General features: G+C 40.4%; 51 protein-coding genes. 29 read left to right on the top strand and 22 right to left on the bottom strand.

The features are described 5' to 3' along the window. Positions 1 to 54 precede the first annotated feature (54 nt). The 4 genes from SFU91_13345 to SFU91_13330 all read right to left on the bottom strand — a co-directional run bounded on the left by SFU91_13345 (position 55) and on the right by SFU91_13330 (position 2,441). The gene (locus tag SFU91_13345) at positions 55 to 627 is read right to left on the bottom strand and encodes a hypothetical protein (protein MDX2130012.1); all 573 of its coding nucleotides are present in this window, start codon (positions 625 to 627) and stop codon (positions 55 to 57) included. Positions 628 to 637: 10 nt separating this feature from the next. After that, positions 638 to 1,300 (bottom strand): hypothetical protein, encoded by a 663-nt coding sequence (locus tag SFU91_13340; protein MDX2130011.1) that lies wholly within the window; start codon positions 1,298 to 1,300, stop codon positions 638 to 640. 234 nt (positions 1,301 to 1,534) lie between these two features. Continuing rightward, complete coding sequence (locus SFU91_13335; GenBank protein MDX2130010.1) at positions 1,535 to 1,969, bottom strand: hypothetical protein; 435 nt, start codon at positions 1,967 to 1,969, stop codon at positions 1,535 to 1,537. 4 nt (positions 1,970 to 1,973) lie between these two features. Beyond that, positions 1,974 to 2,441 carry a hypothetical protein gene (locus SFU91_13330; GenBank protein ID MDX2130009.1) on the bottom strand — a complete coding sequence of 156 codons (468 nt, stop codon included), beginning with the start codon at positions 2,439 to 2,441 and terminating at the stop codon, positions 1,974 to 1,976. A gap of 234 nt (positions 2,442 to 2,675) precedes the next feature. On the opposite strand from SFU91_13330, the gene SFU91_13325 reads away from it, so the two are divergent. Then, complete coding sequence (locus tag SFU91_13325) at positions 2,676 to 2,912, top strand: hypothetical protein (protein ID MDX2130008.1); 237 nt, start codon at positions 2,676 to 2,678, stop codon at positions 2,910 to 2,912. Here the strand turns inward: SFU91_13325 and SFU91_13320 are convergent. Both SFU91_13320 and SFU91_13315 read right to left on the bottom strand, forming a co-directional pair. Further along, positions 2,896 to 3,408 carry a hypothetical protein gene (locus SFU91_13320; protein ID MDX2130007.1) on the bottom strand — a complete coding sequence of 171 codons (513 nt, stop codon included), beginning with the start codon at positions 3,406 to 3,408 and terminating at the stop codon, positions 2,896 to 2,898. The two genes, SFU91_13325 and SFU91_13320, sit on opposite strands and share 17 nt — an antisense overlap. Further along, the gene (locus tag SFU91_13315; protein ID MDX2130006.1) at positions 3,405 to 4,703 is read right to left on the bottom strand and encodes a M15 family metallopeptidase; all 1,299 of its coding nucleotides are present in this window, start codon (positions 4,701 to 4,703) and stop codon (positions 3,405 to 3,407) included. The genes SFU91_13320 and SFU91_13315 overlap by 4 nt, the downstream gene beginning before the upstream one ends. Before the next feature lie 134 nt (positions 4,704 to 4,837). Between SFU91_13315 and SFU91_13310 the strand changes: the two genes are divergently transcribed. After that, positions 4,838 to 5,002: a hypothetical protein gene (locus SFU91_13310; protein ID MDX2130005.1), complete on the top strand. Its 165-nt coding sequence runs from the start codon at positions 4,838 to 4,840 to the stop codon at positions 5,000 to 5,002. Then, positions 4,993 to 5,382 (top strand): type II toxin-antitoxin system VapC family toxin, encoded by a 390-nt coding sequence (locus SFU91_13305; protein MDX2130004.1) that lies wholly within the window; start codon positions 4,993 to 4,995, stop codon positions 5,380 to 5,382. Before SFU91_13310 ends, SFU91_13305 begins: the two co-directional genes overlap by 10 nt. Positions 5,383 to 6,042: 660 nt before the next feature. On the opposite strand, the gene SFU91_13300 is transcribed toward SFU91_13305, so the two are convergent. Next, positions 6,043 to 7,017 (bottom strand): polyprenyl synthetase family protein, encoded by a 975-nt coding sequence (locus tag SFU91_13300; protein ID MDX2130003.1) that lies wholly within the window; start codon positions 7,015 to 7,017, stop codon positions 6,043 to 6,045. 353 nt (positions 7,018 to 7,370) lie between these two features. Here SFU91_13300 and SFU91_13295 point away from each other — a divergent pair, with 353 nt between their 5' ends. The 7 genes from SFU91_13295 (at position 7,371) to SFU91_13265 (ending at position 15,915) form a co-directional block, all read left to right on the top strand. Further along, complete coding sequence (locus tag SFU91_13295) at positions 7,371 to 8,444, top strand: sodium-dependent bicarbonate transport family permease (protein ID MDX2130002.1); 1,074 nt, start codon at positions 7,371 to 7,373, stop codon at positions 8,442 to 8,444. A 9-nt stretch (positions 8,445 to 8,453) separates the two neighbouring features. Further along, positions 8,454 to 8,756, top strand: a complete 303-nt coding sequence (locus tag SFU91_13290; GenBank protein ID MDX2130001.1) for a hypothetical protein — start codon at positions 8,454 to 8,456, stop codon at positions 8,754 to 8,756. A gap of 118 nt (positions 8,757 to 8,874) precedes the next feature. Beyond that, on the top strand, positions 8,875 to 9,330 hold the full coding sequence (locus SFU91_13285) for a septum formation initiator family protein (GenBank protein MDX2130000.1): 456 nt from the start codon (positions 8,875 to 8,877) through the stop codon (positions 9,328 to 9,330). Positions 9,331 to 9,414: 84 nt separating this feature from the next. Further along, a complete protein-coding gene (locus SFU91_13280; protein MDX2129999.1) occupies positions 9,415 to 10,824 on the top strand; it encodes a GWxTD domain-containing protein in 1,410 nt (469 codons plus the stop codon). Positions 10,825 to 10,853: 29 nt separating this feature from the next. After that, positions 10,854 to 13,343, top strand: a complete 2,490-nt coding sequence (locus SFU91_13275; protein ID MDX2129998.1) for an alpha-amylase family glycosyl hydrolase — start codon at positions 10,854 to 10,856, stop codon at positions 13,341 to 13,343. 18 nt (positions 13,344 to 13,361) lie between these two features. Beyond that, on the top strand, positions 13,362 to 14,600 hold the full coding sequence (locus tag SFU91_13270) for an ABC transporter permease (GenBank protein ID MDX2129997.1): 1,239 nt from the start codon (positions 13,362 to 13,364) through the stop codon (positions 14,598 to 14,600). A 13-nt stretch (positions 14,601 to 14,613) separates the two neighbouring features. Next, a complete protein-coding gene (locus SFU91_13265) occupies positions 14,614 to 15,915 on the top strand; it encodes a DUF5706 domain-containing protein (GenBank protein MDX2129996.1) in 1,302 nt (433 codons plus the stop codon). Positions 15,916 to 15,943: 28 nt separating this feature from the next. Here SFU91_13265 and SFU91_13260 read toward each other — a convergent pair whose 3' ends face one another. After that, a complete protein-coding gene (locus SFU91_13260; protein MDX2129995.1) occupies positions 15,944 to 16,702 on the bottom strand; it encodes a DUF2499 domain-containing protein in 759 nt (252 codons plus the stop codon). A gap of 2 nt (positions 16,703 to 16,704) precedes the next feature. Next, complete coding sequence (locus tag SFU91_13255) at positions 16,705 to 20,139, bottom strand: S41 family peptidase (protein MDX2129994.1); 3,435 nt, start codon at positions 20,137 to 20,139, stop codon at positions 16,705 to 16,707. A gap of 143 nt (positions 20,140 to 20,282) precedes the next feature. Between SFU91_13255 and SFU91_13250 the strand changes: the two genes are divergently transcribed. The 5 genes from SFU91_13250 (at position 20,283) to SFU91_13230 (ending at position 25,943) form a co-directional block, all read left to right on the top strand. Further along, positions 20,283 to 21,632, top strand: a complete 1,350-nt coding sequence (locus SFU91_13250) for a T9SS type A sorting domain-containing protein (protein ID MDX2129993.1) — start codon at positions 20,283 to 20,285, stop codon at positions 21,630 to 21,632. Positions 21,633 to 21,756: 124 nt separating this feature from the next. Further along, positions 21,757 to 24,288: a SpoIIE family protein phosphatase gene (locus SFU91_13245; GenBank protein MDX2129992.1), complete on the top strand. Its 2,532-nt coding sequence runs from the start codon at positions 21,757 to 21,759 to the stop codon at positions 24,286 to 24,288. After that, positions 24,285 to 25,271 (top strand): glycosyltransferase family 9 protein, encoded by a 987-nt coding sequence (locus tag SFU91_13240; GenBank protein ID MDX2129991.1) that lies wholly within the window; start codon positions 24,285 to 24,287, stop codon positions 25,269 to 25,271. The genes SFU91_13245 and SFU91_13240 overlap by 4 nt, the downstream gene beginning before the upstream one ends. 15 nt (positions 25,272 to 25,286) lie before the next feature. Continuing rightward, positions 25,287 to 25,499 (top strand): UPF0175 family protein, encoded by a 213-nt coding sequence (locus SFU91_13235; GenBank protein ID MDX2129990.1) that lies wholly within the window; start codon positions 25,287 to 25,289, stop codon positions 25,497 to 25,499. 6 nt (positions 25,500 to 25,505) lie between these two features. Next, on the top strand, positions 25,506 to 25,943 hold the full coding sequence (locus SFU91_13230; GenBank protein MDX2129989.1) for a DUF3368 domain-containing protein: 438 nt from the start codon (positions 25,506 to 25,508) through the stop codon (positions 25,941 to 25,943). A 10-nt stretch (positions 25,944 to 25,953) separates the two neighbouring features. Here the strand turns inward: SFU91_13230 and SFU91_13225 are convergent, their stop codons facing one another. Both SFU91_13225 and SFU91_13220 read right to left on the bottom strand, forming a co-directional pair. Continuing rightward, positions 25,954 to 27,087, bottom strand: a complete 1,134-nt coding sequence (locus SFU91_13225; protein MDX2129988.1) for a GNAT family N-acetyltransferase — start codon at positions 27,085 to 27,087, stop codon at positions 25,954 to 25,956. Positions 27,088 to 27,267: 180 nt separating this feature from the next. Then, a complete protein-coding gene (locus SFU91_13220) occupies positions 27,268 to 27,900 on the bottom strand; it encodes a hypothetical protein (protein MDX2129987.1) in 633 nt (210 codons plus the stop codon). Between the two features lie 243 nt (positions 27,901 to 28,143). On the opposite strand from SFU91_13220, the gene leuS reads away from it, so the two are divergent. From leuS to SFU91_13200, 4 genes are read left to right on the top strand one after another with little or no spacing between them, the layout of a single operon-like run. Continuing rightward, the gene (gene leuS, locus SFU91_13215; GenBank protein MDX2129986.1) at positions 28,144 to 30,591 is read left to right on the top strand and encodes a leucine--tRNA ligase; all 2,448 of its coding nucleotides are present in this window, start codon (positions 28,144 to 28,146) and stop codon (positions 30,589 to 30,591) included. 22 nt (positions 30,592 to 30,613) lie between these two features. Beyond that, positions 30,614 to 30,832, top strand: coding sequence for a hypothetical protein (locus SFU91_13210; protein ID MDX2129985.1), 219 nt, complete (start codon positions 30,614 to 30,616; stop codon positions 30,830 to 30,832). After that, complete coding sequence (locus SFU91_13205; protein ID MDX2129984.1) at positions 30,829 to 31,101, top strand: hypothetical protein; 273 nt, start codon at positions 30,829 to 30,831, stop codon at positions 31,099 to 31,101. Before SFU91_13210 ends, SFU91_13205 begins: the two co-directional genes overlap by 4 nt. 1 nt (position 31,102) lies before the next feature. After that, positions 31,103 to 33,163 (top strand): ATP-dependent helicase, encoded by a 2,061-nt coding sequence (locus SFU91_13200; GenBank protein ID MDX2129983.1) that lies wholly within the window; start codon positions 31,103 to 31,105, stop codon positions 33,161 to 33,163. 940 nt (positions 33,164 to 34,103) lie between these two features. On the opposite strand, the gene SFU91_13195 is transcribed toward SFU91_13200, so the two are convergent. From SFU91_13195 to SFU91_13180, 4 genes are all read right to left on the bottom strand, one after another. After that, positions 34,104 to 34,727: a thioredoxin family protein gene (locus SFU91_13195; GenBank protein MDX2129982.1), complete on the bottom strand. Its 624-nt coding sequence runs from the start codon at positions 34,725 to 34,727 to the stop codon at positions 34,104 to 34,106. 161 nt (positions 34,728 to 34,888) lie between these two features. Next, positions 34,889 to 36,214 carry a DUF4097 family beta strand repeat-containing protein gene (locus SFU91_13190; GenBank protein ID MDX2129981.1) on the bottom strand — a complete coding sequence of 442 codons (1,326 nt, stop codon included), beginning with the start codon at positions 36,212 to 36,214 and terminating at the stop codon, positions 34,889 to 34,891. 36 nt (positions 36,215 to 36,250) lie between these two features. Continuing rightward, on the bottom strand, positions 36,251 to 37,360 hold the full coding sequence (locus SFU91_13185; protein ID MDX2129980.1) for a HEAT repeat domain-containing protein: 1,110 nt from the start codon (positions 37,358 to 37,360) through the stop codon (positions 36,251 to 36,253). Between the two features lie 51 nt (positions 37,361 to 37,411). Beyond that, positions 37,412 to 38,002, bottom strand: a complete 591-nt coding sequence (locus tag SFU91_13180; protein ID MDX2129979.1) for an RNA polymerase sigma factor — start codon at positions 38,000 to 38,002, stop codon at positions 37,412 to 37,414. A gap of 222 nt (positions 38,003 to 38,224) precedes the next feature. Here SFU91_13180 and SFU91_13175 point away from each other — a divergent pair, with 222 nt between their 5' ends. The 3 genes from SFU91_13175 to SFU91_13165 are packed head-to-tail and all read left to right on the top strand — an operon-like array spanning position 38,225 to position 40,686. Beyond that, positions 38,225 to 38,749, top strand: coding sequence for a 3-deoxy-D-manno-octulosonate 8-phosphate phosphatase (locus tag SFU91_13175; GenBank protein ID MDX2129978.1), 525 nt, complete (start codon positions 38,225 to 38,227; stop codon positions 38,747 to 38,749). Positions 38,750 to 38,804: 55 nt separating this feature from the next. Further along, the gene (locus tag SFU91_13170) at positions 38,805 to 39,710 is read left to right on the top strand and encodes an ABC transporter ATP-binding protein (GenBank protein ID MDX2129977.1); all 906 of its coding nucleotides are present in this window, start codon (positions 38,805 to 38,807) and stop codon (positions 39,708 to 39,710) included. 4 nt (positions 39,711 to 39,714) lie between these two features. Further along, entirely contained in the window at positions 39,715 to 40,686 is a 972-nt protein-coding gene (locus SFU91_13165) for a class I SAM-dependent methyltransferase (protein ID MDX2129976.1), read from the top strand. A gap of 11 nt (positions 40,687 to 40,697) precedes the next feature. On the opposite strand, the gene SFU91_13160 is transcribed toward SFU91_13165, so the two are convergent. Then, entirely contained in the window at positions 40,698 to 41,417 is a 720-nt protein-coding gene (locus SFU91_13160) for a FecR domain-containing protein (protein ID MDX2129975.1), read from the bottom strand. An 89-nt stretch (positions 41,418 to 41,506) separates the two neighbouring features. Here SFU91_13160 and SFU91_13155 point away from each other — a divergent pair, with 89 nt between their 5' ends. Then, complete coding sequence (locus tag SFU91_13155) at positions 41,507 to 42,640, top strand: helix-hairpin-helix domain-containing protein (protein ID MDX2129974.1); 1,134 nt, start codon at positions 41,507 to 41,509, stop codon at positions 42,638 to 42,640. A gap of 21 nt (positions 42,641 to 42,661) precedes the next feature. Here the strand turns inward: SFU91_13155 and queG are convergent, their stop codons facing one another. Further along, positions 42,662 to 43,627 (bottom strand): tRNA epoxyqueuosine(34) reductase QueG, encoded by a 966-nt coding sequence (gene queG, locus SFU91_13150; GenBank protein MDX2129973.1) that lies wholly within the window; start codon positions 43,625 to 43,627, stop codon positions 42,662 to 42,664. A gap of 71 nt (positions 43,628 to 43,698) precedes the next feature. Between queG and SFU91_13145 the strand changes: the two genes are divergently transcribed. Both SFU91_13145 and SFU91_13140 read left to right on the top strand, forming a co-directional pair. Further along, positions 43,699 to 44,610: a UbiA family prenyltransferase gene (locus SFU91_13145; protein ID MDX2129972.1), complete on the top strand. Its 912-nt coding sequence runs from the start codon at positions 43,699 to 43,701 to the stop codon at positions 44,608 to 44,610. Further along, the gene (locus SFU91_13140) at positions 44,607 to 45,467 is read left to right on the top strand and encodes a geranylgeranylglycerol-phosphate geranylgeranyltransferase (GenBank protein ID MDX2129971.1); all 861 of its coding nucleotides are present in this window, start codon (positions 44,607 to 44,609) and stop codon (positions 45,465 to 45,467) included. The genes SFU91_13145 and SFU91_13140 overlap by 4 nt, the downstream gene beginning before the upstream one ends. Before the next feature lie 66 nt (positions 45,468 to 45,533). On the opposite strand, the gene accC is transcribed toward SFU91_13140, so the two are convergent. The 3 genes from accC to efp form a co-directional block, all read right to left on the bottom strand. Next, the gene (gene accC, locus SFU91_13135; GenBank protein ID MDX2129970.1) at positions 45,534 to 46,871 is read right to left on the bottom strand and encodes an acetyl-CoA carboxylase biotin carboxylase subunit; all 1,338 of its coding nucleotides are present in this window, start codon (positions 46,869 to 46,871) and stop codon (positions 45,534 to 45,536) included. A gap of 48 nt (positions 46,872 to 46,919) precedes the next feature. After that, entirely contained in the window at positions 46,920 to 47,396 is a 477-nt protein-coding gene (gene accB, locus SFU91_13130) for an acetyl-CoA carboxylase biotin carboxyl carrier protein (protein ID MDX2129969.1), read from the bottom strand. Between the two features lie 70 nt (positions 47,397 to 47,466). Then, positions 47,467 to 48,039, bottom strand: coding sequence for an elongation factor P (efp, locus tag SFU91_13125; protein MDX2129968.1), 573 nt, complete (start codon positions 48,037 to 48,039; stop codon positions 47,467 to 47,469). A 378-nt stretch (positions 48,040 to 48,417) separates the two neighbouring features. Here efp and SFU91_13120 point away from each other — a divergent pair, with 378 nt between their 5' ends. From SFU91_13120 to SFU91_13110, 3 genes are all read left to right on the top strand, one after another. Then, positions 48,418 to 48,693 (top strand): HU family DNA-binding protein, encoded by a 276-nt coding sequence (locus tag SFU91_13120; GenBank protein ID MDX2129967.1) that lies wholly within the window; start codon positions 48,418 to 48,420, stop codon positions 48,691 to 48,693. A gap of 88 nt (positions 48,694 to 48,781) precedes the next feature. Continuing rightward, the gene (locus SFU91_13115) at positions 48,782 to 49,777 is read left to right on the top strand and encodes an acetyl-CoA carboxylase carboxyltransferase subunit alpha (protein ID MDX2129966.1); all 996 of its coding nucleotides are present in this window, start codon (positions 48,782 to 48,784) and stop codon (positions 49,775 to 49,777) included. A 36-nt stretch (positions 49,778 to 49,813) separates the two neighbouring features. Then, entirely contained in the window at positions 49,814 to 50,239 is a 426-nt protein-coding gene (locus SFU91_13110) for a thioesterase family protein (protein ID MDX2129965.1), read from the top strand. A gap of 26 nt (positions 50,240 to 50,265) precedes the next feature. Here SFU91_13110 and sixA read toward each other — a convergent pair whose 3' ends face one another. Next, on the bottom strand, positions 50,266 to 50,751 hold the full coding sequence (gene sixA, locus SFU91_13105) for a phosphohistidine phosphatase SixA (GenBank protein ID MDX2129964.1): 486 nt from the start codon (positions 50,749 to 50,751) through the stop codon (positions 50,266 to 50,268). 76 nt (positions 50,752 to 50,827) lie between these two features. Beyond that, positions 50,828 to 51,469: a Maf family protein gene (locus SFU91_13100; protein ID MDX2129963.1), complete on the bottom strand. Its 642-nt coding sequence runs from the start codon at positions 51,467 to 51,469 to the stop codon at positions 50,828 to 50,830. A gap of 150 nt (positions 51,470 to 51,619) precedes the next feature. Between SFU91_13100 and SFU91_13095 the strand changes: the two genes are divergently transcribed. Next, positions 51,620 to 52,144: a hypothetical protein gene (locus SFU91_13095; protein ID MDX2129962.1), complete on the top strand. Its 525-nt coding sequence runs from the start codon at positions 51,620 to 51,622 to the stop codon at positions 52,142 to 52,144. Positions 52,145 to 52,148: the final 4 nt, after the last annotated feature.

Genomic DNA, 52,148 nt, shown 5'->3' with positions numbered 1-52,148 from the left:
ATGCTGGTTATGCCTTTGGCGTTATCGCGTATGAGGTTGCGGACTTGAGTTTAGTCAGTTAATTATATTGCCATTCCAATCAACATTATTAGGAGTAAACTTTTTATACCACCTTTCGATAAATTTGTCAATATTATTCGTATCCTTATCTATTAAATTTTTCAGTTTATTAATCTTATATTTAATGCCAAATTTTGTAAAAGCCGTACCAATTTTATGTTTTGGGAAAAAAAATAAATATATAAAAGGTGGTATATTGATATAATCATCAAGTCTTAATTGTATAATCTTTTCATCATTAGGTGGCATTTCAAAATTTATCCCCTCATAAGTCTTTAAATTTTCAATTGAGTTAATTGAAGGAATTAAATTATAAATACTTAATTTAACTTTGATCCATCTATCACCTTTTACTATCACCAAATATATTAAAACTAAATGAGATTTATCATTTATTTTTCCTAATTCATAAGAATAACCTGCAATATTTCTGTCATATTCTCCAAACCAAGAAGTAGAAAATGGTGCTTTTTCAAATCCATTTTTCAGTAAATTTGGTATGGCAATTTCGTCAATTATTTTTTTTCTTTCTTTAAGAATTTCCTTCTCAGTTAAATTATTTAGCATTCTTCAATTTTTATTTTTTTTGACGTTGAGAATCTACACCAGCTGCGGTGCCTACTCCTGTTGCCATAGCTGCATTCCCAACATCAGCACTTGATGTTCTATCAACTGACACTTCATTTTTTTTCATCGCCAATTTCTGATTTTTAGTTAAACCTGCACTATTAAATTTACTTTCAACAGTTTTGGTTTGGCCATTAATAAAACTTTTCATTTTATGGTCAAAAACCGCAGCCGCAGGTTTACCTGTTGCGGTTTTAGTTCCAGTTAATATTTTGTCTTTTCCTTGACTTATATAACCTTTTGCAAGGTATTTTACTTCTGTTGCTATTTCTCCTACTTTACCTTTTACTTGATTTGAAGCATCATCTAAAGCACCTTTTACCCCACCACTTAGAGCTTTGCCAGCACCACCTAAAACAGCCCCAACAGTTGCATCTTGTACTACATCAGAAACAGTTGTTTCTTGACCTTGAATTCCGCGGTTTAATGCACCACCAATAGCATTGGCTCCACCAGCAACACTTGCAGTTACAAACAAACTTGCACCACCAGTTAAGCCCGCAGCACCTCCAGTAATTGCACCTTGTACTGCACTTCCAGTAACTGAACTCCAGTTAGAAACTTCACCATCAGTTATTAATTGTCTTGTTATCTCGATTCCTCCACCAAACAATGCTCCAGCAAAAGCACCAATTGCGCCTGTAACTAAAGTTGGAGACTCTCCTTTTGAATCTTTAAACTTAAAGGGATTATTATACCCATAATGATACGGACTAAAGGAACTTAAGCCGTCCGATTCTGCGAGCGGGTCAACTTGCCAGAAAAGGGCTGCGAAATCGTCTTATTCGCGGGCATCAAGATGAGTTGTTTCGGTTTCTTTGTCTTGCTATAGTTGAAACCATTTGTTTTAAGGTGATTCTTCAAATTTATACCTAGCATTAACTTCTATTTCGATTTTCTTTAGCTTTTCGTCTGTATGAGAACCAAGAATATCAATTGATTTGCCTTTTTTTAACTCAATTACTAATTGATAGGGAGTAAAGGTTAATGCACCTCCGATAAATCGTTTAAATTTTAATTTAATTTTTTTAATATCTTCAATTTTGTATATCGAATCATACCAATCAACAAAAAATACAAAGTAGGTACATTCTATTATTTGATTATCAAAATCGAAAGTTACTCTTCCTCTAAAGCTAATAATACCTACAATAAAAATAATTATAAATATTGAAATTAAATTAAATTCAAATTTATATATTGCTGCCATTAAAAATGGAACCAAAAACCAATTATAATTGGTAAAAACAACAAGTGAATTGCCACTATTTTTTAGTTTCATTTTTTTACTGTTTTGCTTTGACTCCAATTATTGCTGGTATTCTAGCTACTTTTAACGGGGCATTCATTTCAAAGGACTGATTTCTTCTATTCGTTTCTACTGCCCCACCAACTTTTGATCCTGAAGCAGCAAAACCTATTGTCCCACCATCACTTGTTGAAAGAGTTACACCCATAGCTGCACCGCCTGCATTTGCCTTTCCATCAGTATTTATTGATGCTTTCGCTTGCACAAGGTCAATTCCACCAACAGACATATTAGCGGAAGCAGATATTTCGGTTGAACCATTTCCTTTAATGGGTATTTCAGCAACTAGTTGTGCCGAGCCTTGAATCGATGCATCACCAGATTTACCTATTTCTGCATTTACTCCTACCCCAACTACCAAAGATACTTCTGTTGGGTTTAACGGAATTCCTATATTATCAAAGACTGCGACCATATTTGATGAAATTTCAGAAACAAAATTCATTGCATTTTTAATTGGATCACTATTTGTTTGATTTTGTTCTTGACCTTCCTTTTTGCCGGAAAATAAATTTCCAACATCGCCTAAAAATTGAAGAACTTGTCCAACAGCATTTTTATTCTTTTCATCATTTTCAGGATTCTTCCCACTCGGATCCTTAAACTTATAGGGATTATTATACCCATAATGATACGGGCTAAAGGAACTGAGGCCGTCCGATTCCGCAAGCGGATCAACTTGCCAAAAAAGGGCAGCGAAATCGTCGTATTCGCGGGCGTCGAGGTGCGTGGTGCCGGTTTCTTCGTCCTGCTCTTTATCAAGGAACTTGAAGCGGCCATCGCCGGCGGATTGGGCGGTTTCGCGGATTGCGCCGTAGGCAAAGTAATCCGTCCGCTCCGTTACCGCACCACTCTGGTTAATGACAACCCGATTACTTTGGAAATTAACTTAGTCAAATTTATCTTTCTTCAATAAGTAAATTTGGAAAATATAAATATTCCTCGAAATTCTCGCTAAAATTAATAATGTTATCACAATTCTTTGTATTTCCGACCATTTTATATTTTTCATCATAAAATCTCAAGTAAATTCTTTTAATCTCATTATTATTAACTTTATAAATTTCGTTTTTTCTAAGGATCTTTGTACAATTACTATTAAAAAAACTCGCCAAAAACCTGATATATTTAAGTCTTCCATTTTTATAAATAAAATTTATATATCTAAAAAAATCACCGCTTTCGGAATAAAAATATTTAGAAAGAATCTTGTACTCTCCAATGGTATATAATTCATAATAATTTCCAGTATAAAAATCTATAGAATCAGAGTTCAGTTTATAATAATTTCTATTATTTTCATAAAAAAAAGTTGAATTTCTAACTTCAATCAATTTAGGCTCACGTAATTGTGAAATAATACAACTATCATTTTGTATAAATATCACCAAAAAACTCATGTAAATAATCATTTTTTTTCCTTTTTATTAATTTCTTTTTTTATTGTAGTACTTATTCCTACTTTATTTTGTTTTTGATTTTGGGTAACCATATCTTTAAAGGCTTTTAACCCTTCAGTACTTACATCCTTTTTATCAACATGTACAGGGTCATAATTATCCTTAAAGTCACCTCCCCATCTCCAGCCTTGTTCTTTAGCTCCTTTTATAAACTTATTATCATCTGTTAAACCATCATTTCCTTGTAATTTCCCATTTTCAACTTTATTATCAATATACACATTAAAATCAATAGCAATTCCCGCATTATGAGTGCTATTACCCACTACTGCTTTTTTAACCTTTCCGGTAGGTTTTACATTTTCTTGATCTTCGTTTGACCTAAATGAATCATTAATATGGATGTGCGTTTCTGTTTGAACGGCCAAATTTAGTAAATTTGTAAAATCTTCTAAAATTGTATGATCAATTACAACTTCCGTTTTGCCGTGTATAAATCCCGATTTATCGTCAATTAATACTTTAATTAAGCTATCTCCAGATGTATCAGAAAATTTAAATGGATTTTGTGCGCCATATATGTAGGGGCTTAAGTGTGGATATTTATAGTCAAATCTATCGGGTCGATTAAACACGCCCTCAAAATTGAATAATTCTCTTGCATTGGTATGAGTTGAGCCGGTTTCATTATCCAATTCTAATCCTAAGAACTTCCACCGACCATCGCCGCTTCTGAACCAGCTTTGCCGCGGCGCGCCGTAGGCGAAGAAGTCATTGAATTCGGTAAAAGTAATGCCTGCGGAGTCGGAAAAGGTCGCGCGGTTGTTACCGAGTTGGTCTTTCAAATAATAGAACCGAACATTATCCGATCTTCTCAAATACCCAACTTCATTGTAATAAAAAGTCGGGGAAGTTGCAAGGTTTTCGTAAACCGCAATGAGATTTCCGCCTGCGCCATACTCATACTCCGTTCTTGTGGTATTCCCCCCAACCGTGAACGCTTTTTCTATTCTCGCGCCATCGGCGTTATATCTATAAGTCAATTGCGAGGCAGGTGTGGTTGAGAATGTAATCGTCGTGGGCAAGTTTCTCCAGTCATATTCAATGTTTGAAATGTTTTTTGAGTTATCGCGTATGAGGTTGCCGTTGCCGTCGTAGGCGTAGTTGTTTGAAAGTTGTCCGGTTCGTACGCCTTCGTTGCTGTTGCTGCCAGTAGCGGCGTCGGTGATGTGCGTAAGTTGGTTTCGGCCATTGACATAGTTATAGGTGAGGTTATCAATCAGTGCGGTGTGGTTCCCACTTCGCATAACATTGATGAAGCTGCCGTTGCGGTCGTAGGTGAAGGTTTCGGTGCCTCGGTTATCTTGAATTGGAACCTTTCAAATTGTTTTATTATATTTGAATCAACTTTCTAAAAAGAAATCCAAGGTTTAATTTTTATATGATTATCAGAATTACTGAAAAAACGAAAGAAAAAAACCTCGCTCTTTTGTTAAAAGAACTGCCACAAGGGAAAAAATTTGATGCTTCTAAATTTTGCGGGAAAATCAAGTGGGAAGAAAATCCCGTAGAGTATCAAAGAAAGATACGCGATGAATGGGAGTAAGAATGATTGGAAACAACACACAGATTTTTTGTGATACAAATATTCTTATTTATCTATTAAATGGTGATAAACGGGTATCTGAAGTTTTACAGAATATGGATATTAAAATTTCTTTTATTACCGAATTAGAATTATTCTGTAAACCAAACCTAACAAAGAGCAAATCCCTAATAATTCAAAATCTTGTTAGTCAATGTACAGTTATTGAAATGAATTCGATAATTAAGCAAAAAACCATTGAGATTAAGCAAAGTCATAAAATAAAACTCCCAGATGCAATTATTGCAGCCTCAGCGATTTCCCTTTCATTACCTATCTTTACGGCAGATGGAAATTTCGAGAAAATCCCTCAACTCAATCTCATTAGTTTTCAGATTTAATAATTACCTAAAATTAATTAAAGGTAAAATCTGAGGAGTCGGAAAAGGTCGCGCGGTTGTTGCCAAGCTGGTCTTTCAAGTAATAGAACCGAACACTATCTGCTCTTCTTAGATACCCCACTTCATTGTAATAAAAAGTCGGGGAAGTTGCAAGGTTTTCGTAAACCGCAATGAGAGAAATATTTTTACTCCTTAACTTTTTTGGATTTACCTATTCTATACCGCTTCATTACTTGTTTTTTAACAGAACATTCGACCTCTAACGGGGTCGGGAAACTTCTTGATTTTAATATTCTATAAACATTTGACCCCTACGGGGTCGGTTATTTCTTTCTATTTTTTTACTCTATAATAATTCGACCCCTAACGGGGTCATTGTTTCTCCTATTCGAAAGAAACTAAGGTAATTCGTAAATAATTACCGTATTTAAATGAAAAAATCTTTCTTGAAATCGAAAAGAATTTTAATTAAATACAATTCTTTGATTACGGAGAAGAGATTTATCGATACCATAAAATCACGACCTGTTAGAGGTCGGATATTTATAGAAAAGAAATATAGATTTATTTCCCCCACAAGGGGTTTCATATATAGTCTTCATTTATTTGGAAATTCATTTAAGTGATTTGAAGCTATAAATTCCTTATGCTTAGTGCAAATCAACTCTGCCTTGCAACGGCGAATTCAGCAAGGCGAAGCAGCGATTCCTTCGCTTCTGTGGGTGAAATTACTTGAAGAGCGGCGTGAGCTTCTGACATGTATTTCTCGGCAACACGTTCAGCATATTCAATACCCCCCATCTTACGAGTGAAATCAATTACTTCACTGCTAAAAAGCGCACGCTTTCGGTCGCTTTTTAATATCGCGATGATTTCCTTTCGGCGTTCTTCCTCGGCTTTTGAAAGCGCATAAATGAGAGGTAAGGTAATTTTCTTTTCTTTGATGTCGCCGCCAATCGGTTTGCCGGTTTTATCACTCTTCCCAAGATAATCGAGAATATCATCGCGGATTTGAAACGCAATTCCAAGTGATTCCCCATATTCTCGAAATCGCTGCTGCACTTCAAAATCTGGCGTTGAGGAAGCCGCGCCAATATGGCAAGCGGTGGAAAGAAGCGATGCGGTTTTATCTGAAATGATTTTGAAATAAGTTTTTTCGTCAATATCCAAATGCCGCGTCTTTTCTATTTGCAACAATTCTCCCTCACTCATTCTGCGAACGGCATCCGAGATGATTTCAAGAAAAAGATGATCTTTATTTTTAAGTGAAAGCAAAAGCCCACGTGAAAGAAGGTAATCACCCATTAACACGGCCACTTTATTTTTCCAAAGTGCGTTAATGGCGGGCAAGCCGCGGCGCATATCGGCGGTATCGACCACATCATCGTGAATCAAAGTAGCGGTATGCAAAAGCTCAACAAGTGCGGCGGCGCGGTAAGTTGCAGGTGTCACTTCGCCCACGGCTTTGGCCGAAAGCAAAACCAATGCCGGGCGAATTTGTTTCCCTTTTTGTTTGAGGATAAATGTCGCGACTTTATCCAACAACCCAACTTCCGATGTCATCGCCTCCTTAAATGAAGTTCTAAATGACTCTAACTCGGGATTAATCGGGGCTAATATCTGGTCAATTTTCACTAAAAGAGGTTTGCTTTTTTATCGTTTTTCAAAGATACACGGCTTAAACGGAATAAACGAACATGTTCAATTCCTTACCAAAGAAATTTTATTAAAAATTTCTTTTATGATAAAATATTTTCTAATATTGTCTTAGTTTATTCTTGTTTGGATATCATCACTCCAAAACAGAGCACATTATTAAAGAACCTTAGATACAAGTAAAACATTAAAAAACATTGATTCACCAAGAAGTTTTAACTTTCTTTGAACATGTCATATCCATTATTATTAAGAAGGATGCAAACGGGCATCCTTCTTTTTTTTTGTAACTTTACTTTTAAGACTTTCTACAATGTGAAAACGCTCCTATAATGGATTTTGGCTTAGCACTAAGCAATCTTTTTTCGCCAATTGTATTGGCCTTTGCACTCGGACTCATTGCCACCTTCCTTCGCAGCGATTTAAAGTTTCCTAACGAATTGTACACGGCTATCTCTATCTATCTTTTGCTTGCAATTGGCTTAAAAGGCGGATACAAACTTTCCATTTCACATCTCGAGGATTTTATCAAACCTGCCGTTGCCGCGTTACTTCTCGGTACCGCAATTCCACTTTTGGCATTTTCATTTCTAAGAAAATTTTCATCCCTTTCACTCTTTGACTGTGCAGCCATTGCAGCGCATTATGGCTCTGTTTCAGCGGTTACCTTTGCCGGGGCACAATCATTTCAAGATAACCTTGCCGCGAATTCATTGATTTCACAAGGCACACTGGGTGGCGTATATGAAGGCTATTTGCCCGGCCTTTTGGCTATAATGGAAGTTCCTGCAATTATCATCGGCGTATTTTTGGCGAAAGTGGGTGGTTCTCTTCCGATTTTAGGTCACAAGAAATTCAAGGTTACTGCTGATACACTCGGGAAAGAATCAAATTCACCCAATGAGTCGCTCGCTTTGAAAGCTCTATTTATCGAGCTCCTTGCGGGCAAAGGCAGTATTTTACTTTTGGGTGGAATGGTCATTGGTTTTTTGGGTGGCAAAGGCGGATGGGCACAAGTCTCACCATTTTTCGATCTTCCCTTCAAAGGGATTCTAACGCTTTTTCTTCTCGAGGCGGGTTTGGTGACAGGAAGGCGAATTAAAGATTTCAAATCGGTTGGCATATTTTTAATTGGATTTGGCATTGTCTTCCCTGTATTAATGGGTATTCTCGGTATTTGGATCGGAAAGATTTCAGGTCTCTCAGTTGGCGGGGCAATGATATTTGGAACACTTGCAGCAAGCGCCTCCTACATTGCTGCCCCTGCTGCTTGCCGTGTTGCGATTCCGGAAGCGAATCCAACCTATTCACTCACTTTGAGCCTTGCGGTTACTTTTCCTTTTAATATCACGGTGGGAATCCCGCTATATCATCAGATTTCGATAATACTTTTTCAACTTGGATAAAGATTTACGATGCAAACCATTTCATTAAAACTCGTGACCATCATTGCCGATGAAGTGCTTGAAGAGCGATTAATTGAAGAAATTCAAGAGCTTGGGGCAAAAGGCTATACAATTCAAGCTGCGCGTGGGGGATCTCAAACGGGTGAGCGAATCAGTGAATGGGAAGGTGAAAATATTCGATTAGAGGTGCTCGCAAGCGAGGAAGTGGCGGAAAAGATTTTAAATCATCTTTCTAAAACTTACCTCAATAAATACAGCATGATTACCTACATCACAGCTGCAGAAGTTTTGCGAGGAAATAAATTTATGTAATTGATTGATGGGTCAAGTTTTTTTCTTCATTTACTTTTAAAAGTTTTGCAATTCCTTTCCAAGTTTTCTCCAATTTTTTTTATTAACTTTTCAGGCACTTCAAAAGATATCAAGCGAAATGAAAGAAAAAGTTAACCGGCTGTTTCAAGCCATTCAAGAAGAATTTTCGGGTTATACCGCATTTTTCAAAGAGCGCTTTTTTCCATTCCTCATCACAGCCTTACCAAGCAAAGCAATTGTAAAAAGTTCGAGCGAAAGTGCTTATCGATGGGCAAAAGGATTTTCAATTGATGCTGCAAAGCGGGTGATTGAAAATCCAAAACACTATGCAGTACTTGCGATTGCAGGTATGATGATTTTTGCCGTTCTATTTGGAAATCACGGCATTATTCAACGCATCAGACTTGAAATGCAAGTGGCTTCAATTCAAAAAGAACTTCAAGAAGAGGAAGCGAAGCGAATTCAATTGGAAGCGAAACTCAAAAGAACTTCAGAACCGGATGAAATTGAACGCTTGGCAAGGGAAAAATATCACCTTTCGAAAGAAGGCGAAACGGTTTACATTATCAAATAGAACTTTCGGGAATCGAACTTTAAGAAAGCTTCGTATTGTTTGTTTCACATATTGATCTTCAATTTTGTAAACTCAGCGTTTTTGATGTATTCATTATTTCTTACGACCAACATCTCTTTGACCCGCATTTTTAAAATCGGTACAACCAAAAGTAAAGCGCCCTTTATTTTCTCCGCGATTTTACTTCAGTTATTTCTTTTTTCACCCAATAACCTGAAATCCCAAGACCGCTATCTTGATATTTTCAGAAAATATTCTCGTCCTCAGTTTTATACCGAAAGCGTCATATTCCCTACGGCCTCACCCGATTCGGTTCAAGTGTATGTGAATACGCGCCTATCGTATGATAATCTATACTTTGTAAAGGGAAGAAGCGGGAAATTGAATGCTGAGATTTTTATCTCGCTTGAAGTTTTTGAAGAGAAAAAACTTGTTTCCCGGAAAACTGTGAAAAGGCTAATTGAGACAGATAGCTTCACGGTCTCAAATGATCGAAATCGATTTGTGGAAGCGCATTTTACAGCCAACCTTGGGTATAAAGAATATGAGTATGTTCTTGAAGTATATGATAACGACCGTCAGCGGCAGATTCGAGTTGATAAGAAAAAGCTCACCTTAAAGAAACCGGAAAGTGAATTTGTTTTTTCACAACCCTTAATGCTTCAACGTCCGACGCTTAATTCCACAAGCTCATTACTTCAGCCTATTGGATTAGGTGGAAACGGCGTTTACGGAAAAGATTTTGTGCCGTTCATCCAAGTTTCGGGAAAAAATTTACCACCGGTCGTTACTTTCACTTTATTTCAACTTACCGGTGAAGACGAGCGCTTTGTTCTTTCAGACTCCGTGACTCAAAATCAGTTTGTTTCTATCTCCGGCTTCCGTGTCAATCCAAATGGCGACAGCCTTTATGTTGAAAAAGGAGAGCGGAAGGGTGAAATCAAAACAGTATTCATTCCGCTTGATTTCAGAGGTGAACGTTTGGCGAATGCGCGTTTCAAAATGGTGGTAAACGCAGAAGTTGGCGGAAAGAAAAATGAAATCACCAAAAAATTTGAAACCTCTTGGGCTGATATGCCTTTTGGCTTATATGATCTCACGCTTTCTATACGCTTGATGGAGTACATTACTCCGCCTGATTCGTTAAGCGGAGTCAACAGCGGCAATATTGATGAACAGAAGCAGAAGTTTTTGGCCTTTTGGAAATCGCAAGATCCCACGCCTGAAACGGATTACAATGAAGTGATGGCGGAATATTTCAAGAGAGTTGATTTCGCATTTTTGAATTTTTATACCCCGCGAGAATTCGGTTGGCGAACTGACCGAGGGAAAACTTGGATTCTTTACGGAGAGCCAAACCGCACGGAGCGTGAGTTTCCGGCCGGGCGCTCGGTTCGTGAAACTTGGTATTACGAGGAAATAAAACGAAAATTTATTTTTGTTGATCGTACAAATACCGGCTCTTTTGAGCTTGAAAAAGTTGAAGCATTTTGAAGTTCATTCAACCCAAACGCATATTGAGTATGTTGAAGTTGTTGATGCGGGCAGCTAGTCGCCCGCTTTTTGCTTATCTTGCTATTTTTGCAATTTGCTTTTCATCCTGTACCACTCCCCCGTCTCAGCCTCGATATCTTACCGATTTAATTGAACCGCTTCGGTTAACTGCCGGAAAGTCAGATACAATTCTTGTTTCAGATTTATTCTATTCCGAAAATTATGATTGTGCATTTTCAGAAAACGATGTCATTCAAATTGATTACCTCAAAGAAAAAAATCTATTAATCCTAAATCCTAAAGAGACTTTTGAGGGTGCAACGCTCATCAGTTTTCGAATGGGCAATGCGATGTATAAAATCATTGCAATGGTTTCAAGACTTGAGAAGCGACTATTTCGATTTAAGGCGAAATCAGGCGTGAAATCTGTGAATCTGATGGGCAACTTTAACTCTTGGAACCGAACAGATCTTCCGCTTGACTTCAACGCACAAACCGGATTCTATGAGCGTTCATTGCAGCTTAGCTTCGGCCGTTATGAATATAAATTTGTCGTTGACGGTGCAGAAATATTAGATCCTGAAAATCCGGTTCAAGCGCCAAATGGCATTGGAGGATTTAATTCTATTTTATCCCTCAAAGACGAGCGGCCAAAAGCTTTTCTTCATCCCCTTGAAGCAAATGTTCGCGGCGGTGAAACCGAGCTCAACTTTTGGTATGATGAAAATCCAATTGGCACCGCTCCCAACGACACCGCCAAGGCCAAAACGCCCAGCCCATTGGCAAGTGAAATCATCGCGCTCTTTGATAACCGCTCGATTCCGCCAACCCTCTTTAAAATTGTTGATCAGCGTGTGATTCTAAAGATTAAAGGCCCTGAATTAAAAGGGGAAAAAACAGTGCGTGTGTTGGTTTCGCGAAACGGGGTTACTACGCCATTGCAAACCGTTTATCTCACCGCAGGCAAACCCCTTGAAACCACCGAGAGCATTACGCCTGCCGGCGTTCCAACGCCCTTTAAATGGAATGATGCCATTGTTTATTCGATTGTTACCGATCGATTTAAAAATGGCGATACTGCCAATGATGCGCCAATTAATCACCCTGCCCTTTCGCCAAAAGCGAATTTTTGGGGCGGCGATTTCGCGGGCATCATCAATAAAATTGAAACCGGCTATTTTGATTCGCTGGGTGTGAACACACTTTGGATTTCGCCGGTGAATAAAGGTACCGACTCCGCACACGCCGAGTATCCTCCGCCTCATCGGCTCTTCAGCGGATATCACGGCTACTGGCCAACGCATCATGAAGAAGTGGAAAAACGGTTTGGGTCGATGGCACAATTGAAACTGCTTATTGCAAAAGCCGAGCGACGAAAGATGCGCGTCCTGCTTGACTTTGTGGGACATCATACCCACATCGATCACCCCTATTTCAAAGCGCATCCGGAGTGGTTTGGAAAACTCGACTTACCCAACGGGAAAAAGAATATTCGACTTTTCAATGAATATCGCCTCACCACTTGGTTTGAACCTTATTTACCCACTTTTGATTTTTCAAATCAAGAAGCTTTGGAAGCGATGACTGATAACGCACTTTGGTGGCTCAAAACCACAGGTGCTCACGGTTTTCGGCACGATGCCGTAAAGCATATTCCGAATGAATTTTGGCGACTCCTTACAAAGAAAATTAAAGAACGAATCGAGCTCCCTGAAAAGCGAAAAGTGTATCAAATCGGTGAAACCTTTGGCGATTATTCGCTCATCAAATCTTATGTGAATAACGGCCAATTGGATGCTCAATTTAACTTTACACTTTACGATGCCTCGCTTTATACCTTCCTGACGCCCGACGCAAATTTCGCAGCACTTTCAAACGAACTTCACAAGGGACTCTCAGTTTATGGAACACAACATATAATGGGAAACTTGATGGATAGTCATGATAAGATTCGCTTTATGGCTTATGCCGATGGAGATCTCACTTTGCAAACACAAAATGCGGAGGAAATCGGGTGGAATTCGCCTCCAGAGGTTAATCAACCCAAAAGTTATGATAAAGCAAAAGTGTTTCTTGCTTTTATTGCAACGATTCCGGGTGTTCCGGTTGTTTACTATGGCGATGAAATTGGCTTGACTGGTTCCGCCGACCCTGACAACCGGCGCCCAATGCGGTTCAGCGAAACAACCGGACTTTCAAGCAACGAGCAAGCAATGCTTTCTGAAACTCGCGCCCTCTTCAGGCTTAGAAAAGCACACTCTGCACTTCGTTATGGCGATTTCATTACGCTTCATACCGATACCGATTTATTTGCGTATCTCCGCTCCGATATGAACGAACGCATTTTGGTGATTCTCAATAAATCTTTGAATGAGCGATCATTACAATTGGAACTGCCAAGCATTTATGGCGTAAAAGGAGTTCAAACACTTTTGGGTTCAGGAACAAATCAACTTGTTGGCTCAAGTATCACGACGGTAGTACCACCTGAATCTTATACCATTATCAAGCTTCAATAAACTTAACACAAAAACTTAATGAGTAAAGCAGGAATTGTTATCCGTAAAGAGTATTTAGAACGGGTTAAAGGTAAGGGATTTATTATCTCTACAATTTTAATTCCCGTGATATTCTCGGCTTTTATCTTGATTCCATTGGCATTGGCCTTTTTCACCTCAAGCGACGGCAAGGAAGTTTATGCCATTGTCGATGAAACTGGCGTCATCAACGCGCCAGCTTTACGTGCCTCTTCTGACGCAAAAACAATTTTTGAAATCTTAAAACCCGAAGACAAGGAAATTGCAAGACAGCATACCGTGACCGGTAAATTTACAGCTTATGTGGTGCTTAGTAACGATTCAGCAAATTCCGAAACCCCATTTAAGGCGATTGTTTATTCAAAGAATGTGGGCGATTTTGAATCGCAACGGTTAGTACGCAACACGCTTCAAAGGGCACTACGTAGTCACTTTTTATCTCAAAAGGGCTATAGTGAGATGGAAGTTAAAGTTATCAATGACCCGCTCAAATTGGAAACACAGGTTGTTTCGAAGGATGAAGGAAAAAGCGACAAGATGGGCGGGTTTTCAGGCTTTATTGTTGCTTATGTAATGGTATTTCTCATTTATGGCACCATCTTCAGTTACGGGGCAGTGGTGAGCTCTTCAGTAATGGAAGAGAAATCCTCGAAGGTAATGGAAGTAATGGCGGCCTCGGTTACTCCCTTTGACTTGATGCTTGGGAAAATAGTCGGCATTGGGCTCGTGGGATTCACACAGTACTTAATATGGAGCGTGGTGAGTTTTGGGATGTCGGCGGTATCGCTTTCGATGTCCACCAAATTTAATTTCTCACTGCCGGCCTCGCTGTTGGTTTACTTTGTGTTGTTTTTCATTTACGGATATTTACTTTTCGCGACGATTTACGCCGCTATCGGCTCAGCCTTTGAGAATGCACAAGATGCACAATCGGTTCAAGCGCCTATTTCTATGCTAGTTATTATTCCGATTTTGGTGGTTCAATATGTGATTTCCAAGCCTGATTCAACCTTTTCGGTAATCATGTCGCTCATTCCGTTTTTCTCTCCAATTTTGATGATGGGACGAATTGCTTCATCGGATGTACCTGTTTGGCAAATCGCGCTTTGCTTTTTCATCATGACCGCGACATTCTACGGAATATTAAAAGCAGCCGCAAAGATTTATCGAATCGGTATCTTGATGTATGGAAAGAAACCCACTTTGGGAGAAATTGTCAAATGGGCAAGATATAGCTAAACGAAGCCATCGAATGAGTATAGAAATCTCTGAGAAGCCTCACCTTTCGCTTCAATCCCCTTTTTATTCGCCTCTCCTTTTGGAGGCGGAGTCTTACGTTTATCAAAATTACAAAGAGAAACTTCAGCCGAATCGGGTATATCATAATTTTTCACACACGGTTCAAGTAGTAAAGGCTTCAAGCGAAATTGGAATCGGTGAAGGGCTTAATGAAGATGAATTAGAAATCTTGCTTCTCGCAGCGTGGTTTCATGACTTAGGGCATATTGAGACGTATGAAAATCACGAAAGGAAAAGTGCGGAATTCGCCGAGCAGTTTCTTCTTCAAAAAGGCTATGCTCCCGAAAAAATTACGCGGGTCACGGGTGCGATTTACGCGACGGTTATTCCTCAAAACCCCAAAACATTTCTTGATGAAATTCTCTGCGATGCCGATTTAATTCACCTTGGATTGCCCAACTACGAGACGTCTTCGGAATTGCTTCGCGCGGAGTGGGAACTCGTGCAAGGAAATCAATATTCTGATTTAAAATGGTTGGAAGGCAACATTGTTTTTTTTGAATTAAATCCATTTCGAACCAAGTATTGCCTTTCAAATTATGCAGATGGGCGTTCCGAAAACTACCTGCAACTCAGGAAACGCTTTCGGAGAATTCAACTTGAAGAAGAACAATTGAATTCAAAAAAGAAAGATAAAAAGAAAAAGGATGATGACTCTGTTGAGAAGGTAATGGACAGTGAGCCTTTGAAACAGGTTGATAAATCGACGCAAAAGCCAAGTGAAAAGGTCAGTGACCGCGAATTCGACTCAGTTTACAAAACCACCTCACGCAATAATGTGGATTTCAGTCAAATTGCTGATCAAAAAGCAAATCTTCTCATTCAAGTGAATGCAACGATCATTTCCATTTTCATCGCCGTTTTTATTCGCAGGCTTGAAGAGCAGCCGCAGTTCATTCCCGCAACTTTGATTCTCTTAATGGTTTGTGTTATTACCATCATTTTTGCAATTCTTTCAACACGCCCGAATGTTACATTCAGCAAAGATAAACCCGATGAGCTTCTCAAAAAGCGCACCAATCTTCTCTTCTTTGGAAACTACCTTCATTTGAGTCTGAACGAGTATGAGAGAGGGATCGATTCAATGACCAATGACAAAGAATACCTTCATGACAGTATGATTAAAGACAACTACTATTTAGGAATGGTTTTAGGTCAGAAATATCGCTACCTACGCGTGAGCTATAACTTCTTTATGTATGGGCTTGTCATTTCTGTTTTGGCATTTATCATTACATTTGCCATCAAGCCATAACGCTGCATCGTTTACATATCACTTCCTTTTATCCCCGATTATTTTTCTGTTTAGAATTGTGTTTTGCTTCGTCTAAACTCTTTTTCGCTCCAAGCGCAATCATAAGGTTCGAAATCGTCAGAAATGACTCTGCAAACCCGTGCAGCGTATCGTCATGCGTGAGTGTTGCGAAGCCACGGACTTTTGTTGCATAATAAATGCAAACGACCGTTACTGAAATGAAAACAAGCAAAAACCAAAACCCGGCCACACTTAGCGAAGATAAAAGCGGTTTTGTTTTTCGAAACTTGAAATAGAGTGCTACCAAAAAGAAAAAGTAAACGGCACTTGAAATTTGAAAGATAATTTCCACCCACATTTTTGGCATTGTTTGATGAGTATGCGCGTGAAGAGAATCGAGTGTAGAAGGAAGGTCGGGGGTTATGTTCAAAACGAGAGCGTTAAGACCAGTCGCGAAAAATAGCATCGCCGGAAAGACGAGCGTTTCACCATTTTGACCTTTTGGATTCTCACCTTCTTGAATTTTGAGAATAGCGAAAAAGAGAGCAAGGCTTCCTAAAAAATTAATCACTTTGGAAAGATCCAAAAGAAGCGTGACTTCATCGCCGGTGATGTGGAATAAAATGACGCACATTCCTCCTATCCAATGCGGAATCATCATAAGTCCAAATCGGCTGACATCTCTTCGGCCTATTACTTTTCCATAGCGATAGAAAAGCGTGATTGCCCAAAGCCACTCGGTCATCGAAGAGATATGGATAAACCACGTTGGTAATGAAAGAAGCATTGTTATTCTAACTCCGGTTGAACACTGTCATTTTGCTTTAGGTTTGGCTTAAACGGCGGATTTTGTTTCAACTCTTGAAGCAAGATTTCAATGGATTGATTCAATTGAAGGTCTATTTCATTTGAAAAATCTTGCGGAGCAACTTCAACAGTGACATCCGGGTCCGTTCCGTAGTTTTCAACTTGCCAACCGACATCATTAAACCAAAATGAAAATTCAGGTTGCGTGGTTACGGTGCCATCGGAAAGGCTATGTCGTGGGTAAATTCCGATGACGCCGCCCCAAGTTCTTTTCCCAACAAGCTTTCCGAGTTTGAGCATCTTAAATGAATGCGAAAAAATATCACCATCGGAGCCGGCGAATTCATTTGTGAGGCAAAGCATTGGTCCGTTCACTGAATTTGAAAAATAAGGTTCAGGCTCTCTTGACCAACGAGAGACATCATATCCAAGCCGCTTACGCATCAGTTTCTCCAAAAGCAATTGAGAAACATGCCCACCCCCGTTATAACGAACATCAACAATTAAACCATCGCAGGAATACTCGGTGAGATAAGCTCGATGAAATTCTGAATATCCCCACGCTTGCATATTCGGAATATGAACATAGCCAAGTTTCCCGTTGGATTTCTCTTTCACAAAACGGCGATTCTGATTGACCCAATCTCGGTAACGAAGCAATTCTTCACTTTTGAGCGTTTTAACTTCGACAGTACGAATGTTCTCCCCTTTTGAATTTGCCACTTTCAAATAAATTCGTTGACCATAAAGTGAAAGCAGTAATTCGCCCAATGATTTATTTCCCTTTGCGGGATCACCATTGATGGCAAGAATGATATCCCCTTCTTTGAGGTTAACGCCTGAGGTTTTTAGTGGTGATGCATTTTGCGAATCCCAATGATCTCCTTCCGGAATCGAGAGAATTTCATATCCTGATTTACCGGTATTGTACTGAACATCAGCACCTAAAAACCCTTGTAAATACTTAGGTTCTTGGCGATAATCGCCTCCCCATTCATAGCAATGCGAAGTTCCCAATTCACCTTGCATTTCCCAAATCAAATCGGAAAGTTCGGTTCGAGTATTGATTCTGAAAGTGAGTGGATAGTAAAGTTTGAAGATTTCAAGCCAGCGCACGCCGGACATATCGGGTGTCCAAAATTGATCGCGTTGAAGTCGCCACGCTTCACGAAACATTTGACGCCATTCCTCTGCCGGAGATACCAGCACTTTCATTTGAGCAAGTGGAACAGCTTTTCTTGCGCTCGCTTGCTTGCCATCGGGCAATTCGCCTATTGAAACCGCATAAGTGCCGGTGGCGATGCCATAAACCAAGACTTCCCCGTTACCGGAAACGCTGCAATGATGCACATTTGCAGCAATCAATTCATACTTTTGCCCTTCAAATTTATAGAAGTAAAGGTTTGCACCGCTTGGCGTACCCTCGGCCTGCAATGCCCCGCGAACCGGATTCGCCCAAAGTATAACGCCATTTTTTGTTGCATACAATGCGCCAAACCGCGCTTCTTCAATCGGGAATTCGGTAATTCTTTCCTCGATTCCTTCAAAGTCAATGGGTTTCATTGCTTTTGCATTTGTGGACGGTTTTTCCTCCTCTGCTTTTCGAGCGTCCTGCTTTGATTCGTCGGGTTGATTATCCTCATTGATGGGCGTTTCATTTTTTTGCTGAACTTTTTGCGGTTGTACCGGTTCGGGAGCAGGTGATTTAGAAAAATCTGAAAGTTCAAAAAATGGGGCTTTCTTTTCTTTATGAAGCGTGATGAGATATGGTTTTACAGCCTTTGTGAAATTAAGATCAAATTGCAGATTATCATAAACGGGGTTAAAAATGCGATTCGAAAGGAAATAAAGATAATTGCCATCTTTGCAAAATTGCGGAGCGAAGTCGTGAAAGATAGGACGCGTCACTTGATGGCGTTTCGCGGTTTCGATGTCATAAATTTCAATTGCCGCACTTTCTTTTCGAATTGGGAAATTATAGGCGATATAGCGGCTATCGGGTGAGAAGGACGGCAGATAAATTCGATCGGCATCACTTCGAGCAACAACCGTCAGTTTAGAATTCTCCTGTTTCTCAGTATCAATATGAATCAAGATAATTTCTTGGCGGTGGTTGGTTATTGCAACCAAAGGTTTAGATGGTGCGGATGCAAGGGTGATGGCTCTTCCGATGTCGAAATTTTTAAAGTGAAATAAAAATTGATTATCAGAATTAAGGAGCTCCAGCCGCTCTTCTCCACTTGCATCTGAAATGGTCACATAAAACTTATTACCTGCAAGTGGCGAGGTTAACCGAATACGCCCCGTTTGAGAAAAATCTGAACTGCGTTGATTCTCTGCAATTGGTAATGATGAATGCTCACTTGCATCGGTGTCACGATTAAAATTGCCAAGTGACAAAATTGGACCGCCGGCAAGATGCATCATCACGGATTTTCCTCTGCTTGTTACAGTGATATGATTCCCTTGATGCGAAAGCGCGTAAGAATCAAGAGAGCCGGTAACACTGACAAACTTTCTTTGCTTCTGCGTTCGTGGGCTGTTGTAGTCAATGATGATTTTCTCAACTTTTTCCGTTTCAACATTCAAGAGGTAAATATCACCACCGGCGTGATAGATAACAGTTGAGTTTTTTTTCGACGAATCAGGCGAAGCGAAACGGGCAAAGTACTCGGTGTGATGTGTTAATCGCTTAATGTTTTTACCATTCAAATCGGCGGCGTAGAGGTTTCCTATGCCCTCGTGATCGCTGATGAAAATAGCCTTTTGCACACCATTTACTTTCATCAAAAAAGGCGAAACAAAGTTACCGAGAAATCCAAAAAGCTTTGTGAAAGGTTTGAACTCACCATTCCCCGTGTCATCAAGCCAAATATCACCCGAAGTTCCACCTTTGTAGCGTTTCCAGCGGGCTGTATCGGCGGTTCCTCTTCCTATAATACAAGCGGCACCATCATAAGCGATATGTTGCATGTGTCCAAAGGGAATCGCTTCAGGCTCTCCGCCTTCCGGTGAAATAAAATAGGCGTGCATAATTTTCTTAAAGGGCTGTTTTGCAGATGAAAGGAACAGCACCTTTCCATTTCGCCACCCAACGGTTCGTGTGTTGGTGGCAGCTAGATAAGTTAAGCGTTTTGGGGAACCGCCCTGAAACGGCATTACATAAATTTCGCTTTGACCTTCTTCACGCGCGGTAAAAGCAATCCACTTTCCATCCTCAGAAATCACAGGAAAAGTACATTCGCTTAGCCCGGCAGTGAGTCTTTGAGGAACACCACCTTTGGTTGAAACTTTCCACAGATCATCTTCTGATGTAAAAATAATATGATCGTTGAAAAGCGCGGGATATCGATAGTAACCTTCACTTTGATTTTCCTGTAAATGATTGAATTGAGAGAGGATAGAATGAAGTTGCATTTCTTTTTTTTATTATTTGAAAAGATTTCAAACTAAGATTTCTCGAAGAGAAATAAAAAATTTGATTGAAGAATTGAAAAGATTTGAAATATAGTTCTACTGCCCTATTTTACTTCGTCTCAATTAACTTTTTCCTTTTAACTATGAAAAGACTATCTATCGTTTTTTTACTTTCCTTGCTCATCGTTTCAAGCAAGATACATGCGCAAGTTCCGGTTATTGACGGAAATGCAAATGAAACGGCATATACTTCAGTGTTTAATACAAATTCCAACAATGGATTTGGAAGTACCAATGCCGTTTACAGCATTCGAACCTACAATGATGGGGTAAACCTTTACTTAGCCGTAACAGGAACCTTGGATGCAAATAATGGAATTGCAATTTTTATGGACTTCTCGGGATACGGCGGACGTGCAGCGGGGTCGAATGTTGGCGGAAGTTTGAGCGGAGGCGGAAGTTTCAATGGTCCGACTGCCGCAAACAATACCAATCTTACTTTGAATGGGATGGAAGCTGATTATCTAATTTGGATAAACCGAGATGGCACAAACCTTTATCTTGATATGATTCGATATGGCTCGACAAATATCATCACACGGCCATTTATCGGACAAACATCGCTTTCATCAACTTCTTCGGTAACGGGGCCTTCTTCAGCCGACACTTTGTTTATGGGAGCAAATACAATTACCTTTGCTTACGACAATTCAAACACGACCGGGGCAACCGCGCAAGGCTTAGAAATGTCGATTCCGCTCAGTGCTTTACCGGGTGTGAATGCATCGCAAAGCGTTAAGTTTTTTGCAGTTCTAGGTAATACAGGAAACCCTACTTTTTGGTCGAATGAAGCTGTTCCCGGAATAACAAGTGCAAGCAATCTCGGTCAAAACCCCGGTCAATTAAATACAGGAGATGTCTTCACTTCCGAATTAACCTTACCAGTTGAGCTCTCCTCCTTTAATGCTTCTTTCAAAAATGGCACGGTTGAATTGGTTTGGGAAACCGCTTCGGAAATCAACAATCAAGGCTTTTTTATTGAACGCTCAAACGATCAAGTGGCCTTTTCAAACCTTGGTTTTATTCGAGGAAAAGGAACAACAACGGAAGGTCAGCGATATTCCTTTCTCGACCGAAGCGCCGCCGGAAAAGTTTATTATCGGCTAAAGCAAGTTGATTTTGACGGAAAATTTGAATACTCACCAATCCTTGAGGTTTCTGGCGTACCATCACGATTTGCATTGGCTCAAAACTATCCAAATCCCTTCAATCCTTCGACACAAATTAATTATTCATTAGGTGCACGAAGTCTGGTAACATTAAAAGTATTTGACATTCTTGGCCGTGAATTGCAAACACTTGTCAATGAAACCAAAGAAATCGGGAGTTACAGTGTACGATTTAATGCCTCAATTCTTCCCTCCGGAGTTTACTTCTATCGTTTGCAATCCGGCGCATTTTCAGAAACGAAACGAATGATGCTTGTAAAGTAGTCTCGGGTTTCACCAAAGCCTTGTAAGTACCGAGGCTTTGGTGACCAACTTTCATTCGTTAATTCTTATTCAATTACTTTTTGAATTACCCTTTAGAGCCTATTTTTGCTCAATAAGAAAACGAATGAACAATTTATTCATCAAATCTCCACTTCTATTTCGCATCCTCGCCATTCTTTTGGCAAGTTGGTTTACTGTCTTGCAGGTGCAATCCATTGTAAATTCATTCACCCGCCCAACAGACGAAAACATTTTCCGCGATTCTGCTCGTGGTGTTGAGGTAATTTCTGTTTCCAAAGATGGCGCTTCAGAAAAAGCCGGAATGAAGGTTGGGGATATCATTGTATCAATTAACGGGAAGAAATTCAGCAATTCGAGAGAAGCAAATAACATCTTACTCCAATCCCGTCCCGATGATGTGCTCGTCTATACGGTTTTACGAGAATCGATACTTATCAACCTTTATGTTCAGATCGCAAAAGTTGGCGTTGATTGGGCACAGTTAATCTTGTTGTTCATTGCATTATCAACCACAACGATTGGTCTCTTTGTCGGATGGTTAAGGGCTGAACTTCTTGGCGCAAGAATCTTTTCGATCGGGCTCATTTTATTTTCGAATCTTTTTGTCCCTTCGTTAGGGCAATCTGAACTTCCATTAACAATTATTCAACTCTCTTGGGCGTTTTCTTTTCCGCTTTTGCTCCATATGCGGATTTATTCCCCCAAAATAAATCTTAGGCATTATGAGTTAAAAAAACTTGTTCGAAATTACTATGTCGTATCAAGCGCTTTTTTTCTTTTTTTGCATTTTATGCTTCCAAATCTTCGGGTTAAAGCCGGAGAAGTCTCCATTCCGACAATTATTCTGATTGGCGCTCCGCAAGTTTTTTTTATCATTTATTCTCTTTGGGTTTGGATTGATTTTGATAAAAAGCAAGAAGCCGAAAACAAAAAACCGTTTCAGCTAATTCAAGTTGCCTTTGGGCTTTTTGCGCTGAGCTATGTTGTTGGAAATTTTTTGCTCAATATTTTTACTTACGGCCGATATGTTTTTGTTTTAGGTGCCGCTGTTCCCATCATTTATTACTATATCATCATTCGCCATCGACTCTTTGGCATCACAAGGCTTGTTCGTCGAAGTTTAAGACATCTCATTGCGACAATAGGACTTGTAACATTATCGATTTGGGCTTTGATAAATCTTATTGCGTTTCTTATCAAGTTTAATATTGGTGGATTCGGCGTACGGTTCACTTCATTTAGTGTTCAGGGTTATCCTGCGCCAATTGGTTCAACGGCAGAAATCGGAGGTCAACGGTTTTTGTATTTGATTTTTGGAATGGGCATTGCATTTGGATATGCGTGGGTGATGAAGCATTTAAAGTACACGCTTGATAAGCAGTTTCATCAAGAGGACTATGATTACCGAAGCGCACTTTCTGAATTTGCCCAAATATTTGCTGAAAAGAGAAACATCAATGAACTTGCCGATGCCATATCTGATGAAACAATCAAGTTGATGTCCCTCAAGGGAATGGCAATCTATTTGGTCACACGAGAAACTTATGAACTGATTGTTTCTCGCGGTTGCTGCGATACATTCACCGTTCAAAAATCTTCCGATGTTTATTCAAGGCTTTCTTCTTATACCGGAATCACTTTGTATGACGAAACCCATTCTATTCCCGAATTCACAGAAGCGAGTGTTCAATTGATTGTACCCTTGATGATTAAAGACCGTCAGGTTGGTGTGATGATTTTGGCTGAAAAGCTTTCTGAGGATTCTTACAAAAAGGACGACTTAGAGTTTATCGATTCCGTTTCTAAACAGGCCGCCGTTGCGCTTGAAAACGCGCGTCTTACCAAAGAAGAAAGCGATCGAAGGCGACTCAAACGTGAGCTTGAATTTGCCCGAAAGGTTCAGCAAGAGTTACTTCCCGAAACTTTACCAACGCTTGAGAATCTTGAAATTGCAGGGACTTACATTGCAGCAGGTGAAGTCGGCGGTGACTATTACGATGTAATTAAACAGTCGAATGGGAATGTCTCCGTGCTTGTCGGGGATGTCTCGGGGAAAGGGATTTCAGCGGCAATGAACATGTCTCGGGTTCAAGGCGTGGTTCGTGCAATTACATTCGAAAATAATTGCAATCCCAAATTGCTCCTTGAAAAAATTAATAACGCCATTTTCTCACACACTTCTCGTGGAACCTTCATTACAATGATTAGCGCAGAGTTTAACCCATTTGAACATCGCTTAAAAATTGCACGCGCCGGACACTTGCCATTGCTTCATTTTAATTGTAAAACCAAAGCATTAACGCTTATCAAACCCAATGGTATCGGGCTTGGTTTGGGAAATAAAGAAATCTTTGATAAAACCGTAGAAGAAATTTCTTTTACATATTCAGAAGGTGATTACTTTCTATTTATTTCCGATGGGGTTACAGATGCCAAAAACAACTTGGGTGAAGAATTTGGCATCGACGGTTTAGAAAAAGTATTAAAATCACTTCCTGATTTAAGTGCTAAAGAAATTTTAATGCGTATCGAAAATGCCTTGATTGATTTTGCCGGGAATGCCGAGCAATATGACGACGTGACAATGCTTGCGGTTAAAGCAAAACCACTCAAGTCAACTTCAGACCGAATGTGAACCAACCAAAACGAATATTAGTCATTCGCCTGAGCGCTATTGGTGATATTGTTCTCACCACACCAATCCTCCGATGGCTCAAAATGAAATACCCAAAAAGCGAAATTGAATATCTCACCAAACCTGAACATCAGCCTTTATTACGCCATAACCCGCACATTTCAAGAATTCATCAACTCGGATCATTTAATTCGAATTTGGAATTGCCATTTGATTTGGTGATTGACTTGCAAAATAACCACCTATCGCGAAGCCACACGCCTCGAGTCGTTAGAGAGGTTTATCGCTATCAAAAGGAAAATTGGAAGAAGTTTCTATTGGTATGGGTGAAGTGGAATTTCTATCGAGAGATATTGCCCGTTCCTGAGCGATACAAGAAATCGGTAGAAGTTCTTCAGTTGCCCGATGATGGAAGAGGGTGTGAAATTGTTCTTACTTCAGATGAAATCAAGACGGCCCAAGAGATGATTTCAAGTACAACAAACCAAAAGATTTTAGCCGTTTGTTACGGGGCAAAGCATTTTACCAAACGCTATCCACCGGAGAAATATGCCGCTTTTCTTTCGCAATTCAATCCAATCGATTGGAAAGTGATTCTTTTGGGCAGCGAGACTGATAGCATCAACGGAAAATTAATTCGGGAGGGAGTAATTTCAAACGGCTTCCCTGCTGAGTCTTTAATTGATTTTTCTGGGAAACTAAGTCTTCGCGAAACCGCGGCACTTTTATCGCTTTCTCATCATGTGCTTACCGGCGATACAGGTCTCATGCATATAGCCACAGCGTTTCAAAAGGATTGCACTGTAATTTTCGGGTCTTCGGTCAAAGAATTTGGGTTTCTCCCGTATCGCTCGCCCTTCAATTTAATTGAGAATCCTTCTCTAACCTGTCGCCCGTGCTCACATATTGGCCGCGCATCGTGCCCGAAAGGTCACTTCAAGTGCATGAATGATTTGGAACTTGATTTCAAATTGATTAACTAAAAGAAAATTCATCACATGAAAACAATTACGTTGGATATTCCTGACGAATTAGAAGAAAAAAAAGCAAAACTTCTTATTGCCGGGGCTTTGTATGATAAAGCTATTTTAACCTCATCACAAGCGGCAGAACTTGCCGGTATGAGTCGAAAGGAATTTTTGATTGAGTTAGGAACAATTGGGATTACTATTTTTGGCGAAACTGAAGAAGATTTAAAGAAAATCAGATAATGATTTGTGTCTAAAGTCGTTTGTGATACAAGTTGCCTTATTTTTTTAGAAGCAATTGATTCATTGAATTATCTCAACTTACTTTTTGAGGAAATCCTAATCACAAAAGAAGTCGCTATAGAATTCGGTTCTGTCCCGTCTTGGATTAATGTTAATAAGCTCAATCCTTCAAATATTAATAATCCATTAATAAGTCTTGGAAAAGGGGAATCGAGTTCCATTCGGCTTGCATTGGAAATTAAACCGACTTACCTCATTCTTGATGATAAAAAAGCCCGAAAAGAAGCACTGAAATTTAATTTAAGTGTAATTGGCTCTTTAGGTGTTTTATTGATTGCTAAAAAAAACGGATTGATGTACGATACTGAAAACTTGATTGAAAAGATTCGATTGACAAACTTTAGAATAAATTCAAATTTACTTCAGCTATTGAAGGATAATTAAATTCAATCCATTAAATCTGCTTTTGATAGATAATGTATTCCTTATAAGCCTCACCGCCAATTGTTTCAGCGAGTTTCATCATTTGAACATTTGATTTCAGTACCCACGAGAGCTCACTTCCAACGATTCCTTTTTGCAGCCCATTTTCAATTGCAGCATTGTGAAAAATGCTATCCAATCCTTTATTTCGATATTCCGGCACAACTCCCATAATGATGGTTCTCACCATATTTATTTTTCGCGAATACCACAAAAACTTGATAATTCCCCACGGTGTCATTGGGTTTCCATTGACATGCTTCAGCGCAACATTGATGTCGGGCAGTGCGATTGAAACGCCAATTGGTTCGCGCTTTTCATTTTCAAGGATATAAATAAAATCAGGGTCAGCAATTTTTCTTAAATCTTCGACCAAAGCATAAAATTCATTTTCTGTCATTGGTACAAAGCCCCAATTCTTTTCCCACGCAGCATTATACAGTTTTCTTACAATCACGGCTTCCTCTCGCCAATTCTTTAAGTTGACTTTTCGAAGCTTGACCTTATAACGCGCAGTCAGTGAATCTGTAAGGCGTTTTAGACGGGGGCGATCAATGGTGTTTTGAAGAATCTTAAACGCAACCAATTCTTGAACATTTTCAAGACCATAGTTTTTACAAAGGGTATGATAGTAAGGGGGGTTGTAAGTCATTAAAAAGACTGGCGGAGAATCATATCCTTTTGAAAGCATCCCCAATTGATCATTTTGTGATGGGCTTATAGGACCTCGCATTGCATCTTTGCCCTTTGATTTAAGCCACCCTTTGGCTGCATCAAAAAGCGCATTCGCGACTTCTTGGTCGTTCACACATTCAAAAAAACCCCAAAAGCCGATGTTATCTTCGTGAACTTCGTTATGCAATTGGTTTGTGACTGCCGTAATGGTTCCTACCATCTTTCCATTTTTCCAAGCGGTGAAACAGGCCCGATCGGCATGTTCCCAAAGCGGGTAACGAGTTTTATCCAGCGTTTTTTCATAATCGGAGATGATGTGAGGAACCCAATTTTTCTTTAGTTCTAGGTCGGTGGTGTAAATCTGCCAAGCGAATTTGATGTATTCGCGAATTTCTTTCTTCGTTAGAGCCTCTTTAATTTCTACAGACATTGGCTAATTTTTCGTTGTGAATTAATTTTTAATTGATATCCGTTGCGAGCAGGGGTTTCGACAAGCCGTGGCCAACACTTACTTTTGTCATTTCGAGCGCAGCGAGAAATCTCAGACTTTCCGAACACCAGAGATTTCTCACTTCACTTCGCTCCGTTCGAAATGACAAAGCCGATGCTCTCAGCTCTCAACCGGTTTTAAATATTGCCAACCTTCAGAGAGAATATCATCTTGTGAAAACCCGTCTTCTTCATTACCGGGCACAATATAGACGGCATCGGCAACAGCGAATTCAAAGTCGATATAATTTATTGCGTGCAGAATCGCCGCAAAAGTATCGCGTCGAAATAAATCTTGTTCCTTAATATCGATTTCGGTTAAGAAGCGATCGAGCTCAGGCGTAACTTCCAAAAGGAAGCACAAACTCACAACTACATAATATTGATGGCTGCTGAAACGCGAAAGCTCATCAGCCTTCTCGCCCAATTCTTCTTCTTCTGTTGCTAAATTAGCTTCAATTCCCGTTGTCCAATCTTGAAACTCCGCTTCGGCATCATCTTCTTCAGGAAGATAATCCCAATAACCGTATTCAAAATATGGCTTCGCTTCTAAAAGTTTAGAAATGAATTTCTTGTAAAAGCGTTTCTTTTCTTCGGGCAATTCGTCTTTTTCGCTCTCTGCAAGAATATGGTGCAAGTCTTTTCTTAACCCTTCGATTCCAAAGGCATTGAAAACGACCTGAACTCCGAAGAAGACCATATCATCAGGCTTGCTTCGCCCAAATAGTTTTCCAAAAAAGCTACGTCGATTCATTGTTTATCAAACTTTTTACAAGTGAATTATCAATTATTTTGCAACAAGATAGCTTCAAAAATACGCCTGAAAGTGGATTTCGAAAATGAAAATCTCAATTAAAACTTTAAGCCAATTCGAAAACACCGTATCTTTGTGGTTCAATCATCAAAATTCAATTTGAACTTCTGAACAACGCTTTGCTTAAGCACTCAAATTTTGATAACCGAGTTGATATGCATTAGCAATGACTTCTAAATTCCAATGAAATACTCTTTTTCTGAAATAGAACCCAAGTGGCAATCGTATTGGGAAAATTCTCAAACCTTCAAAACCATTGAATCCACTTCACAGCCCAAGTTTTATGTGCTCGATATGTTTCCTTACCCAAGCGGCAGCGGCTTGCATGTCGGGCATTTGGAAGGCTACACCGCTACGGATATCGTGGCGCGCTACAAGCGTCATAAAGGATTTTCAGTTCTTCATCCAATGGGTTGGGATGCTTTTGGCTTACCCGCCGAGCAATATGCGATCAAAACCGGAACACACCCCAAAGTAACCACCGAGCAAAATGTTCAGAACTTTAAGTCGTCTTTGAAACGCCTTGGCGCTTCCTACGATTGGTCGCGCGAAATCAACACCACCGACCCGGAGTATTTCAAATGGACACAGTTCATCTTCCTTGAGCTTTATAAAAAAGGGCTCGCCTACATCTCCGAAGTCCCCGTCAATTGGTGCATTGAGCAAAAAACAGTACTCGCCAATGAAGAAGTGGATGAATACATCGAAAAAGGATTTACGGTTGTTCGCAAGCCATTAAAACAGTGGGTGCTCCGCATTACCGAATACGCCGAGCGTTTGCTCCAAGATCTTGATGGGCTTGATTGGAGCGAGAGCATCAAAGAAATGCAGCGCAATTGGATTGGCAAATCCACCGGCTGTGAAGTTGAATTCAAAGTGAATCACGCGGCGGAATCAATTCGTGTTTATACCACTCGCCCCGATACGCTTTTTGGCGCAACGTATATGGTGCTTTCGCCCGAGCATCCTTTAGTTGAGATGATCACCACGAAAGAACACAAGAGCGCGGTCGAAAAGTATCAAGATGAGACACGGCTTAAGTCGGAACTCGAGCGCACGGGATTGCAAAAAGAAAAGACGGGCGTGTTTACAGGCGGTTTCGCCATCAACCCCCTGACCAAGCAGCCCATACCGGTTTGGATTGCCGATTATGTTTTGATGAGCTACGGAACCGGCGCGATTATGGCCGTTCCCGCACACGACGAGCGCGACTGGGAATTCGCCAAAAAATTTGGGTTAGAAATTCGAGAAGTCATTCAATCGCCAAAAAGTGTTCAAGAAGAAGCCTTTTCTTCTAAAGACAGCGTGTGTGTGAATAGTGCAAACAGTGAGATTTCCCTGAATGGACTTGGTTTTCAAGAAGCCTTTGAGAAAGTCTGTGATTATCTCGAAGCGAAAGGAATCGGAAAGCGAAAAGTCAATTACAAACTTCGTGATTGGGTTTTTTCTCGCCAACGCTATTGGGGCGAACCAATTCCGATTAAACACTACTATGAAGGCAAAGCCGCCGGCACGATGCTTCCTGAAACGAATCTGCCGCTTTTGCTTCCGGAAGTTGAAAAGTATGAACCAAGCGGCACGGGCGAATCGCCGCTCGCAAATATTGATGCGTGGCTTTTTGGTGAAGATGAAAACGGGAAGTTTCGCCGCGAAACCAACACAATGCCACAATGGGCAGGAAGCTGTTGGTATTACTTGAGATTTAAGGATGCAAGAAACATGACGGCTTTTTGCTCCTCTGAACGCGAAAAATATTGGGGTCAAGTCGATCTCTATATTGGGGGAGCGGAGCATGCGGTGCTTCATCTGCTCTATTCGCGCTTTTGGCATAAGGTTCTTTATGATTTAGGGTTGGTGCACCATAACGAGCCATTTCAAAAGCTCTTTAATCAAGGCATGATTTTGGGTGAAGATGGTGAGAAGATGTCGAAATCGCGCGGGAATGTGGTTGCGGTTGATTCACTTCTTGAAAATTATGGTGCCGATGCGGCACGGCTGTATGTGATGTTCTTAGGGCCACTGGAGCAAGTCAAACCGTGGAACACCAAAGGCATTGAGGGTATTTCGCGCTTTTTAGGCCGAGTTTGGCGCTTGGTGTACACCAATCTTCATGACGGCAGCCCCGAAACGGATAACATCGTAGGCGTTTCTGAAGAACCGCTTCCTTTGGAGCTCAAAAAAGCACTTCACCGCACCATCAAAAAAGTGGAGGAAGATTGCGAAAACTTACGGTTTAACACCGCCATATCGGCAATGATGGAATTGGTGAATGCCTTAACCAAAGAGAATAATCATAGCCGCGAAGCCATTGAGCCACTTTTGGTGATGCTCTCTCCTTTTGCGCCACATATTACAGAGGAGCTTTGGGCAGCAATTGGTCATACGAGCAGTATTAGTAACACACCCTTCCCGATTTTCGACCCTGCTCTAACGGCAGTTGATGCCGTGACGATTGCCGTGCAAGTGAGCGGCAAGCTTCGCGGAACATTTGAGGCTGCCGTCGGAATGAGCAACGACGATTTAATTACACTTGCCAAAGAAGTAGATTCGGTGGTGAAATTTTTAGAAGGCAAAGAAATCATTAAACAAATTGTCGTTCCAAATAAGTTGGTAAATTTGGTGGTGAAGTAAACACAAAATTAAGCTTCTTAAAATGAAAACTCTTTTACAAACCGCTTTTGAAGAAGCGCAAAAACTTCCAAGTGAAGAACAAAATCGTATTGCTGAATTTATACTGGAAGAATTAAAAAGCAATACGATATGGGATGATAAATTTCACAATACAAAATCTGAATTGAGCAATTGGGCTAAACTTGTAAGAAAAGAAATTAGAGATGGAAAAATAACCAAAAAAGGAATTGATGAAATTTGAAATCTCAACTCACAAATAGCTTTCTCAAATGCTTTGCGGGGTTGCCACCTGAAATTAAAAATCTTGCAAGAAAAAACTATAAGCTTTGGAAAGAAAACCCTCGACATCCCAGTCTTCACTTTAAATTAATTAGCAATGATGACTCAATTTGGTCAGTCCGAATCGGCAACAATAATCGTGTATTAAGACTGAAAGAAGATGATGTCATAACTTGGTTTTGGATTGGCTCTCATTCAGATTACGATAAAATCATTAAAGATTTTAGTTGAAATGCCCGAAAAAGTTTTTATTCTCAAAGATGATGAATCCTCTTCGATTCAGACACCTACTTCCGTCGATTTAGAGAAATATCGAAAAGATCTCAACGCCGAGCAGCTTCAAGCGGTGATGCATACACAAGGACCGCTTTTGGTGGTTGCCGGTGCCGGAACAGGGAAAACCAAAACGCTTACTTACCGCGTTAGTTACTTAATCGAAAAAGGTATTTCTCCTTCTTCTATCCTACTCCTTACATTTACTCGCCGTGCAGCCGAAGAAATGATGAACCGTGCTGTGATGATTGGCGGAGCACAATGCTCAAAAATTTCAGGCGGAACTTTCCACGCCTATGCGCATAAAGAATTAAGAATATTTGGCAAAGAAATCGGAATTGCTGATAACTTCACGATTCTTGACCAAGCCGATACCGAAGAAACCCTTGATATTGTCCGTACTTCCCTTGGGTTTCACAAAAAAGAAAAAAGATTTCCAAAAAAAGGAACACTCCAAGCAATAATTAGCAGCAGTAAAAATCGAGGAATGAGTATTGAGGATGTAATTCTTGAAAATTACCCCCAATTTGCTTCTTTTTCAAAAGAAATTATTGCACTTTCGGAATCATTTCACCAATACAAGCAAACCAACGGATTGCTGGATTATGACGACTTGCTTACCCACTTTAAGCGATTGCTTGAAGAAAAACCTCATGTTCGTCAGCGAATTTCAAGCGGCTTGAAATATATAATGGTTGATGAATATCAGGATACCAACACACTTCAAGCTGAAATTGTACGTTATTTATCTGAAGTTCACGGAAATATAATGGCAGTTGGCGATGATGCACAATCCATTTATTCATTTCGAGGAGCGAATTTTCGTAACATTTTAGAATTTCCTGAAATATTTCCGGGTACGAAAATCATTAAGTTAGAAGAAAATTATCGAAGTACACCTGAAATTCTTGCCATAACAAATTTTATCATTAATCAAGCGAAAGAAAAATACACGAAGCAATTATTTACTCGAAAGGAATCAAGAGCCGATTTGCCGGCACTTGTTCACGCGCCAGATGAACGGCATCAATCGCGATTTATTGCTCAGCGTGTTTTAGAATTGCGAGAAGAAGGCATTCCACTTTCGAATATTGCCGTGTTAATGCGCAATAGCCGCGATTCTTTTGATCTTGAATTGGAACTTAAAAAACGAAATATTCCCTTTCAAAAATTTGGCGGTCAAAAATTGGTAGAAGCCGCGCATATCAAAGATTTTATTTCATACCTCAAACTTGTATATAACCCTCGCGATGTCATTGCTTGGAATCGTATTCTTCAACTTTTAGAAGGCATTGGCCCAAAAACCGCCCAAGATTTAATTAATTGGATTAAACAAGCACCAAATCCTTACCGATTTGAAGAATCGGGTGTTACCCCAAAATATTTGGAGGCACTTCGCAAATTGGGAAAAATGTTAATTCATCTTAAAGATGAAATCAATAAAGATAATTCCATCCCATTATCAATTTTAGGAAAATTAATTTTAGAGTATTATTTACCCATTTTGAGAGAAAAATATTTTGAAGATTTTCAAAAGAGGGAAAAGGATTTAGAAAATTTCAATGGGATTTTAATTGGATATACTTCAATTCAAACATTAATTTCAGATTTAGCGCTTGACCCGGTTGATTTTTCTGCAATTGATACAAAAGAATCGCGAAAGGATGAATCGCCGATGACCCTTTCAACCATTCACTCTGCCAAAGGATTGGAGTGGCATACGGTATTTCTTATTAATGCCATCGATGGAATTCTCCCCTCTCGCTACGCCGTAAACGATCCAAAGCAACTTGATGAGGAATTACGACTTTTATATGTTGCCTTAACCCGAGCAAAGCAAAATTTATCCATCCTTTACCCCATCATTCAGTCTTCCGGTTATGAAGAGTATTTTTCCAATCCTTCACGATTTCTTAAAAATATTCCCAAAGAACTGTACGATGTTATCCGATTAATTGATCAACCGAAATCCTCGGTGGGCATGTTACCCAAACCGCCCGAACAAAGATTACTCGACTAACTTGTTTAAGTGTCGATCCCATAACCCAAAGAACACTCATCTCCCTCAATATTGTAAGGTAGTTTTACTTCTAAGCTTTAAGAAAAGCGTCTCCGCTAAGCTTAGAAGTCGCCGTTTCCAAGCCAACAAGTCAACTTGAGATAGCCAACAAGTCAACTCGAGATAGCCAACATCTCATTTTGACTAAGCCAACAAGTTTTCTCTTCCAAGCCATTAGGGGAAATCTTCTCCAAGCATATGGAAGTCGTGGTTTCTTTCAATATTGGGGAAAACCGCACAATTTTCTCATTTCCAGTATCTAAATGCCGGAATTTGCACTTAGATAAGAAATTTAATTAAGATGGAAATCGAATCGTTGAAAATGAATGTAAAAAAATTCATCAGATATAACTTAATAGAATGCGAACATTCGACCCCTAACGGGGTCGGGGAATCTTGCGTTTACTTTAATCTATAAACATGTGACCCCTACGGGGTCATAATTTCTACCAATCGAACAATATTTCTAACTTTCGAACAGTATTTCTAACTTTCGAACAATATTTCTACTAATCGAACAGTATTTCTACCTTTTGAACAGTATAAAATTGATTCGTTAAATAATTATCGTGTTTTATTTGAACTCTTTTTCGTGCAGTCGAAATAAATTTTCTACTAAAAAAAATACGATGCTTTGGTTTTGAAGAAGTTATTTATCGATACCATAAAATAACGACCCTATTAAGGGTCGAATGTTTATAGAACTGAATGAAAAATAAATTCTAGACCCTAGCGGTGTCGCATGTTCTATTATTATTTTCCTTGAAAATATTTTCGCCTTTTGTATTGAATGATTTTACTGCCTTTTGGCTATCCTTAGTGAAAATTCCGTGCCTAAAAGAAAAAATATCAAAAAAAAAGCCCGAATTTCTTCGGGCTTTCATTCGAAAATAAAAGAAATTTACTTCGAAGCGTATTTCACGGAGCAACCATAAGGACGGGTTGAATTTTGTGAAACCGCTTTACCGGCCATAATTTCATCAATTGCTTGAGAAACATAATTCACTTTAGCGCCTTTGCCGCCTTCGCTTGCGCTTTCTTTGTCATCAATAGCACCTTGATAAACAAGTTTACCTTCGGCATTAATGACAAACATGTGTGGTGTGGTTTTTGCACCGTAAGTGCGACCTACTTCGCCTTCTGCATCAACCAAATACTTTGTGTACGAAGCTTTCCACTCACCAAATTGAGCTTTTGCTTTTTCGCCAACTAAAAAATCTTTGTGTTCTTTGTTGGTCGAATTCACTGTAAGCCAAACAACACCCTTTTCGGTGTATTTCTTTTGTAGGGCTTGCATGTTTCCAGATTTGTAGTGCGCGACAACAAACGGGCATCCGGGATTTGTCCATTCCAACACAACAACTTTTCCTTTGAAATCAGTGAGACTTACTTTTTTTCCATCGGCATCCATTAAGGTGAATGTCGGAGCCTCTTTACCGACTTCAGCAGAGGGATTGCCGCTATTGAACGCAAACCCTGCACCAACAGCCAAAACGAGCATAAATGCAACAAGAATATTTTTCATCTTTTGATATTGATTTAAGTGATTAAATAAAACGATGAGATAAAACATGATCAGGTATCAATTTAGGAAACCAAGTTTAATTCTAAATCGTGCCAAATGTAAAAAAAGGGGCTTTAAATTAAACCCCTTTTTTTAATCGATCTGTTCGATTGACAAAAGAACTACTTTCCCGAGCTTGATGATTTTCGCGCTTTTCGGATGTAGATATTTCCCATCACTGTTTCAAGATTAATGATATGACCACCACCACCCAAGACATAACTTTCAAAGATTTCATTGCTTGTTGATTCCTCCTCGCCGCTGACATTTTGAGTCGTAGCTGGAAAATCAGAGTGAATATTAAAACCACTGTCTTTTTTGCTCCTGTCTGATCTTCTTCTACCCCAATTGTAATAGTTGCCAAAGCTTGCAACCCGAATCTTGGCTTGGATATTGGCCTTTGCATTTTCAGTCACGAATAGCTCGATGTTTCCGGCTGAAGAGGCGAGCATCGTTCTTCCGGAAGATTCGGGAGTAAGCTCTGCGTAAATATCACCACCAGCGGTTTTTCCGTCGATAGATCCAGTGATGTTTTCCAATCGAAGGCTGCCGCCGCTGGTTTTTGCATTGACATAGCCTTGAGCCCCGCGTACTTCAATATTTCCACCGGCAGTCGAGAGTGATGCGCGGCCATTCACTTTTCCAACGCGCAAATCGCCGCCTGCCGTTGAAAGCGTAGCCTCACCACCTACATCGCCTATTTGAATATCACCCCCGCTTGTTTTGGCACGGAGCGTTTTAGCAATATTGTTGACACGGATGGTTCCACCCGCCGTTTTCACTTCTAAATCACCCCCAACATCGCTGAGGGAAATATCACCGCCGGAAGTTTTGATGTATCCATTCCCCTTTACAGTACCAAAGCGAATATCGCCACCTGAAGTTGAGGCATCGATATTTCCTGTGATATCGCTGCCGAGCAAATCACCGCCGGAAGTATTGAGCTTAACCTCGCCAATAATGGCACCACTTAGCTCAATATCACCGGCAGAGGTGCGAAGATCCAAATTGAATTGAGAAGGTATTTTTACATCAAAGCGAACGTCGTTGCCGCCTCTACCCCATCCGTTGATGTTTCGTCGAACGCGAAATGTCACGCGAACCGTATTGCCTAGTTGGGTTATCTTGATTTTATCCACATCTTCTTCGTCATAGCCTGAAACACTCACGGTGACTTCATTCTTATCGTAGGTCGAAACTCGGATTTCCCCCATATCGGTTACAACTTCAAGCGTGCCACCTTTGGTGACTTGAAAAGTTTTTGTAACCTCTACATTCTCATCCTTTTTTGCTTCTTTAGCTTTTTGCACAAGAGGCATTTCAGAAGACAGTGGTGAGGCATAAAGCGATACCACCGATAAAGCGCAAAACAAGACCAGTGCTGGAACTACCTTATCCCAAGCAATTTCTAAGCGATGATTCATCCAAAATTCAAGTTTATTTTTCATAGCGAAATCTGTTTTAGTTACAATTAAAATTTATGATTATTTCTTTTCTTCAATTTCAGGTGGAGCCTCATCAAATAAGGCATTGGCGCGGTAGCGGATGTATTTATTTTCATCCTCTTGAATTTTCTTTTTTAGGGATGCCAAAACCTCTTCGTCAAACTTTTCTCCCGTAAGTCCAACGGAGAGCAGTGAATTCAATGAGGCAATACGAATCCCCGCATTTCGATCATTCATCAAGGAATAAAGCAACGCCATTTTAATTTCAGAATCAGGTTGATACTCCAAAAGAAGTGCCAACGCTTGATTTCGAACTCCATCGTTTTGATCCGATTTCAAGGCTTTAATCAACGCTTCTTTGATATCCTGATCATTAAAGATGCTCGGAATTTTTTGCAGTTCGCTGAGTGCATCAAGTCGAGTGCCGGGGTTTCGCTCTTTGTTAACGGCGTAAAGCAACAATTCTTTAATCCGGCTTTGATTCAAGGTACCTTTGGTTTCGACATGCGTTATGAGATCGTATTGCACACGAATGGGATCTGTCTCATTTTCCGAAAAAGAAAAACGAATGTTGGCTAATTCTTCTTTATCTGTAATTGGAACGGCAGCGCTTTGAGAAACCGGCAATTCTCCCCTAAAAAATGAAGCCACAGCAAAGGTTGAGTAGCCTATAAACCCTCCTAAAATCAACATCACAACACCCGTTAGTGCAAGTGCAGGCATTCCAAATCTCGCCTGTTCATTTTCATGATCTTGATGCTCATTCTCGGTATCGAAGGAGGCCAATAAATTCAGAAATGGATTATAGAGCTTCGCGAAAAAGGAATTGTTCTTAAGTCTTGATCGCTCGGGTGAACCGGTGTTCTTAAGCGAAACCGACAGTTTTGACTGCGCCTTTTCAAGCAAAGCCGTTTCTCCTTCTGATAGCGGCCGACTGAATTCGTTTGTAAGAAAACCTGTAAGGGAATCCAATTCTTCTTTAATTGACTGAGCCAGTGAGGCAGTTTCAGGTTTTTCTATCGCCGATTGCCAGAGCCGATTTTCTTCAATACTAGCTTCGTTCAATAAAATTGCGAGATACAACTCTCTTAGTCTTTCACGGGTCAAACCAGTATGAGCTCGATTGCTACCCGATTGTTCGTTGGTCATATAAAATGCTCCTTTTTGAAAACTCTATTTTCCGATTTAATCATTATCCAATCAACGCAACACTTTTTTGGAAACCAATTCTTCCTTTACTCTAAGGGTGGCGTCAAAGAGATATCGCTTAACAGCACCCTCCGAGCAATTCAATATTTCAGCAATTTCTTTGATTTTATACCCTTCCTGATATTTCAAAAGCAACGCACTTCGCATCTGTGGTGAAAGCTTTTTGAGAGCAGCATCCAAAATTTCTTTGAGAGGTGAGTGTTCGTCGGAAAGGCTTGCTTTGAAACCAATCTCGGCTTGATTCGAAGACATTGACTCCTCATTTTGTAGCTCAATTTCAGTAGGAATATATTGTGACTGAACCTCTTGTCTTTTACTCTGAAATGAAATTGCAGCATTGATCGCAATTCTTGTCAACCAAGTTGAAAATGAACTTCGCCATTCGAACCCTTTGAGCGATTTCCAAACCCGAAGAAATACCTCTTGAAACAAATCTTCGGCATCGGTAGGATTTCCGGAGTATCTCAAAAGCAATGCAAATACTTTTGATTCATACGGTTTAATCAGTAAGGCGAACGCACGATCATCGCCGTTCTTTGCGGCTTCCATCAAATACGATTCTTTATCGAGTTCAAGTGACATAGCGATTGACGATATTTGCCATAATCATCCAAAATGATAGAATCCGTTGTATTCATTCTGGATTTCATTCAGCGATGAATCTGGCCTTTTATGATTAGACTTCACGAAAAGCAGAAAAGTTGGGGGGAGTAATAAATATTTTCCTTGATACGCTTATTTTACAAATCTGTTCATGAAAAAGAATATTTTTGCATCCTCTATTAAAATTTTGAAAAAAATCCCGTGAAAAGTAACATCATCACGATTCAAGAAGCAAAGCAACGCGCTTCACGTCTAAAATTGGTTCTGACCGACAACGACGGCGTTTTAACCGACACAGGTGTTTATTACTCAGAGCGTGGCGAAGAATTGAAACGCTTTTCGATTCGAGATGGTATGGGTGTTGAGCGTCTTCGAAACATTGGTGTAGAAACGGCAATTATAACCGGAGAACTTTCAGGAAGTGTTAAGATGCGCGCTGAAAAGCTTAAAATGCCCTTTTTATACTTAGGGGTTAAAGATAAATACAAAATGCTCTTAGACACGGTTCTTCATGAAACAGGATATAAAACCGATGAAATTGCGTATATCGGTGACGATATCAATGACGTCGATATTATGAATGAACTCGGGAAACACTCAATTACCGCTTGCCCTTTGGATGCAATGGAAGTTGTAAAGCGAATTGCGCTATATGTCTGTAAAGCACCCGGCGGAAATGGTGCCTTTCGCGACTTTGCTGAATACATCATCAAACTAAGATCATAGTTCAATCGAACCTTAACCTATTCTTCAAAAAAATTAATCATAGCCTACGCATAAAATGAAAGTCATTCAAGTTTCTGAACTCACAAAAAAATTTGGCACTAAAAACGCCGTTGAGGCCATTAACTTTACAGTCGAAGAAGGGCAAATTTTTGGATTTCTTGGACCTAATGGGAGCGGAAAAACAACGACCATCGGGATGATTTTGGGAATTATCAATCCAACCGGCGGCTCTATCGAACTCTTTGAGTCTCATGACTTGCAAGAAGGCAGACGGGAAATCGGCGCGACACTTGAAACCCCCAATTTTTATCCCTACTTGAGCGGCAGAGATAACCTTCGCGTGGTTGCAAAAATCAAAGATGCTGATGAGAAAGAAATTGACCGTGTCTTAGACATTGTTGAGCTTACAAACCGTCAGAAAGATCGATTTCAAACTTATTCATTAGGAATGAAGCAACGGCTCGCGATTGCAGGGGCAATGCTCAATGACCCGCGATTGATTATTCTTGATGAACCGACGAACGGGTTGGACCCGGAGGGAATCCGTGATGTTCGCCAAATCATGAAGCGACTCAATAACGAAGGAAAAACGATTTTTCTTTCCAGTCACTTGCTCGCAGAAGTTGAACAAGTCTGTACGCACGTAGCAGTAATTAAACAAGGCAAGTTGCTCCGTCAATCTTCAATCCGAGAAATTGTCAGTCAAAATTTATTTGCCTTTATCACCGCAGACAACCGTGATTCTTTGAAAGGTGTTCTTAGCTCTTACGCAAAAGTTGTTTCAGTTGCAGAAGAGCAAGATGGGTTATTGGTTGAATTGACCGCCCAAAGCGAAGAAATTTCTCATACCAAAGAATGGGCAGAATTAAATCGATTCCTCGGCGAAAATAAAATCTATCTCTCAACCTTAGCCCCACGGCGACAAAGTTTGGAAGAAGCTTTCATAGAAATCACCAAATAAAAAAATGCGCGGGTCGATTCTAGAAAGCACACCTTGCCCAATTTCAGGGAGCTTGAACAATACACCGCTTTTTCAAGTCAGTGATCGATTCAATATTTCTGATGGAAGAACTTGGCAGATTGTTCGCAATGAGGATTCAGGGTTGGTGTATTTGAATCCACGACCTAATTTGGAAAGCATCGGGAAATATTACGAAGTTGCGGAGTATGACCCATTTCTTACCATTAAAGAAGATAAATCGCTTCAGGAAAAATTTTATGAATGGGTTCGCTCCAAGATTTCTTTGAATTGGAAAGCCTCAATGGTTTTTAAGCGATCCCCGCTTTTTGACGCGTCAAAAGAATCGCACTTTTCTTTTCTTGATATTGGTTGCGCGACCGGCGACTTCGCAGCAACATTCAGAAAAGTTGCCAAAAGCAAAAAACTTTCCTTAGAGACTTTTGGTATAGATGTTTCGCATCGTGCGGTGCAATATGCCCGAAATCAATATGAAATTGAAGCTTATGTCGGTGAACTGGCAACACTGAACTTCACTACCCCGCAAGATCTGATTACAATGTGGCATTCGTTGGAGCATATTCACCATATCAATCAAACCCTCGACAAGATAAAATCTATCTTAAAGAAAAATGGCGTTCTTGCCGTTGCAATGCCCAACCAAGCCAGTTATGATGCCACTCTATATCAAACTCATTGGGTTGCTTATGATGCTCCACGTCATTTATATCACTTCAGCCCCAAAACCTTTTCGAAACTTCTTTCGAGACATCGGCTTGGGATTATCGATATGCACGGAATTCCGCTTGATAGCTTCTATAATGCCTTGCTCTCTGAACAGCTTCGAGCAAAGGAAGAGGGAATGAATGCAGGTGTCGGAGGATTAATCAAATCGGTGATGCGAGGGTTTCGTGCGGCAGTTGAGGGTGTCACGCCCGAATCAGCTTCGAGCGTGGTATATTATATCAAGCATCAGTAAACGAAGAAAGATTATTCATTTCGATTTCGTCGTTCTTTCGCCTTTTGTTGCCTTTCTTTTCGCTGATCAAGCCGTTCAGGTCGAATCTTTTCTTCTTCCGGGTTTTCATTTTGGCCAATCAGTTGTTTCATGATTCGCCTTTCGCGGTTGGTAATTTTTCGTACTCTGAATTTACGGGTACCGAAATCGAAGCGGGCGTTTTCACCAACCTTTACAATGACTTTTTCACCGCTGCGAATATCAATAAGTTCGGCAGCATCATCAGGCTTTTCGCTTGAGATAATGGTCAGTTCCGAGAAGTCATTTTTTGATTCAAATACACCTTCAGTTCCTTTAATGGAGGCTACAGAAGTGCTTGAAGTAAATTTAAACACTTGATTTTCTCTTCGCTTTACTTCAAACCCAAATTTACCAACGTTGATTTCAATTTCTCGAGCAGCATCTTCTTTTCCGGTGTTATTTCCTCGGATTACCACTTCTGTTTCCTCGCTAATCCGAAAGATGCTTCCATCAAAATATTTTAGAATCGCTGTTCCACTTTTATCGGTTTTAACAGCTGTTCCCGCGGAAATTGGCTTCCCTCGTTCTATTTCGACCCAATTGGCTGATTTTTCTAGGGTTTTAACTGACCCGAATTTTCTTAATACAAGGGCAATATTTTCTGTGTTATCTTTTGAAGGAAAAAGTGGAATGAAGATAAGTAAACCGAGTATCCTAATTAAGTATGACATTGGTTCGATGTTTTTTTTTGTTCGACATCAATTCTTAAAAAGCGTTTAATTGAACTGTCAAAATTTTTTATTTAAAGATACCCTTTTTTATGCACCGCTTATTGGTTTTCATGTTTGCGCTTGCCCTTGGCACCTCGGGATTGCATTCTCAAACCGCTCGGCTTGATCGCGGAGGCCGTGCGATTGGTGTAGGTGGTGCTTTTACCGGGCTTTCAAATTCATCAGAGGCCATTTTCTATAATCCCGCCGGGTTAGCAAGTGTACCCTTCCGACAAGCCAGTTTTTTTTATGCCGCACCTTATGGCATTTCTGAGTTAAATCATTTTAGTTTCAGTTATTTAGATCCGGAGATACTCAGCGATTATGGTTCGCTTGGGCTTGCGGCCTCGCGTTATGGATTTGATTTATATAATGAAACAATGGCTTCTATCAGTTACGCAAATAATTTCTTCAAACGATTTTTTGTTGGGGTAACCCTCTCCTACAACCGAATTACAGCATTGAATTATGGAAGTGCCGGCGCATTTGGAATTGATTTGGGCATTCTCACCTTTATTACGCCAGAGCTTTCTCTTGGATTTTCAGCGTTTAATCTGAATGCCCCAAGCTACGGCATTGTAGAAGAACCTGCAGCACAAACTTACACACTCGGCGTTGCCTATCGGATAACAAATGAACTGCGATTTTTAGTAGATTTTGAGAAGGATGTTAAGTTCCCCTTGCTAATAAAATCGGGGGTTGAATACTTCCCGATTCCATTTTTTGCTATTCGCAGTGGATTTAATTTTACCGCTGCCAACGCGACACCAAGTCAACTCACCGCAGGGTTTGGATTTCGATATTCACTTTTTGACATCGATTATGCCGCACTCAATCACCCCGACCTTGGTCTCAGCCATCAACTCTCTTTTTCATTTCGATTTGGGAAAGCCGATACACCCGAAAATACCGATGAAGAAATCAACGATTTCATCGAAGATATTTTTCTCTCGCCTAAGCAAGAATTGCAACAAGGAAAAAAAATCAACTTGAATCTCGCAACGCTTGATGATTTCATGCTCTTGCCTACGATGACAACGCAAATCGCGAAACGAATTTTACAATACCGAGAGGACTACGGCGGGTTTAAGACCATCTCGGAATTGAAATTTATTCGCGGGGTTAACCGAGAGCGATTTAAGATTCTTGAGCCTTATGTTACGCTCACTACAGAATCTGAATAAACAAAACCGCGATTTCACCAGTCACTTCAATTTATTCTTTCGAACAGCCGCGGCATTTCTTTTTAGCCTTCGAAGCCCAGTTCGAAAAATAGGCGTAACGCCGAAAGTCTTCTCAAATGTTGATTTGGTTAACGCATCAATCTGATTTGGGTCAAGAAAAAGCAGCTCGTTTTTCGTTGAGAATCCCTTAAGTCTTGTTTCATTTTGAAATCGATTCCACGGGCAAACCGCTTGGCAAATATCACAGCCAAAGAGCCACTCTCCCAATAACGCACTTTCATCATCTGTGAAATCACGCTTTAATTCGATGGTTAAATATGAAATACATTTCCGTGCATCAACTTGGAAGGGGGCAACAATTGCTTCCGTTGGGCACAAGTCGAGACATGCGGTGCAACTTCCACAGTGATCAACCTGAATCGTTGCACTTGGTTTTATTTCTATATCCAATAGCAACGAGCCAATAAAATAAAATGAACCTTGCTTTTTTGAAATCAAATTTGTGTGCTTACCAATCCAACCCAAACCGGCACGCAGTGCAAGTGCTTTATCCATCAAAGGTGCCGAATCCACAAATGCTCTTCCATTGATGGCTCCAAATCGCTCGCAGATAAATTCGAAAAGTTCCTTTAGCTTTTCTTTCATCACTTGATGATAGTCTTCTCTTGCAGCATAAGTTGACACACGCGCAAAGGTCGATGACGATTTTGATTCTAATAATTCTGGGCTGGATTCATTCTCACTTTTCGGAGCATCGTAATGAGCAGTTACCGAAACAATGGTTTTCACTTCCGGGAAAAGGGCTTTGGGGTTAATTCGCTTTTCAAAATTCGACTCCATATACTTCATTTCGCCGTGGAATCCTTTTTTGAGCCAATTTTCTAGATGAATTGCTTCTTCTTCTAAAGGTTCGGGTTTTGAAATCCCGCATTGAGAAAAACCCAGTTGCAATGCGCGACCTTTAATCGACTCCTCTATCGAAATCATAAGAAATTGCGTTGATTCTTTTCAATTACGGTTTCAGTGTTGACTATCGTAACTTCACAAAAAATTGATTAATGACGTCATCTCTACTCGCCATATTAACGATTATCCGCGCTGTTAATTTACCTGTTTTTTTCTTAGGATCACTTTTGGGGTCTTTGATTGCACGATCTAATCGAGATGAATTCTTTCAATCAGGCGTCTGGTTGCTTTCCATCGCAGCGGTTTTCCTCGCAGCGGCTGTCAATACCATCAATGACATAATAGATATCGAGATTGATAGAATTAACCGACCTTCAAGACCCCTTGTTACGCAAGCAATATCGAAAACGACTGCTTTTTGGATTTATGGGATTACAATAAGCATTGGCTTATTACTTCCGTTTTATTATTCAATTCAAAATCAAACCCTTGAATCGTTTTTCATCGCTCTCTTCTTTGCCGTTACCGGGACACTTTACAGCTTTTATTTCAAACAAACGCCACTGTTCGGAAACATGATCGTAGCTTTGGATGTCGCTTTGGTAATTGCTCTTGGGGCTTCTGCAAATACCACCTTTTACGATCAACTCAGCGGCTCTTCAGTTTTCGCGCTGCTTTATGCAATGCTATTTGCATTTTTCATCACCTTACTTCGTGAACTCCTCAAAGATATGGAGGATATCAACGGAGATAGGTCTAATAATGCCAAGACCTTTCCAGTAGTTTTTGGATTCTCACAATCTTCAAGCCTTTTGCTTTTAATTCTGGGGGTTCTCTTTGCGCTCTCTCTCCTTCCGTATTTCCAGGGTGTTTGGGGCGTCGGTTATCTCATTTTTGTTTTGATTTCTGATGGCGTAACACTTTATGCAATTTTTAGAATTTATCAAGTGAGAAAAAGTGAAGCCCTCTTTTTTCAAAGAGTTTCATACTCAAGCTTAATGCTTAAACTGTCAATGGTTATTGGGCTCTTGGCCATATTCCTTGGCGAATTAATCAACTTATGACTCGCGTGTTTCAACAGGTCAATGGACTTTGGAGTTTAGCCCGTCCTTCAAATGTTTTACTTTTCATTTTTGCCAATGCTCTTGGCGGAATCATCCTTCAAGGCTCAACGGCTTTTTCGGACGACGGGTTTTGGATGTTGGTTTTATCAGGAACATTGGTTGGTGCTGCTGCGAACATCATCAACGATGTTTTTGATATCGAAATTGACCGTATCAATAAGCCGCTTCGACCTTTGGTTTTGGGAGAAATTTCTGAAAGCGTTGCGATTTATGCGTGGGCCATATTCAATTCACTTGCGGTTCTCTTATCTTTTTCAGTTAGTTTTGCAGCATTTGCAATTGCTTTTTTTTCTGCAATTCTTCTCTATGTGTATAGCCGTTGGATGAAACGCGTGATTGTTTTAGGAAATTTGGTGGTCGCACTCGTTGTTTCAGCATCGATTTGTTTTGGGGCACTTTTTACAGATTTTCATTCGAAGTTGCTCTTTCCCGCAGGATTAACTTTCATAGCCGTATTTGCACGAGAAATCTTAAAAGATGCAGAGGACATCATTGGCGATCGTGCCGGCGGTATTGAAACTTTACCAACACGAATCGGGATCAAAAAAGCCCTTTTCATCATTGCATTTATCCAAGGTCTCGCCATTCTTTGGGCGATTTCACCGTTGATGATTCTTGATACTTATCCCTTGAAACGACCTTTTCTTTATGCAATTCTGATTTTCATTTTTGCAGGCATCACACTTTATGGGACATTTCAATCCTTTGGAAGTCACACCCCGCAAACCCTCCATCAAATCAATAATCTTCAGAAAATTGCGTTTTTATTTGCGCTTCTCTCGTTTGCAGTTGGATAAAAAAAAGAGACTGAAATCAGCCTCTTTTGAAACCACTATCTCATCCCACCAAAACAAGAATATCACTTACTTCACATTCGCCTTTTCAATAAAGCTTGTATCAAAATTCCCGCTTCTGAAAAGCTTTGAAAGCATCACTTTTTTATGAAATCCAATCGTTGTTTTGATTCCTTCAACCGTGAATTCATCGAGCGCTCGAATCATTCGCTCAATGGCCTCTTCTCGGGTATGTGCGTGAACAATTAACTTTGCAATCATAGAATCATAATTTGAGGGAATTCGATAACCCGCATACGCATGCGTTTCAACCCGAACACCGTGACCGCCGGGTACATGAAATACCTTGAGTTCACCCGGAGAAGGTCTAAAGTCATGATCAGGATCTTCGGCATTGATTCTACATTCAATTGCATGACCTTTCGGCACAACCTTTTTCAATGAAATTCGCTTTCCGGCCGCTACTAAAATCTGCTGTCGAATCAAATCGACATCACACACTTCTTCGGTAACCGGATGCTCCACTTGAATTCGGGTGTTCATTTCCATAAAGTAAAATTTTCGGTATTTATCAACCAAAAATTCAATTGTTCCGGCCCCTTCGTAATGTATTGCTTTTGCAGTAGCGATTGCGGCTTCACCCATTTGAGCACGCAATTCCTCAGTCATTATGGGTGACGGTGATTCTTCAATAAGCTTTTGATGACGCCGTTGAACCGAGCAATCACGTTCACCAAAATGAACGACATTGCCAAATTGATCTCCCAAAACTTGAATTTCAATATGCCTCGGCTCCTCGAGGAATTTTTCCATATAAACACCGCCATTGCCAAAGGCTTTTTCAGCTTCGTTTTTAGCGGTTACAAAGGCTTTTTCAAGTTCATCTTCCTTTTGTACCACGCGCATCCCTTTTCCGCCTCCTCCTGCAGTTGCCTTAATAATCACAGGATAGCCGACACGTATCGCTGTTTCTTTGGCATCTTCTAAACTTGTCAGCAATCCGTTACTGCCCGGAATAGTAGGCACCCCAACGCGCTTAACCGTTTCCTTAGCCGTGTTTTTATCGCCCATCGAGCGAATCATTTCCGGTGTTGGTCCTATAAACTTAATTCCTGATTCGGTACATATCTCAGAGAATTCGGCATTTTCAGAAAGGAAGCCATACCCGGGGTGAATGGCATCCGAATTGGTGATTTCAGCCGCAGCGATTAATCGAGGAATATTAAGATAGCTTTCTTTGCTAACTGCCGGGCCAATGCAAACGGCTTCATCAGCATATTTTACATGTAATGAATCGGAATCGGCTGTAGAATAAACCGCAACGGTTTGAATACCCATTTCGCGGCAAGTGCGAATCACTCGCATTGCAATCTCACCACGATTGGCGATTAAAATTTTCTTAAACAAGGTTTTGTCTTAGAATGGTTAGAATAGGCACACGGCTTTTAGGCTCAATCAATCAATTAAGAATAGAACTTGGTTATACTCTACCGGTTTTCCATTCTCAACCATAATCTGAACCACCGAACCATCAATGTCACTTTCTATCTCGTTCATTAGTTTCATTGCTTCAATGATGCAAAGGACCTTGCCTTTAGAAACTTTATCACCGACTTGAACATAAGGATTCGCGTCTGGCGCAGGCGAGCGATAGAAAGTTCCAACCATTGGGGAGCGGACTTCGCGGTACTTCTTAGCACCATCTGTTTTTTGGGGTTCTGGTGCTGAAGCCGCAGCGAGAGAACCGGCTGAGGGGGCAGGTGCATTTTGATAAGGAGCAGGATAAGCATATTGAACCGAAGCTTGTGAAGCGGCAGGAAGGTCAGTTTTGCGTTTCAAATTAATTTTGAATTCGCCATCCTGAATTCCCATTTCATCAAGGCCGGATTCGTCGAGCATCTTAATGAGTTGCTTGATATCCTCTAGATTCATTCGATTTTATTGGTTAAGTGATAAGAGAGTCGTCTCCCCGAAAATTTCATATAATAAGAATAAATTCAGATTACTTCTTATTGTTAATTCGATCAAGATAAGCACCTGAGCGGGTATCGACACGAATGACATCCCCTACCATTACAAACATCGGTACTTGAATTACAGCGCCGGTTTCAAGTGTAGCAGGTTTTGTGCCGGCGGTTGCACGGTCATCTTTGGTAATGCTGCTGGTATCCGTTACCGAAAGTTCAACAAAATTTGGTGCTTCCGCTTGTACGATACTGCCGTCATTGGCATAGACCACTTCCACCGTCATTGATTCTTTCAAAAATTTTGAGGCTTCTCCAAAAGCTGTCGATGACACATTGGTTTGATCATAAGTTTCGTTATCCATTAATACAAAATCTTCCCCATCACGATAGAGGTACTGAAAGGTTTTGCGTTCGGTATCAACGATTTCAACTTCTTCACCGGAACGAAATCGGTTTTCTACAATTCTGCCGTTTCGGATGCTTCTCATCTTCACTTGGTAAAACGCTCGAAGATTCCCCGGCGTGCGGTGAATTACCTCTTCAAGAACATGAAGTTCATTGTTGAATCTTATGATAAGCCCCTTTGAAAGATCTGCGGTAGTTGCCATTAATTGATAAATTATGTTTAAAAAAATGTTTTCCTTCTTTGCTCTTCCTTTATCCTAAAGAACTTTTACTTCTTGCAATCAAAACGCCTATTTGCCAAATCTCCTATATTTTACAAGGCTTTTTGGCTTTTTGAATTCTAATCAAACAAGTTTAAAATTTTGATTTCAGTCATGAGAAGCGAAAAAAGCACGCGAATATACGACCTCACTTTTGATTCACAAAAAGAAGCTGGTTTACCAATTCCCTATAAAACTTTGATTTTATTAGGGTTTTCGGGTGCTAAGTACTTGACAAATTGATTTTATTTACTAAATTCGCTCAAGATTGATTGAAAAATCAATCCAAATCAAGTCTATCAACACTAAAACTTTTTTGACATGTCAAAAGCAGATCTCGTAGAAAAGATTGCCAAAGATGCGGATGTATCCAAAGCCGCAGCTGAAAAAGCCGTTAACTCCTTTATGGAAGGTGTTACCGCTACTTTGAAAAAGGGTGGCACCGTGACCTTAATCGGTTTCGGAACATTCTCAGTTGGAAAGCGCGCCGCAAGAACCGGCCGCAATCCGAAAACCGGTGCTCCTCTTAAAATTAAGGCAAAGAAAGTCGCTCGCTTTAAGCCCGGCTCTGCCTTAAAGACCGCCGTAAACAAGTAATCATACTCGCTGAGTTTTCAACTTTGCTTGAGATTCTGAAAAGTCCGCTTTAACTTAGGCGGACTTTTTCATTTTATTCCAAACGCTTATGTCTAAGGTTATTCTTGATTTTGAAAAACCCCTTTATGAATTGGAAACCAAACTTTCCGAAATGAGAGATTTCGCCAATCAAAATCAAGGCGATGTAAAGCTCCATCATGAACTCACCAGCGATATCGATACCCTTGAAAGTAGAATCAACGAACTTCGTGCTTCCATCTTTAAGAATCTTACCCGATGGCAACGCGTTCAAATTGCCCGACATCCTGAGCGACCCTATACCCTCGATTACATTTACATGATGATGCAGGATTTTACCGAACTCGCCGGTGACCGCGCCTTTGGCGATGATAAGGCCATTCTCGGTGGTTTTGCTAAGCTCACCGATGACAATGGTTTCTCTCAAAGTGTAATGGTTATCGGGCATCAAAAAGGGCGTGATACCAAATCAAACCTTTATCGAAACTTCGGGATGGCAAACCCGGAAGGTTATCGCAAGGCCCTACGATTAATGAAACTCGCTGAAAAATTTCACAAACCCGTGATTACCCTTATCGATACGCCCGGCGCTTTCCCGGGAATCGAAGCAGAAGAGCGCGGACAGGCCGAGGCAATTGCCCGCAATCTTTTTGAAATGGCAAAGCTTAAAGTGCCAATTATATGTGTCATTATCGGCGAAGGTGCTTCCGGTGGTGCAATCGGAATCGGTGTGGGAAATAAAATTTTAATGCTCGAGAATGCGTGGTATTCGGTCATTTCTCCCGAAAGCTGTTCTTCCATTTTATGGCGAAGCTGGAATTTTAAGGAGCAAGCTGCTGAGGCACTCAAGCTCACGGCTCAAGACTTGATTCAACATAAAATTATTGACCGAATTGTTCCGGAGCCACTCGGTGGCGCTCATCGGGCACCGGAAGAAGCCGCTGCCCTGTTGAAATCGGCAATTATTGAAGAATTAAAACCGCTGCTTTCGCTCTCGAAAGAAGAACTTGCCGACCACCGAATTACTAAATTTTCCGCAATGGGTGTCTTTAACGAAAGCAATTAAACTTCATTTCTTTTCATTCTATAACGCTAGTGTTTTATGAATTCACCGCAAACATCGCAAACTTATATACACACCCTTCGCGTTATTTATGCCCACACCGATAAAATGCAAGTCGTCTATTACGGTCGGTACTTTGAATTTATGGAAGCCGCGCGAAACGAATTTCTTCGAAACATCGGATTTGAATATGCAAAGCTTGAACCGCTTGGGGTTATGTTGCCCGTGATTGAAGCACACGCCGTTTATTTGGCGCCGGCCCGATATGATGATGAACTTGAAATTCATACGACCATTTCGAAACTTGAAAATGTTCGAGTTTCGATCTCTTACCGAATATTTGAGAAAATCTCACAGAAATTGCTTCTTACCGGAAACACTGTTCTTGCCTTTGTAACCCCAACGGGCAAGCCAACCCGACTTCCAAAAGAATTTTTGGAAAAAATTCAGCCTTATGTGGGTTAAGAGAATTGAGTGTAAAGGCGACCGCGTTATGCCATTTCTGAAGGTGAGATGAGCAGGCTTAACTGACCCGTCCAAGTGCTTGATAGCCGCTCCGATCGAAGCATAATAATTGACCCCGGATTCACTTCGAGCCCTGCGCGCGGGTCGCTGCCCATCATTGTAAGCGCCATTTTTGAAAGGGTGGGCTGATGCGCCACCATCACAAGGTTCTGAACGAATTTGTGTTCATCCAGCGCCTCCATATAGGATTGTAGCCCAAATTCGGTTGAGAGTTTATTTTCAACCTTTCTTTCGACTGAGAGCGCCTCCGAAATCTTATTCGCCGTTTGCTCTGCACGAATCAACGGGCTATGAAGAATCAGATCAACTTTAATTTTTAAGGATTTCAAAAATCTTCCAATTTTTTCAGCCTCTTCAACGCCCTTTACCGAGAGCCTTCGCGCTTCATCTTGGAAAATACCTTCTTGACCGACATTTAGCGCCGATGCATGACGAATGAGATACAATTTCATTGCAACAGAATTGTTCGTATTCGAAAAAATAACGACGCCTAATTTTATCTTTTTTTCGTCATTTGCAAAGAAGAATTTATCTTTTTTCTTTTGACACGCGAACCGGCATCTGAAAAAACACATTCATTTCACGATACAGCCGCGAAATCGGCAGCCCTACCACATTGTAGTAACAACCGTTGATTTTCGGAATAAAACATGCCCCAAAATCATCTTGAATGCCATAGCTCCCTGCTTTATCGAAGGGTTTGGCATAACGAATGTAGTCTTCAATTTCCTGCACAGATAGCGGCTTGAAGTAAACCTCTGTCGATTCATACGCCGTGTGCAAAACCAATTCCCCCTGTTCCGATTTTAGGAGTGTAAACCCTGTAAATACCAGATGATGATTTCCACTTAGCTTCGTAAGCATTGCCTTCGCTTCTTCAACAGTGCTCGGTTTGTTGAGAATTTCTGCCCCAAGCACCACAATGGTATCGGCGGAAAGAATCCATTCTGTGCTTAGTTTCAGCGAAGCGGCAGCTGCTATGGCTTTTCGTTTGGAAAGCATTTGAACCACCTCTTGCGGCGGTAATTCAGAATCAAAACTTTCATCAACTTCTAAGGGAACAACCTCAAAATTCGAGGTGATAATCTTCAGCAAGGCATGCCTGCGCGGAGATTTAGAGGCGAGAAAAATTTTTGGAAACGAAATGCTTCTTAATGGCGAACTTGTCACTTGGTTTATTTTTGTTGTTTAACTTCGAATGGTAATTTTGAAAAAATTGCTCAACCCGTCAAATTAATCGGGCATGAATCAAAGAAACTTTTCACTTCAGAGAAAGAAACCTATCTTTACCAAGTTTTAGAAATTTAGAAGTTAACTGCAATGCTTGAAGTTTATTCCTACCCGCTGACCCAATCAGAGTTTCTTATTGATAATTACGCTTTGCTCACGTGGAGTGGTGCTGCAATCATTATTGCCTTGGTTTGGGCGATTTTTTTCCGCTACGGAAATTTCAGATACGGCATTGATCTCGGTTGCCTCTTAAAAACAGGGATTATCATTGTGGTGATGACCTTTTGCTTGGGAATGCCCAACTATTTAAATACAAAATTTTATGCCGCGCATTCCTTTGAAGGTGATAAGATTACTTTGAACGATAACGCCGTGCTCTACGAAACGCGCAATGGTAGTAAAAAAACCTTTCAATACACTGAAATCAAACAAATTTATCAAGAGCCAATCACTTACAACCCTCCGGTCACTTATTATGTCGTTGCAGTGATTGATGTGCCCAATAAACTCGGGAGAGTTGATTCCATCGGCATCAGACAAACGCTCCCCAATTATTCAACGCTCTTAAATACACTTTCTGCCAAAACCGGTCTCAAAGTAGAGAAAAATCCATAATGCC

The sequence above is a fragment of the Chloroherpetonaceae bacterium genome, from assembly GCA_033763895.1.
Classification (GTDB): domain Bacteria; phylum Bacteroidota; class Chlorobiia; order Chlorobiales; family Thermochlorobacteraceae; genus JANRJQ01.
The sequence above is the reverse complement of the archived record's forward strand: the minus strand, read 5'-3'. Positions and strand labels throughout refer to the sequence as shown.

What these genes read in the sequence shown, in the direction of transcription:
- SFU91_13345 (MDX2130012.1), bottom strand. Translation starts at nt 627, where the DNA reads ATGCTAAATAATTTAACTGAGAAGGAAATTCTTAAAGAAAGAAAAAAA.
- SFU91_13335 (MDX2130010.1), bottom strand. Translation starts at nt 1,969, where the DNA reads ATGAAACTAAAAAATAGTGGCAATTCACTTGTTGTTTTTACCAATTAT.
- SFU91_13330 (MDX2130009.1), bottom strand. Translation starts at nt 2,441, where the DNA reads ATGAATTTTGTTTCTGAAATTTCATCAAATATGGTCGCAGTCTTTGAT.
- SFU91_13320 (MDX2130007.1), bottom strand. Translation starts at nt 3,408, where the DNA reads ATGATTATTTACATGAGTTTTTTGGTGATATTTATACAAAATGATAGT.
- SFU91_13315 (MDX2130006.1), bottom strand. Translation starts at nt 4,703, where the DNA reads ATGCGAAGTGGGAACCACACCGCACTGATTGATAACCTCACCTATAAC.
- SFU91_13310 (MDX2130005.1), top strand. Translation starts at nt 4,838, where the DNA reads ATGATTATCAGAATTACTGAAAAAACGAAAGAAAAAAACCTCGCTCTT.
- SFU91_13305 (MDX2130004.1), top strand. Translation starts at nt 4,993, where the DNA reads ATGGGAGTAAGAATGATTGGAAACAACACACAGATTTTTTGTGATACA.
- SFU91_13295 (MDX2130002.1), top strand. Translation starts at nt 7,371, where the DNA reads ATGGATTTTGGCTTAGCACTAAGCAATCTTTTTTCGCCAATTGTATTG.
- SFU91_13290 (MDX2130001.1), top strand. Translation starts at nt 8,454, where the DNA reads ATGCAAACCATTTCATTAAAACTCGTGACCATCATTGCCGATGAAGTG.
- SFU91_13285 (MDX2130000.1), top strand. Translation starts at nt 8,875, where the DNA reads ATGAAAGAAAAAGTTAACCGGCTGTTTCAAGCCATTCAAGAAGAATTT.
- SFU91_13280 (MDX2129999.1), top strand. Translation starts at nt 9,415, where the DNA reads ATGTATTCATTATTTCTTACGACCAACATCTCTTTGACCCGCATTTTT.
- SFU91_13275 (MDX2129998.1), top strand. Translation starts at nt 10,854, where the DNA reads ATGTTGAAGTTGTTGATGCGGGCAGCTAGTCGCCCGCTTTTTGCTTAT.
- SFU91_13270 (MDX2129997.1), top strand. Translation starts at nt 13,362, where the DNA reads ATGAGTAAAGCAGGAATTGTTATCCGTAAAGAGTATTTAGAACGGGTT.
- SFU91_13265 (MDX2129996.1), top strand. Translation starts at nt 14,614, where the DNA reads ATGAGTATAGAAATCTCTGAGAAGCCTCACCTTTCGCTTCAATCCCCT.
- SFU91_13260 (MDX2129995.1), bottom strand. Translation starts at nt 16,702, where the DNA reads ATGCTTCTTTCATTACCAACGTGGTTTATCCATATCTCTTCGATGACC.
- SFU91_13255 (MDX2129994.1), bottom strand. Translation starts at nt 20,139, where the DNA reads ATGCAACTTCATTCTATCCTCTCTCAATTCAATCATTTACAGGAAAAT.
- SFU91_13250 (MDX2129993.1), top strand. Translation starts at nt 20,283, where the DNA reads ATGAAAAGACTATCTATCGTTTTTTTACTTTCCTTGCTCATCGTTTCA.
- SFU91_13245 (MDX2129992.1), top strand. Translation starts at nt 21,757, where the DNA reads ATGAACAATTTATTCATCAAATCTCCACTTCTATTTCGCATCCTCGCC.
- SFU91_13235 (MDX2129990.1), top strand. Translation starts at nt 25,287, where the DNA reads ATGAAAACAATTACGTTGGATATTCCTGACGAATTAGAAGAAAAAAAA.
- SFU91_13225 (MDX2129988.1), bottom strand. Translation starts at nt 27,087, where the DNA reads ATGTCTGTAGAAATTAAAGAGGCTCTAACGAAGAAAGAAATTCGCGAA.
- SFU91_13220 (MDX2129987.1), bottom strand. Translation starts at nt 27,900, where the DNA reads ATGAATCGACGTAGCTTTTTTGGAAAACTATTTGGGCGAAGCAAGCCT.
- leuS (MDX2129986.1), top strand. Translation starts at nt 28,144, where the DNA reads ATGAAATACTCTTTTTCTGAAATAGAACCCAAGTGGCAATCGTATTGG.
- SFU91_13210 (MDX2129985.1), top strand. Translation starts at nt 30,614, where the DNA reads ATGAAAACTCTTTTACAAACCGCTTTTGAAGAAGCGCAAAAACTTCCA.
- SFU91_13200 (MDX2129983.1), top strand. Translation starts at nt 31,103, where the DNA reads ATGCCCGAAAAAGTTTTTATTCTCAAAGATGATGAATCCTCTTCGATT.
- SFU91_13195 (MDX2129982.1), bottom strand. Translation starts at nt 34,727, where the DNA reads ATGAAAAATATTCTTGTTGCATTTATGCTCGTTTTGGCTGTTGGTGCA.
- SFU91_13190 (MDX2129981.1), bottom strand. Translation starts at nt 36,214, where the DNA reads ATGAAAAATAAACTTGAATTTTGGATGAATCATCGCTTAGAAATTGCT.
- SFU91_13185 (MDX2129980.1), bottom strand. Translation starts at nt 37,360, where the DNA reads ATGACCAACGAACAATCGGGTAGCAATCGAGCTCATACTGGTTTGACC.
- SFU91_13180 (MDX2129979.1), bottom strand. Translation starts at nt 38,002, where the DNA reads ATGTCACTTGAACTCGATAAAGAATCGTATTTGATGGAAGCCGCAAAG.
- SFU91_13170 (MDX2129977.1), top strand. Translation starts at nt 38,805, where the DNA reads ATGAAAGTCATTCAAGTTTCTGAACTCACAAAAAAATTTGGCACTAAA.
- SFU91_13165 (MDX2129976.1), top strand. Translation starts at nt 39,715, where the DNA reads ATGCGCGGGTCGATTCTAGAAAGCACACCTTGCCCAATTTCAGGGAGC.
- SFU91_13160 (MDX2129975.1), bottom strand. Translation starts at nt 41,417, where the DNA reads ATGTCATACTTAATTAGGATACTCGGTTTACTTATCTTCATTCCACTT.
- SFU91_13155 (MDX2129974.1), top strand. Translation starts at nt 41,507, where the DNA reads ATGCACCGCTTATTGGTTTTCATGTTTGCGCTTGCCCTTGGCACCTCG.
- queG (MDX2129973.1), bottom strand. Translation starts at nt 43,627, where the DNA reads ATGATTTCGATAGAGGAGTCGATTAAAGGTCGCGCATTGCAACTGGGT.
- SFU91_13145 (MDX2129972.1), top strand. Translation starts at nt 43,699, where the DNA reads ATGACGTCATCTCTACTCGCCATATTAACGATTATCCGCGCTGTTAAT.
- SFU91_13140 (MDX2129971.1), top strand. Translation starts at nt 44,607, where the DNA reads ATGACTCGCGTGTTTCAACAGGTCAATGGACTTTGGAGTTTAGCCCGT.
- accB (MDX2129969.1), bottom strand. Translation starts at nt 47,396, where the DNA reads ATGAATCTAGAGGATATCAAGCAACTCATTAAGATGCTCGACGAATCC.
- efp (MDX2129968.1), bottom strand. Translation starts at nt 48,039, where the DNA reads ATGGCAACTACCGCAGATCTTTCAAAGGGGCTTATCATAAGATTCAAC.
- SFU91_13120 (MDX2129967.1), top strand. Translation starts at nt 48,418, where the DNA reads ATGTCAAAAGCAGATCTCGTAGAAAAGATTGCCAAAGATGCGGATGTA.
- SFU91_13115 (MDX2129966.1), top strand. Translation starts at nt 48,782, where the DNA reads ATGTCTAAGGTTATTCTTGATTTTGAAAAACCCCTTTATGAATTGGAA.
- SFU91_13110 (MDX2129965.1), top strand. Translation starts at nt 49,814, where the DNA reads ATGAATTCACCGCAAACATCGCAAACTTATATACACACCCTTCGCGTT.
- sixA (MDX2129964.1), bottom strand. Translation starts at nt 50,751, where the DNA reads ATGAAATTGTATCTCATTCGTCATGCATCGGCGCTAAATGTCGGTCAA.
- SFU91_13095 (MDX2129962.1), top strand. Translation starts at nt 51,620, where the DNA reads ATGCTTGAAGTTTATTCCTACCCGCTGACCCAATCAGAGTTTCTTATT.